Below are 57,671 nucleotides of genomic sequence, written 5' to 3' on the forward strand. Positions count from 1 at the left end.
GATCCCTGGGATATGCGTTTTGGAATCGCCGATGCGCAGGCCTGCGGCTACCCTCTGGCATCGCTTTCCGCAGGCGCGGAATGGACTTCCACGGGAGGAATCGGATGGTCGGATCGCTGCGTGCCAGCCCGCTGCTGCTGGCGCTGGTTTTGTGCACTGCATCGCCCGCGGCGATGCCCGCTGCCGGTGCGCCGCAGGCTGGCGCACCCGCGTCCGCCGGCGAGCCTGCGGATCCGGCGCGCGAGCTGGCCGCGGCGCTGGTGGCGCAGCTGACGCCGGAGGAGAAGCTGGAACAGCTGCTCAACACCGCGCCGGCGATCCCGCGCCTGGGCGTGCCCGCCTACAACTGGTGGACCGAATCGCTGCACGGGGCGATGGGCACCCTGCCGACCACCAACTTCCCCGAGCCGATCGGCCTGGCCGCGAGCTTCGACGATGCCCTGGTGCGGCGCGTGGGCCAGGTGATCGCCACCGAGGTGCGCGGCCTGCACGCGCTGGCGCGGCAGACCGGCCGCACCGGGCGCATCGGCACCGGGCTCAACACCTGGTCGCCGAACATCAACATCTTCCGCGACCCGCGCTGGGGCCGCGGCCAGGAAACCTACGGCGAGGACCCGTTCCTGGCCGCGCGCATGGGCGTGGCCTACGTGCGCGGCGTGCAGGGCGAGCATCCGCAGTGGTACGACATCGTCGCCACGCCCAAGCACTACGCGGTGCACAGCGGCCCCGAATCGACCCGGCATTCGGCCAACGTCTACGTCTCCCGCCGCGACCTGGAGGACACCTACCTGCCGGCGTTCCGCGCCGCGATCGTGGAGGGCGGCGCCGGCTCGGTGATGTGCGCCTACAACCGGGTCGACGGGCAGCCGGCCTGCGCCAACGACCTGCTGCTCAAGGACTACCTGCGCGGCGCCTGGGGCTTCAAGGGCTACGTGGTTTCCGACTGCGACGCGGTGGCCGACATCAGCAAGCACCACCACTACGCGCCCGACCCGGCCGCCGCGGTGGCCGCGGCGATGCGCTCGGGCGTGGACAACGAGTGCAACGGCGCCACCCTGGTGGATACCGCCGGCCTGTCGCGGCCATACCGCGAGGCGCTGGAGCGCGGCCTGATCACCCAGGCCGACGTCGACCGCGCCCTGGTGCGGCTGTTCGCCGCGCGCTACCGCACCGGCGACCTGCCGGGCCTGCGCCCGGTGTCCACCGAGACCGCCTCGCCGGAGGAGCTGGGCAAGCCGGAACACGCCGCGCTGGCGCTGGAGGCGGCGGAGAAGAGCCTGGTGCTGCTGAAGAACGACGGCGTGCTGCCGCTGCGCCCGCGGGCGAAGGTGGCGGTGGTCGGTCCGCTGGCCGACGCCACCCGGGTGCTGCGCGGCAACTATTCCTCCACCCAGTCGGCGCCGCCGGTCTCGGTGCTGGAAGGCCTGCGCAAGGCCATGCCCGAAGCCACGCTCGCCCACGTCCCGTTCTCGCCGACCTACACCGACGGCGATCCGGTGCCGAACTCGGCGCTGCTGGCGCCGGACGGACGGCCCGGGCTGCTGGCGCGCTACTACAACACCCGGCAGAAGCCGCCGGCGCGGTTCGAGCCCGGACAGATGGACGCCTGGATCGCGCAGGTGGGCTTCGAGGAGCAACCGGTGGTCGAGCGGGTGGAGGCGGACGTCAACAGCCGCAGCCTGGACCTGGCCCAGGTGCACGACATCCACCGCGTGGAGTGGACCGGCTACCTGGTGCCGCCGGAAACCGGCAGCTACCGCCTGGGCCTGGGCGGCTTCAATGGTTCGCTGGAGTTCGACGGCAAGCCGCTGCTGGATCTGGAGGGCGCGTCCTGGAACAGCCTGCCGACGCTGGCAACCGTGCACCTGGAAGCGGGCAAGCGCTACCCGGTCAAGGTGGTGAGCGAGGCGCGGGTACTGGCCGGCATCGGCCTGCTGTGGAAGCGGGTGGTCGAGGACCCGCTCGAACGCATGCGCGCGGCGGCGGCCGACAGCGACGTGATCGTCGCGGTGGTCGGCCTGACCTCGGACCTGGAAGCGGAGGAGGCGCCGGTCGAGGTGCCGGGCTTCAAGGGCGGCGACAAGACCAGCCTGGACCTGCTGGCCGACCAGCAGGCGCTGCTGGAGGCCGCGCGCGCCACCGGCAAGCCGCTGGTGGTGGTGCTGATGAACGGCAGCCCGGTGAACCTGGCCTGGGCGAAGCAGCATGCCGCGGCGATCATCGAGGCCTGGTACCCGGGCCAGTCCGGTGGCCTGGCGGTGGCCAACGTGCTGGCCGGCCACGCCAACCCGGCCGGGCGCCTGCCGCTGACCTTCTACCGTTCGGTCGAGGACCTGCCGCCGTTCGACGACTACGCCATGCGCGGGCGCACCTACCGCTATTTCGAAGGCAAGCCGGTGTACCCGTTCGGCCACGGTCTCAGCTACACAACGTTCGCCTATGCGCCGCTGAGGCTGGAGCCGGCGCCGGGCGGCGCGCAGGAGGGGCTGAAGGTAGTCACCGAGGTGCGCAACACCGGCAAGCGCGCCGGCGACGAGGTGGCGCAGCTGTACCTGGACTTCCCCGACATCGAAGGCCTGCCGCGGATCGCGCTGCGCGGCTTCCAGCGCGTGCACCTGGCCCCGGGCGAGCGCCGGGTGCTGGAGTTCGCGCTGGATCCGCGCGACCTCAGCGCGGTGACCGCCGAAGGCGAGCGCCAGGTGTTCGCGGGCAATTACCGCGTGTTCGTCGGCGGCGGCCAGCCGGGCACCGGCGCGCCCGGGCGCGAGGCGGCGTTCAAGGTCACCCAGGCACGCCCGGTCGAACGCTGACCGGTACGGGGGCGCCGCCGTGCGGCGGCGTCCTCCGGATGCGCGGCTCAACTCCGCCGCTGCGCGATCCAGCGGTCCAGCTGCGCGGCGAAGGCCTGGCGCTCGCGCGGGCCATAGGCCGCCGGGCCGCCGGTCTGTACCCCCGCGCCGCGCAGTTCCTCCATGAAGTTCCGCACCGACAGCCGCTCGGCGATGTTGTCGGCGGTGAAGCGCTCGCCGCGCGGATTGACCGCCAGCGCGCCGTTGGCGAGCACGCGGGCGGCCAGCGGGATGTCCTGGGTCACCACCAGGTCGCCGGCCCCGGCGCGCTCGGCGATGGCGTCGTCGGCCACGTCGTAGCCGCCCTGCACCTGGATGGCGCGGATGAAGGGCGAGGGCGGGGTGCGCAGCCACTGGTTGGCCACCAGGGTCAGCTGCACCCTGGCGCGCATGGCGGCGCGGAACAGCATCTCGCGCACCGGCACCGGGCAGGCATCGGCGTCCACCCAGATGCAGGCGGGGCGGGGCCCGTTATCGTTCATCCCGCCGTCGGCGTGCCGTTCCTGGCTTCGCGCGCGGCGCGCTTCTTCGCGTCCTTCTCGTCCTGCTTCTTCTTTTTCGCCAGCTCGCGCTGGCGCTTCTCGAAGGAATAGTTCGGCTTGGCCATCTGCACTCTCGTCGGATCGAGGGGGCAGTGTACGCGCCCCGGGCGCGGGCCGGCCGCCAGGCCGCGGCTGCCGTTCAGAACGGCAGCACGATCGGCGGCGCCTCGCCGGCGGGCAGGGCGCGGTCGCGGCCGTCGGCCTTGGCCCGGTAAAGGGCCGCGTCGGCGCTGCGCAGCAGGTCGTCGGGGCTGGCGCCGTCGGCCGGGCGCACGCTGGCCGCACCGATGCTGACGGTGACCGCATCGCCCACGCTGGAGGCGCGGTGCGGCATGGCGCAGGCGCGGATCCCGGCCACCATGCGCTGCGCGCGGTCCAGCGCCGCCTCGGCGTCGCAGTCGCGCAGCAGCACCGCGAACTCCTCGCCACCGTAGCGCGCCACAAGGCCTTCGCCGGGACCGACCATGTCGGCCAGGCGGTTGGCCACCGCGACCAGGGCGGTGTCGCCGCCGAGGTGGCCGTAGCTGTCGTTGTAGGCCTTGAAGTCGTCCACGTCGACCAGCAGCACCGCCAGCGGCGCGTCGCGGTTGGCGTGGTCGTTCCAGGCCTCGCGCAGGCGGCGGTTGAACTCGCCGCGGTTGGGGATGCCGGTCAGGGCGTCGCTGGCGGCGATCCGGCGCAGGCGCTCGTTGGCCTCGCGCAGGGCCTCGGTGCGCAGCGCCACCTCGCGGGTCAGCTCGCGTTCGCGGATGCGTGCGGCGCGCAGGCGCAGGCGCACGCCCAGCACCACCAGCCCGGCCAGGGCCAGCAGCGCCAGGCCGCGCACCCACCAGGTCTGGTGCCAGCGCGGCAGCAGGGTGAAGTGCAGGCTGGCGCCCTCCATGTTCCACACCCCGTCGTTGTTGCTGGCCACCACCCGGAACACGTAGTCGCCCGGCGGCAGGTTGGTGTAGTGGGCGCGGCGCATGTTGCCGGCCTCGTTCCAGCCGCGGTCGAAGCCCTCCAGCCGGTAGCGGTAGCGCACCGCCGTCGGCGCCACGTAGCTCATCGCCGCGTAGTGCAGTTCCAGGCGCTCGACCCCGGGGGCGAGGCGCGGCGCCCCCTCCGGATCCACTTCCACGCCGTCCACCAGCAGGCGCTCCACCGTTACCGGCGGCGGCTGCGGGTTGCCCTGCATGCGCCCGGGATCGACCAGCACCAGGCCCTTGGCGGTGCCGAACCACATGCGGCCGTCGGCGGTGCGCCCGGCCGGGGTCTGCGAGGCGCCGTTGCCCTGGGCGTTGAGCATGCCGTCGGCGGTGCCGAACCACTGCGGCGCGACCTTGCGCGCATGTCCGCGGTCCAGCGCCGCCAGGTCGGAGCGCGCGATGCGGCCGATGCCGCGGTTGGAGCTGAACCAGAAGTTGCCGTCGCCGTCGTCCAGCAGCGCGAACACCGCATCGCCGTGGAAGCCGGCGTCTTCGGCGTAGCGGGTGGCCACGCCGCGGCGGACATGGACGATGCCGTTGCCGGTGCCCAGCCACAGGCTGCCGTCCTCGCCGGGATGGAAGGCGAACACGCTGCCGGACAGGCCGCCGACGCCGCAGTCGTCCAGGCGCCCGCCCTGCAGGCAGCGCAGGCCGCTGCGCAGGCCGATCCACAGGCGGCCGTCCGGATCCTCGTACAGCGAGCGCACGTCGTCGCCGCGGGTGGGCTCGGCCACGTGCACCTGGCCGCCGTCGATCCGGGCCACGCCCTGCAGGGTGCCGACCCACATGCCGCCGGCCCGCGCCGGGGCGAACGCGAACACGATGGTCCCGGGCAGGCCGTGGCCGATGCTGAAGTGGCGGGCGCGGCCGGCGCGGTCGAAGCGGATCACGCCTTCGGTGCCGCCGACCCACAGCTGCCCGGCCGCGTCGCCGAGGATGGCGCGCACCAGCTGGCTCGGCAGCTGCCGGTTGTAGGCCTCCGCCGGCTCCAGGTACGGCTCGCGGTAGCGCGCCAGGCCGCCGCCATCGGTGCCGATCCAGAGCGTGCCATCGGCGGCCGGGTGCACCGCGCGCACCGCGTTGGAGGCCATCGGCGCGGTGATGGTGACCAGCTTGGACTGGCTCAGCCGGTGCACGCCGCTGGAGGTGGTGCCGATCCAGAGGTTGCCCTCGCGATCCTCCAGCATCGAGCGCACGGTCTCGCCATGCAGGCCCTGGAGGCTGTCGTCGCAGAAGAAGTCGGCGGCGGTCAGGCGGCACAGGCCGGCGCCCAGCGGCGCGAACCAGACCGTGCCCTCGCGGTCGCCGTAGAGGGTGTAGATGCGGCTCTGGTCCAGCGCGGCGATGCGCCGCTCGCGGTGGAAGCGGCCGTCGCGGAAGTAGGCCGGGCCGTTCTGGGTGCCGACCCAGGCGGTGCCGGAGGCGTCCATCGTCAGGCTGTAGACGGCGTTGGAGGGCAGGCCGTCGTGGGCGTCGTACAGGCGCGCGCCGCTCCCGTCCCCGGCCCAGTGCACCACGCCCACGCCGTCGGCGGCGATCCACACGCCGCCGGCCGGGTCGGCGACGATGGCGCGGTAGAAGCCGCGCGGCGGGAAGCCTTCGGCGTCGCCCAGCAGCCGCGCATCGCCGTCGGCGATCCGGACCACGCCCAGGTTGGTGGTCACCCACAGCGCGCCGCCGGCATCGGTGACGATGCCGAACACGCTGTCGGCGCCCTGCGGCAGCGCCACCTGGCGCAGCTGGTTGCCGCGGCGGTGGTAGAGACCGCCGTTGAGCGTGCCCACCCACAGGCCCTGGTCGCCGTCGCTGGCCACGGCGGTGATGGCCGAGCTCTGCAGTACCGGTGCGTTGCGCGGCTCGAAGGTGTCGAAGCCCTGGCCGCTGTGCCGCGCCAGGCCGGCGTAGGTGGACAGCCAGATGGTGCCGTCGGCGTGCTGGGCGATGCCGAGCACGGTGCCCTGCGGCAGCTGGTTCTCGTACCAGACGTGGGTGAACTGGCCGATCGGCCGGTCCGGGGCGAGGGCTTGGACCGGCGGCGCCGCAAGCAGCGCGGCGAAAGCGCAAGCCCCGAGCGCGAGGGCGCGCCCGGGCTTACGCAGCGGTGCAACTCCGGGCATCGGTCCCCCTAACCGGTCGGTGCGCGGATATTAGCAGTGCGTCACATCCTGCGCTGCGCGACCAAAGGCGTACGGACCCGTGTGGTGGGGGCTGGCAGGGCGGGGCGGCTCAGCCGCGGATGGCCGCCTTGATCTTCGCCACGTCGATCCGGCGCATGGTCATCATCGCCGCGAAGGCGCGCCGGGCCACGCCGGGGTCCGGGCTGTTGATCGCCTCGAGCAGCACCCGCGGGGTGATCTGCCAGGACACGCCCCAGCGGTCCTTGCACCAGCCGCATTCGCTCTCCTGGCCGCCGTTGCCGACGATGGCGTCCCAGTAGCGGTCGGTTTCGGCCTGGTCGGCGGTGGCGATCTGGAACGAGAAGGCCTCGGTCTGCTTGAAGTGCGGGCCGCCGTTGAGGCCAACGCAGGGCAGGCCCAGCACGGTGAACTCCACGGTCAGCACGTCGCCGGCCTTGCCGGAGGGGAAATCGGCCGGGGCGCGGAAGATCCGGCCGACCGAGCTGTCGGGGAAGACGCTGGCGTAGAAACGCGCGGCCTCGAGGGCGTCGCGTTCGTACCACAGGCAGATTGTGTTGCGCGCAACCATGGTGATGTCTCCTGCAGGGGCGGGCCACTCGCCGCGCGGCGCCTGGCGGCCGCCGCGCGGTGATCTCTTCCTGTACGTCGTCCGGCGCGGCCCGGAATCGACACCCGGACGGTGGAGGCGTGTCCTCGCCATGCCGCCCCGTGCACGCCGGGATCCGGGGCTTTCGGGGACTGCCACGCGGCAGGGGGCGTAGCCCCGGTGTCCAGGCGGCCGTGGCTTCAACTCTTCGGGTCCAGCCGCAGCAGCCAGCCCTGGCCGTCGCGGGTGCCGTCCTCCAGCAGCCAGATGGTGCCGTCCGGACCCTGTTCGACTTCGCGGATGCGGCGGCCCATGTCGAAGCGTTCGGCCTCGCGGGCGTCGGTGCCGTCAAATGCGATCCGCACCAGCGACTTCGACGACAGGCCGCCGATCAGGCCCGAGCCCTTCCAGCCCGGATAGCGGTCGCCGCTGTAGATCACGAAGCCGGCCGGCGAGATCACCGGGTTCCAGCTCACCGCCGGGGCGTGGAATTCCGGCCGGGTGTCGTGGTCGGGGATGGGCTTGCCATCGTAGTGGTCGCCGTTGGAGACGACGGGATATCCGTAGTTGTCGCCGCGCTCGATCAGGTTGAGCTCGTCGCCGCCCTTGGGGCCCATCTCGTGCGCCCACAGCCGGCCCTCGCCGTCGAAGGCCACGCCGAGGATGTTGCGGTGGCCCAGGGTCCACACCTGCGCGGCCACGCTGCCCTGGTCGGCGAACGGATTGTCGGCCGGCACGCTGCCGTCGTCGTCGAGCCGGATCATCTTGCCCAGGTTGGTCTTCATGTCCTGGGCCGGATCGAACTTCTGCCGCTCGCTGGAGCTGATCCACAGCTTGCCGTCGCTGCCGAAGGCGATGCGCTGGCCGAAGTGGCCCTGGCCGCTGACCTTCGGTTGCTGGCGCCAGATCACCTGCAGCCCGTCGAGCCTGCCGCCGCCGTCCTGGTCCAGCACCAGCCTCGCCCGGGCCACGGCCGCGCCCGCGGTGCCGCCTTCGCCGGCCTCGCTGTAGCTGATGTAGACCAGCTGGTTCCCGGCAAAGCCCGGATGCAGGACCACGTCGGCAAGTCCGCCCTGGCCGCCATGCGCCACCTTCGGTACGCCGGCGACCGTGCCCAGCTTGCCGCTGGCCGGATCGAACAGGCGCAGGTTGCCCGCCATCTCGGTCACCAGCAGGCGGCCGTCAGGCAGGAAGGTCATGGCCCAGGGCGAGTCGAAGCGCTGCACCTCGGCGACCGCGAACGGTGCGTTGGCCAGCGCCACCCGGGCCTGCGGCGCGGCCTGCGCCGGTGCGACCAGGGCAACGGGAGCGCTGGCCAGCAGCCCCAGGGTCGCGGCCAGGGCGAGCGGGATCCGGGGCGATTTCATGGCGTCTCCTTGCATGCGGAAGTGGCGGCCACCGTAGCCGGCGCAACCTTGGGCGAGTGTCAACGCCAGCGCCCTCGCAGCCGCATTCGCCCCCAGGCCACCGTTGCGCGGAACTGCCCGCCCTCTCGCCAACCCCTCCCGCGAAGGGTTGGGGGCTCCAGGGACGCGGCGCTCAGCCGTGGCGTTTGTCGGAGACGATGGCGCCGTCGACCAGGGAGATGGTGCGGTCGCAGGTCCCGGCCAGGCGCGGGTCGTGGGTCACCACCAGCACCGCGCAACCGGACTGCTCGTTGAAGCGGCGCAGCAGGGCGAACACGTCGGCGGCGGTCCTGGTGTCCAGGTTGCCGGTGGGCTCGTCGGCCAGCAGCAGCGAAGGGCGGGTGACCAGGGCGCGGGCGATCGCCACGCGCTGCTGCTGGCCGCCAGAGAGCTGGTCCGGGCGGCGGTCGGCGAACTTCTCCAGGCCGACGTCGGCCAGCAGGCCGCGGGCGACGTCCACGATCTCCGGTGTCGGCTTGCCGTTGGCCACCATCCATGGCATGAGCACGTTCTCCAGCGCGGTGAACGCGCCGATCAGGTGGTGGAACTGGAAGACGAAGCCGATGTGGCGGCCGCGCAATGCGGTGCGCGCCTCGTCGTCCATCTCCCGCGTCGGCTGCCCGCCCAGGTACAGCTCGCCGGCGGTGGGCGAGTCGAGCAGGCCAACCAGGTTGAGCAGGGTGCTCTTGCCCGAGCCGGACGGGCCGACCAGGGCGGCAAAGTCGGCGCTGTCCAGACGCAGGTCGATGCCGTGCAGCACCTCGACCTCGTTCGGCTTGCCGATGTTGTAGGACTTGCGCAGCCCTTCCAGGCGCAGGACCTCGCGCGGCTCAGGCATGGCGGATCGCCTCCACCGGGTCCAGGCGCGAGGCGCGCCAGGCTGGCACCAGCGCCGCGCCGGTGCCGGCCAGGGTGGCCAGTGCCATTGCCGCCGGCACCAGGATCGGCGGCAGGTCGATGGTGAACAGCTTCGGCCCGAACGTATTGAACGCGGCCGCCAGGCCCCAGCCGGCCAGCGCGCCGATCGCCGAGCCGGCCAGGCCCAGCACCGCGCCCTGGACCAGGAACACCTGCAGCATCTGCCGCCGGCGGGTGCCCATGGCGCGCAGGATGCCAATCTCGCGGGTGCGCTGGGCCACGCTCACCGCCAGCACGCTGGCGATGCCCAGCGCCACCGAGATGGCGACGAAGAAGCTGATCATGCGCGTGGACATGCTCTGCGAGGCCAGCGCGTTCATCAGCTGGGCATTGGTCTGCATCCAGCTCTCGGCCTTCAGCCCGGTCAGGCCGTTGATGCGCGCGGCCATGCGGTCGGCGGCGAACACGTCCTCCACGGTCACGTCGATCACGGTGGCGCCGCCAGGCAGGGCCAGCAGCGACTGCGCCTGCTTGAGGTCCAGGTAGACGTAGCGTGCGTCCAGCTCGCGCACGCCCAGCTCGAAGATGCCGGCCACGTTGATCACCGCCTCGCGGCCTTTGCCGGCGTCCAGGCGCAGCTTGCCGCCGGTGCGCAAGCCCAGGTCCTCGGCCAGCTTGCGGCCGACCACGCCGTTGCCGGAGCCGACGTCCAGCCTGCCCTCGACCATGTTCTCGTGCAGCGGGATCACCCGCAGGTAGCGCGCCAGGTCGATCCCGACCAGGGCCACCGATTCGGTGGCATCGCCGCGGCGGCCGAACGCCGGGCCCGAGACCACCGGCGAGACCGCGGTGACGCCCGGCAGGCGCCCGATCACGTCGCGCACCTGCAGCCAGTTGTCGATCGGGCGCAGCGCCTGCGGGCGCGGGTCCTCCAGCACCAGTTGCAGCGTTCCCGGCTGCGCCGGCGCCAGCAGGTTGACCTCGCGCGGCGCTTCCACCCGCACGTGCGCCTGGGTGCCCAGGGTGCGTTCGATGAGGTTCTGCTGCAGCCCGGAGATCAGCGCGGTGACGAACACGATCACCGCCACGCCCACCGCGATCCCGCACAGGATCAGTAGCGACTGCGCGCGTCCCTGGCGCAGGAAGCGCATGGCGATGGTGGCCTCGATCCACATGCTCAGCCGGCGCCACCCTGCACGGCGGCGGGCAGGGCGCGGTCCTCGCCCTCCGTGGCGGCCGGCTGCGGGGCGGGCAGGGGTTGCGCGCGCAGGCGCACGCGCGCACCGTCGCGCGGGAGTTCCGCCGGATCCAGCGCGCCGGCGGCCAGCACCCGGTCGCCGGCGGCCAGGCCTTCGACGATCTCGGTCATTGCAAGGCCGCGCAGGCCGAGCGCCACCGGCACGCGCTGCACGCGGCCGCCGCGCACGCGCAGCACCTCGGCGCGGCTGGCGCCCGGCTCGTTGCCGAGCAGGGCGTCGTTGGGCACGGCCAGGGCGTTGTCGCGGCGGCCGGTGAGGATGGTCGCGGTGACGGTCATGTCCTGGCGCACGAAGTCGGCGGCCGGATCGATGCGCAGGCGCACGTCCACGGTGCCGCGCGCCGGGTCGATGCCGGGGGCGATGTGGTACACGGTGGCGGCGAACGGGCGGCCGGGGAAGGCGTCGGCCACGCAGGTCGCAGGCTGGCCGGTCTCGAGCAGGGCCAGGTTCTTCTCGTCCAGCGGCAGCAGGATCTCGCCGGGCGCATCGGCCGCGATCTCCAGCAGCACCTGGCCCGGGGTGACGGTGTCGCCGGGCTCGACCTGGCGGGCCAGCACCGTGCCGGCCACGGTGGCGCGGATCACCGCGCGCTCCAGGTCGGCCTCGGCCGCGCGCAGGCGTTCGAGCGCCTGGGTTTCCAGGGCGCCGCCGCTGGCCACCGCCGCGGCGGCCACGCGCGCCTGCTCGGCCGCGGCGCGGGCGGCGACCAGCGCCTGCGCGGCCTGTTCCACGCTTTCGCGCGAGACCAGCTGGCGCTCGCCCAGCTCGCGCCGGCGCGTGGCTTCGCGCTCGGCCTGGGCCAGGTCGGCCTGGGCCTGGCGGTAGCGCGCCTGGGCGTCGGCGCGGTCGGTCCGGCGCAGGGTTTCCAGGGCAGCGCGGGCCTCGTCGCGGCGCGCTTCGAGGTCGGTCGCGCGCAGCACCACCAGCACGTCGCCCGGGGCCACGCGGTCGCCTTCCATCACCCGCCGTTCCAGCACCAGGCCCGAGATTTCCGCACCCACCTGGACCCGCGACAGCGCCGCCACCCGCCCGGTTGCCACCACGTTCTGCACCAGTGGACCGGCGGCCACCTCATAGCCGGGCAGTGCCGGGCCGCGCCAGCGCATCACCGCCCACGAAAGCAGCACCAGCAGGAGCACGAGTGCAGTCGCGACCATCCAGCGGCGCCGCATGGAAGGGTGGGGCATGGACATACCTGGCACGAAAGGTCGCCAATCTTCGCCCGCAACGCGTGAGCGCGACAACGACGGCGGCTGGCTGCGGCGGGCGCGCGATTGCTAGGCTCGCCACTGGCGACGGGAGGCAACCCATGCACAGAAGGCAGTTCCTCGGCGGCGCGATGGCCGCCTCCCTGCTGGCGTTGGCCGGCCCCGGGCGGGCGCGGGCCGCGGCCGCGGCGCGGCTGTTGCCGCCGGCGCTGCGGCCCGGCGACACCGTGGGCCTGGTCAGCCCGTCCTCGGCCACCGACGACAGGCTCAAGCTGCAGCTGGCGGCCGAGGCGATGCAGGCGCTGGGCTTCGAGGTGCGCGCCGGCGAGCACTACGGCAACCGCCGCGGCCACCTGGCCGGCAGCGACGCCGACCGCGCCGGCGACATCAACCGCATGTTCGCCGACCCAAAGGTGCGGGCGCTGGTATGCGTGCGCGGCGGGGCCGGCGCGGCGCGGCTGCTGCCGCTGCTGGACTACGCGCTGATCCGGCGCAATCCCAAGGTGCTGCTGGGCTATTCGGACATCACCGCGCTGCACTGCGCGATCCAGGCGCGGACCGGGCTGGTGACCTTCCACGGCCCGATTGGCGCCGGCAGCTGGAACCGCTTCGTGGTCGACCAGTTCCGCCGGGTGTTCTTCGAACGAGAACTGCTGGAGTACCGCAACCCGCCGGACGACGACGCGGACGAACTGGTCCCGCGCCGCAACCGCACCATGACCATCCGCGGCGGCAACCTGTCGGTGCTGGTGGGCCTGGCCGGTTCGCCGTACCTGCCGGCGTTCGACGGGGCGATCCTGTTCCTGGAGGACGTGGAGGAGGCGCCGTACCGGGTGGACCGGATGCTGACCACGCTCAAGCTGGCCGGGGTGCTGGACCGCATCGCGGGCTTCATCTTCGGCCAGTGCACGGACTGCGAGCCCGGCGCCGGCTACGGTTCGCTGACCCTGGAACAGATCCTCGACGACCATGTCCGCCCGCTGGGCATCCCCGCCTACCGCGGCGCGCAGATCGGCCACCTGCGCGAGCAGTTCATCGTGCCGGTCGGCGGCCAGGTCGAAATGGACGCCGACGCCGGCACCTTCCGGCTGCTGGAGCCAGTGTTCTCGTAGATTGGTGATTGGTGATTCGGGATTGGTGATTCGTGGGAGCGGGAACCGGGAGTGGCGGTGAGGCAAGGTCACGGCCCGAATCCCGAATCCCGAATCCCGAACTTGACCTTCCCATGATGGGAAGGTTCACCATGGTCGCCATGGATACCCCGAACATCGTTGTAATCCCCGCCGCCGGCGCAGCTCCCGCCGCCCTGCGCCTGCCGGTGGAAGGAATGAGTTGTGCGTCCTGTGCCGGGCGCGTCGAGCGCGCCCTGGCGGCGCTGCCGGGCGTGGAATCGGCCAGCGTCAACCTGGTCAGCGCTACCGCCGAGGTCCGCGGCGCGGCGCTGCCGCCGGCGGCCGAACTGGTCGCCGCGGTGGAAAAGGCGGGCTACCGCGTGCCCGCAGGCGAGGCCGAACTGGCGATCGAGGGCATGCACTGCGCCTCCTGCGTCGGCCGGGTCGAGCGCGCCCTGGCCGCGGTGCCGGGCGTGGTCGAGGCCTCGGTCAACCTGGCCACCGAGCGGGCGCGGGTGCGTACCGCTGGACCCGCTGATCCGGCGCTGCTGGCCGAGGCCGTGCGCAAGGCCGGCTACCGCATCGCCAGGCCGGAGGCGCCTGCCCCCGGATCTTCCGATGGCCAAGGCGAGGCCGCGACGCAGGAAGCGCGGGCCACCCCGGTGGCCAAGCCGCGACTGTCGTCCGAGGCCCGCCACCTGGCCATTGCCATCGTGCTGGCCGCGCCCCTGGTCCTGCCGATGGCCGGCATGCCCTTCGGCAAGCACTGGATGCTGCCGGGCTGGATCCAGCTGCTGCTGGCCACGCCGCTGCAGTTCTGGCTGGGCGCGCGGTTCTACCGCGCCGGCTGGGGCGCGCTGCGCGCCGGCACCGGCAACATGGACCTGCTGGTGGCGCTGGGCACGAGTACCGCCTATGGCCTGAGCCTGTTCCACCTGCTGCGCGAGGGCACGCATGCGCCGCTGTACTTCGAGGCTTCGGCCGCGATCACCACCCTGGTCCTGCTGGGCAAGTTCCTGGAAGGGCGCGCCAAGCGCCAGGCCACCGAGGCGATCCGTGCCCTGCAGGCACTGCGGCCGGCCACGGCGCGCCTGCGTACCGCGCAAGGGGAATCGGAAGTGCCGGTGGAACAGGTGGCGGTGGGCGACCTGGTGGTGGTGCGTCCCGGCGAGCGCTTCCCGGTGGACGGCATCGTCGAGGAAGGGCGCAGCCACGCCGACGAGTCGCTGGTCACGGGCGAATCGGTGCCGGTGGCCAAGGACGTGGGCGACCGGGTCACGGCCGGCGCGGTGAACGCCGAGGGCGTGGTCGTGGTGCGCACCGCGGCGGTGGGCGCGGAGACGGCGCTGGCGCGGATCGTGCGCCTGGTCGAGGACGCGCAGGCGGTGAAGGCGCCGATCCAGCGCACGGTGGACCGGGTCGCCGCGGTGTTCGTGCCGGTGATCCTGGGGCTGGCGTTGCTGACCCTGCTGGGCTGGGGCATGGCCAGCGGCGACTGGGACCGCGCCATCCTCAACGCGGTGGCGGTGCTGGTGATCGCCTGTCCCTGCGCCCTGGGCCTGGCCACGCCGACGGCGATCATGGCCGGCACCGGCGTGGCCGCGCGCGCCGGCATCCTGGTCAAGGACGCGCATGCGCTGGAACTGGCGCGCTCGATCAAGGTGGTGGCCTTCGACAAGACCGGCACGCTTACCGTGGGCGAGCCGCGCCTGCTGGAAGCGGTGGCGGTCGATGGCGACCGCCAGGCGCTGCTGGCCCTGGCCACGGCGCTGCAGCAGCACAGCGCGCATCCGCTCGCGCTGGCGGTGCTGCGCGAGGGCGGGCAGTCGGTGCCGGCCAGCGAACTGCAGGCGCTGCCGGGCCGCGGGGTGCGGGGCAAGGTCGATGGGCGCCTGGCCTGGATCGGCAACCGGGCGTTGATGCAGGAAGCCGGCGTGGCCGTGGAGCCGCTGCTGCCGCGGGCGCAGGACCTGGAAGCCAGCGGCCACACCCTGTCCTGGCTGGCGGTGGAGGAGGGCGGCCAGCCACGGCTGCGTGGCCTGCTGGCATTCCGCGACGAACCGCGCCCCGGCGCGCGCGCGGCGATCGACAGCCTGCGCGCGATGGGCGTGCGCACGGTGATGCTGTCCGGCGACAACCGCGGCGCCGCTGGCGCGGTGGCGCAGGCGCTGGGCATCGACGAAGTCCAGGCCGAGGTGCGCCCGGAGCAGAAGGTCGCGGCCATCCAGGCGCTGAAGTCCTGCGGCGTGGTGGCAATGGTCGGCGACGGCATCAACGACGCGCCGGCGCTGGCCGCGGCGGACGTGGGCATCGCCATGGGCTCGGGCACCGACGTGGCCATGCATGCGGCGGCGGTCACCCTGATGCGCCCGGAACCGCGGCTGGTGGCCGATGCCATCGAGGTATCCCGGCGCACCACCGGCAAGATCCACCAGAACCTGTTTTGGGCCTTCGCCTATAACGTCATCGGCATCCCGCTGGCCGCGGCGGGCCTGCTGAGCCCGGCACTGGCCGGCGCGGCGATGGCGTTCTCCTCGGTGAGCGTGGTCGCCAACACCCTGCTGCTGCGGCGCTGGCGTCCGGCGGCCGATGCGGGGCAGGCGCCATGAAGCACGCGGCCGGGCGGCGGGCGGACGAGGGCCTGTACTCCATCGGCGAGGCGGCGGCGCGTTCGGGCGTGTCGGCCAAGATGATCCGCCACTACGAGGACATCGGCCTGGTCCCGCCGCCGCCGCGCACCGCCGCCGGCTACCGGCTGTATGGCGAGGCCGACGTGCACCGCCTGCGTTTCATCAACCGGGCGCGTTCGCTGGGCTTCGGCATGAAGCAGGTCCAGGTGCTGCTGGCGCTGTGGTCGGACCGCTCGCGCGCCAGTGCCGATGTCAGGCAGCTGGCGCTGCAGCACGCCGCCGAGCTGGGCGAGCGCATCGCCCGGATGCAGGCCATGCAGCGCACCCTGGAAGAACTGGCCAGCCGCTGCCATGGCGACGACCGGCCGGAGTGCCCGATCCTCGACGACCTCGAGGGTGGGGGGCGCGACTGAGAAGCCCGCCCTTTCCGCCGGGGCGGCCCTGGCACTTGCCGGGGATTCACGTCCCCGCGGGCACCCTGTATGCGTACCGCGAGCAGGAGGTTCCCATGGCGACCGGATGGGCCGGCGACAACGCCGTCAACGACCAGATCGATGCGACCGTCAAGGACGGGATCGAGCGCGCCCGCGCGCGCCTGCCCAAGGGGCCCAGCCTGGAACGTTGCGAGGAATGCGATGCGCCGATCCCCGAGGCGCGCCGCCGCGCGGTACCCGGCGTGCGCCTGTGCGTGACCTGCCAGGCCGCGCAGGACGGGGAAGAAACCGGCTTCGCCGGCTACAACCGCCGCGGCAGCAAGGACAGCCAGCTGCGCTGAGCGCGGGCTACTTCGAGCCGCCTTCGACCGTCGGCGGCGCCAGCCACGCGGCCGGTACCTCGCTGCCGCGCCAACGCCGCACCACGCGCTGGAAGAACATGCTGTTGGGCACCTGCAGGCTGCTGCCGGCGTGGTCGGGATCGCGCGCCACTTCCTGCAGGGTGGTGTAGATCAGGTTGACGTCGACCACGCGGCCCTTGAGGCCGGGTTTCTCGCCGTTCTCCACCACCTCGATGTAGTCGTACAGGCGGAACGGGCGGGTGGTGAAGATCAGCACCGTGCAGAAGATGTTGGACAGCACGCTCCAGGCGGCGAAGAACGCCACCGCGCCCACCGCGGCGAAGCTGGTGAAGGCGGTCCACAGCACCGTGCCGGACACGCCCAGCCGCTCCAGCACCAGCAGCAGCGCGCCGAATCCGATCAGGCCGGCCGAGACCCGGTGCAGGGCCACGCCCATCTCCGGCGGCAGGCCGCGGCGGTCCATCAGCCGGCGCACGAGCCGGCGCACCAGCTGCTGCAGCAGCCAGGCGGCCGCGACGATCAGCAGGGCTTGGGCGATCGGCACGATCGTGCCCAGCCAGCCCTGGATCCAGGCGGGCAGGTATTGCTTCATCCGCGTCGATTGCATGCGGCCGCGCCGGCCGCTTCGCCCACCATTCTAGGAGAGCGCGGGGCGGCGCGGACCGGGCTCATGCCGGCGCCTGCACCCGCACCAGCACGCCGGGCGCGGCCACGGTCTGGCCCGCGCGGATCTTGCAGGTCTTGCGCAGCTCCACGGCGCCGTCGACCTGGACCACGCCGCTGGCCACCAGCGCCTTGCCGGCGCCGCCGCTGTCGCAAAGGCCCACCAGCTTGAGCAGCTGGTTCAGTTCGACGTGTTCGCCCTGCAGTTCGAAATCGATGGTTTCCATCGCGCAAGTCTAGCGCGCATGCAGGGCGTGGCCGTTCCCGGGCCAGTGCTCCAGGTGTTCCAGCTTGCGCCGGTACATGGCGCGCACCCGGTCGGTGTCGCCCAGCTTGGCCGCGCGCGCCATCTCGCGCCGGGCCAGGTCCGGGTGGCCGGACAGGAAGTAGGCGCGCGCCAGGCCGAAGTGGAACGCGTGCTGCCCGCCATGCAGGCGGATGGCGTTGCGGTAGTGGGTGACGGCGCAGGCGTAGTTGCCGGCTTCCTCGCAGCCGAGGGCGAGCACGAACTGGGCGAACGGATCGCTGCGCCGCACCTGCTCCAGCCGGGCGACGAAATCGGCTGCCAGCTCCGCCTGGCCGCTGCGCTGGTACAGGTTCACCAGGTTGGACAGGGTGGCGGTGTGCGCCGGCTGCAGCCGCCAGGCCGCGCGCAGGGCCGCGGCGGAGGCGTCCAGGTTGCCGGCGCGTTGCTCCAGCACGCCCAGGTTGTTCAGGGCCGGCACGAACTCCGGATCGGCCTCCAGCGCCGCCTCCAGCTGCGCGCGCGCGCCTTCCAGGTCGCCGGCGGCCATCAGCTCGGCGCCGCGGTTGTTGCGGAAGTGGGCCAGGGCGCGGATGTCGCCGATGGCGCGCGGGCGGTCGCGCATGGCCAGGATGTTGTGCTCCACGTCCAGCGTGTACCGGCGCAGGCCGGCGCGGACGCCGGCGTTGACGTGGCTGGCGCCGTAGATCACACCGGCGTCGCGGTACCAGGCCAGCACCTCGCCGACTTCCTGGACGCGGGCTTCCAGCCCGGCCGCGCGCGCCAGGGCGACGAACACCAGGTGAAGGACAGGCAGTTGGCGCGGCGGTCGCGCCAGGTCTCGGCCACGGTGCGGGTGCGGTCGTTGTCGTACTCCAGCGCCAGGCCGCCGGCTTCCAGCACCATCGCCGCCAGGCGTTCGATCCGGTCCTCGCGGCTGCCACCGCGGGCGATCACCCGTTCCTGCAGCATCGCCCGCAAGTCGGGCGGGATCTCGAGTACCTCGTCGATGCCCGGGATGTGCTGCACGGCCTGGACCGTGGGCAGGGTGGGCGGCGGCGGCAGGGCCGCAGCCGGTTCGGCCGCCGGGGATGCGGCCAGGGCCGCTGCCAGCGCCAGTGCGTACATGACCCACCTCCCGGTCCATGCTGCGCCGAGTGTACGCCCGGATCCGGGAAGGCGGGTGGGCCGGTGCCGGTGATGGTGCCAGGCAGTTCCCGGGGACCCCCCGGGCCACTGTCGTCGGTGCGGTGGCGTTGTATGCTGCGCCGCCCGGCCGCGCCGCGGCCTCCTCCGCAAGCAGGGAACTCCCATGATCCAGCGTTTCGACGTCGGCCCGCGCATGTCCGAGATGACCGTCCACAACGGCGTGGCCTACCTGGCCGGGCAGGTGCCGGAGGACACCAGCCAGGACATCACCGGCCAGACCCGCCAGGTGTTGCAGGCGATCGACGCGCTGCTGGCCCAGGCCGGGACCGACAAGACGAAGATCCTGCGCGCGGAGATCTTCCTGGCCGACATCGGCGATTTCGCCGGCATGAACCAGGCCTGGGACGAGTGGGTTCCGCAGGGCCACACTCCGGCGCGCGCCACGGTGCAGGCGCGCCTGGCCGATCCGGCCTGGAAGGTCGAGATCGTGGTCACCGCCGCAGTCTGAGCGCAGGTGATGGGCGACCTGTTCGCCGCCGCGGACGCACGCCACAGCCTGTTCTTCGCCCTGCTGCCGGGGGCGGCCGAAGCGGCCGCGATCCGCGCCGCGCGGCAGGCGCTGGAAGCCGGCCAGCCGCCGCAGCGCGGCGCCGGCGTGCCCGACGAACGCCTGCACCTGACCCTGCACTGGCTGGGCGAGTGGTCGCAGCTGCCGCAGGCGCTGGCGGACGACGCCCGCGCCGCGGCGGTGCAGGTGCGCCAGGCGGGATTCGTGCTGCGCCTGGACCAGGCCGAGTGCTTCGGCCGCGGCGAGGCGATCTGGGTACTGCGGCCATCGGCGCCGCCACCGCCGCTGGAGCGGCTGCACCAGGCGCTGGCCACGGCCCTGGCCGGGCGCCGGATCCGGCTCCCGGCCGGCCCGGCGTTCGCCCCGCATGTGACCGTGCGCCGGCGCGCCAGCGTGCGCTTCCCGGTGCAGCCGGTAGCGCCGGTGGACTGGCGCGTGGACGGGTTCGCCCTGCTGCAGAGCGTGCACGGCAGTGGCGGGGTCCGCTACGAGGTGCTGCAACGCTGGCCGTTGGCGGCGGAGTGAACTGATCGGGCGCGAGCGCGATGGACTGCGCCGCGCCCCCGCGGCGAGGTCAGCGGTTGCGTGCCTGTACCCAGCGTGCGGCCGCGCGACCGGCGCGCAGGCCGCTGGCGAAACAGGCGGTCAGCAGGTAGCCGCCGGTCGGCGCTTCCCAGTCCAGCATTTCCCCGGCGCAGAACACGCCGGGGCGGGCGCTGGCCATCAGGTCCGCGTCCAGCGCCTCCAGGCGCACGCCGCCGCCACTGCTGATCGCCTCGGCCAGCGGCCGGGCACGCTTCAGCACCAGCGGCAGGCGCTTGAGTGCGGCGGCGACCCGATCCATGTCGGCCAGCGCCTGCGCATCCAGCACCTCGCGCAGCAGCGCGGCCTTGACCCCGGACACGCCGGCCTGGCGGCGCAGGTGCTCGCTGAGGCTGCGGCCCTTGCGCGGTTTCGCCAGTTCGGCGCGCAGGCGCAGCAGCTCGCGCCCCGGCACCAGGTCCAGCTGCAGCACGGCCTGGCCGTCGCGGGCGATGGCCTCGCGCAGCGGCACCGACAGCGCATACACCAGGGAGCCTTCGATGCCGGTGGCGGTGGCCACGCATTCGCCCTGCAGCGAGTGCGGCGTGCCGTCCGCGTCCTGCCAGTGCGCGACCACCGGCTTGAGCGGGGCGCCGGCATGGCGCTCGGCGAAGTGCGCGCTCCAGCCCACGTCGAAACCGCAGTTGGACGGCACCAGCGGCGCGACCTCGATCCCGGCCGCACGCACGGCCTCGACCCAGGCGCCGTCGGAGCCCAGCTGCGGCCAGCTGCCGCCGCCCAGCGCCAGCACCGTGGCCGGCGCGCGCACGCGCAGGTCGCCGTCCCCGTTGCGGAAGCGCAGGGCGCCATCTTCGTCCCAGCCTTCCCAGCGGTGCAGGACGTGGAAGCGCACGCCCTGTTCCTTCAGTCGCCGCACCCAGCCGCGCAGCAGTGGCGCGGCCTTGCGGTCCAGCGGGAACACCCGGTCGGAGCTGCCGACATACGTTTCCACGCCCAGGCCGCGCGCCCACTGGCGCAGCTCCTGCGGCCCGAAGCCGGCCAGCCAGGACGCGACCTCGGCCTCGCGCACGCCGTAGCGCGCGGCGAACCCGGGCATGGGTTCGGCATGGGTGAGGTTGAGCCCGCCCTTGCCGGCAATCAGGAACTTGCGCCCGACCGAGCCCTTGGCCTCGTACAGGTCCACTTCCACGCCCGCGGCGCGGGCGACCTCGGCGGCCATCAGGCCGGCGGGGCCGCCGCCGACGATGGCCAGGCCGGGCAGGGTGACGGTGCTGGCAGGCATGGATCAGCGGCTGCCCACGTCCAGCAGTTCGACCTCGAACACCAGCGAGGCATTGGGCGGGATCACCCGTCCGGCGCCGCGGCGGCCGTAGGCCATCTCCGCCGGGATGAACAAGGTGCGGCGGCCGCCGGCGCGCATGCCGGCCACGCCTTCGTCCCAGCCACGGATCACCTGGCCGGCGCCGAGGACGAAGGTGAACGGCTCGCCGCGGTCCAGCGAGCTGTCGAACTTGCGGCTGCGCCGTTCCGGCACGCGCTCGTCGTACAGCCAGCCGGTGTAGTGCACGGTGACCTTGTCGCCGGCGCTGGCGACCGCGCCCTTGCCGACCACCTCGTCGATGCGCTGCAGCTCGGCCACCGAGCCGCCGGGCGGCGGACCGGGTTCGCTGCATGCGGCCAGCAGGACGGAGCAGAGCAGGGTGGAGCGGAGCAGGAAGCGGCGCATGGCGGCAGGTCCGTTGGGGGACGCAAGGGTAAACCGCCGCGGCCGCCGCGGCGATGCCGCGTATCATGCGCGCATGGCCAAGCTGCTGTTTTCCCTGCGCAACGTTCCCGACGACGAAGCCGCCGACGTGCGGGCCCTGCTCGAGCAGCACGGCTTCCAGTGGTACGAGACCGGAGCCGGGCTGCTGGGTTTTTCGGCGCCCGGGCTGTGGCTGCGCGACGCGGCCGACTACCCGCGCGCACGTGCGCTGCTGGACGAATACCAGGAACAACGGCGCGTGCGCCTGCGCGCCGAGGCGCAGGAGCGCGAACGTCGTGGCGAGGGCGAATCCTTCCTGCAGCTGCTGCGCGAGCGGCCGGGGTTCGTGCTGCCGCGGCTGGCGGCGATCCTGGCGGTGCTGGCGCTGACCCTGGCCCTGCCCTGGTGGCTGTTGCGCTGAAGGGCGGGCAGGGGCGGCGCCTTACAATGGCGCCATGCTCAATCTTGCCGCCTATCTCTTCGTCCACATCGACGATCCGCACGCGCTGGCCGCGCGCCTGCGCGAGCGCGCCGCTGCCGACGACCTCAAGGGCACCATCCTGGTCGCCGGTGAAGGCATCAACCTGTTCCTGGCCGGTCCGGAAGCGGTCCTGCGCGGGTTCGTCGACTGGCTGCGCGGCGACCCGCGCCTGGCCGCGTTGAGGCCGCGCTACAGCCGCAGCGCCGCGGTGCCGTTCGCCCGGCTCAAGGTGAAGGTGAAGCCGGAAATCATCAGCTTCCGCCGTCCGCAGGCCACGCCACTGGCCCAGGGCGCGCGCGCCCCGGCGGTGGAGCCGGCCACGGTGGCGCGCTGGCTGGCCCGGGGCGGGCGCGACGACCAGGGGCGGCCGGTGGTGATGCTCGATACCCGCAATGCGCAGGAAGTGGCCTACGGCACCTTCCAGGGCGCGCTGACCCTCCCGATCACCAAGTTCACCGACCTGCCGGCGGCGCTGGAACCGCACCGCGAGTCCTTGGCCGGCGCCACCGTGGTCAGTTTCTGCACCGGCGGCATCCGCTGCGAGAAGGCCGCGCTGTGGATGCGCCAGGACGGCATGGACAACGTGCTGCAGCTGGAAGGCGGGATCCTGGGCTGGTTCGAACAGGTCGGCGGCCTCGGCTACGAGGGCCGCTGCTTCGTGTTCGACGGGCGCGTGGCGCTGGATCCGGAGCTGCGTCCGCTGGTCGATGAAACTTCCGGTGAAGAAATGCTTGCGCAAGTTACGGGGACTAGCTAAGATTCGCGCCCTCAGCTTCGTGGGGCCATAGCTCAGCTGGGAGAGCGCTTGCATGGCATGCAAGAGGTCGCCGGTTCGATCCCGGCTGGCTCCACCAAATCCAACCCCGGTTGGGCGAAGCGACGATACGTCCCCATCGTCTAGAGGCCTAGGACACTACCCTTTCACGGTAGCGACCGGGGTTCGAATCCCCGTGGGGACGCCACATTTCCAGCGGTACGCAAAGGCCTGAAGGCCGATGCTCGTGGGGCCATAGCTCAGCTGGGAGAGCGCTTGCATGGCATGCAAGAGGTCGCCGGTTCGATCCCGGCTGGCTCCACCAACTTCCCGGCGCCGCCGCACGCCGGATTCCCGGTAATCCGGCATCCGACGCACCTGCTTCGCGGGTGGCGTGCGCTTGGCTTTTCGCTCGCGTTCTGCGCGCCTGGCGAGGGCCGCGAGCGGCGGATGGTGGCTGCTCCTGCCGGGCGGCGCGCGGCAGCAGGCAGCCGTGCGCGGTGGCCACGTCCACGTGGAAGTCGTAGCGCGTGCGCAGTCCGTAGCCCGCCGTCCACGAGACCGGGAAGACCCGGGCCGGCTGGTCAGTGACCCGGATCGGGAGTTCGGCCGCGTGCCCGTTGAAACTGACTGGTGCGCTGGCCTCGGCATGGCGCACGCGCTGCAGGCCGTGGATCGTCAGCCGGCTGTGCTCGACCAGGGCTGCCTGCGGGAACGCGGACAGGTCCGTGCCGGCCATCTCCAGCGAAGCGTCGTTGCCGGTGTCCAGCAAGACCAGCTCCTTGCGCCGGCCGATCTGCATCGGGAGGCGCAGTGCGTACTGGCCGCCCCACGGCAACGAGGTGGCCGCCAGTTGCGCGTCGCAGCCTGGCGGAAGTTCCGCCAGGACTTCCAGTTCGTCCGCGCCCAGCCTGAGCGGGCCGAGGCGGGCGAGCAGGTCCAGGCCGATGAGGGCCGGCTCCATCGCGTCGGGCACGCTGAAGGCGACGTCGCCGAAGCGGATTCCCCCAAGCTCCAGGTCTACCGGCGTGGCCAGTCCGATCTCCGCCCACCGCGCCGGATCGCTGGCATCGACGCCGAAGCCGTCCCGCACCTCCAGTCCCATCGCCTGCGCTGCGCGGCGACTGACGTGGGAATGGGTGGCGCCGGTATCGATGATGAAGTCCACCTCGACGTCGCGCGCCTTGCCGTCGCGGCCGCCGCGGATCCTGCCGCGCACCACGGGAACGCCGGGGCCATCGGCCACGGGCACGCGCGTGCCCGGCGCGGCCGTCGCGTGCAGGGTCCATTGGCGCGGCCATCCGGTGAAGGCCTCGAAGCGCGGCCGGGCCACCGCGGCCAGTTCCCCGCCGGGGCGCAGCGAAGGGGCGACGTGTTCGCGGTAGAGCACGCGCACCTGTTCCATCTCCACGGCCCAGCCACCGATGTCGCCAGCCAGCAGCAGGTTGCCGGCCAACAGGCTGCGGCAGAGGTACATCAGTTGCTGTCCGGGCTCGGCCACGACCTGCGGGTTGGCGATGCACGCGCGTGCCCAACGGGTCGACTGCGCCAGGTCGCCCAGAGTGCGGTAGTAACCGGCGCGTCCTGCATGGCGGGCCGCGGTGTCCGACTTGCCGACCACGGCCAGGGCGCGGGCATCGGCTTGCATCACCGCGGTGGCAATGCCATGGCTGTCGCTCGCGGGCACGTCGCCGGCCGACGCGGGGCTTGCCGCAAGCCCGGCCAGGATCGCGAGCATCGGCAGTCTCATCAGCATCTCCAGGCACGGTCTTGCACGGGTGGTGGGACAGGATGATCCGGTCGCGCGCCGCGTACGCCCCCGCGCGCGCGAAGGCGTCGAGCCGATCGTAGTGCAATGCCTGCCCATGAGCGCCGCGGCGCTCGTGGGCGCTGCCTGCAGCAGTGCCAGGCTGCAGGCGTCCGGCCAGGCGCAAAGTGCAGCGCAGGGGCGGCGGAGTGTTGCGATGCATCACGAACAGGCGGACATTCCTCCTGCAATGCGCTTGGAGGCGCGCACTGCGATGCGCAGCACGAACTTTTTCACGAACCGTGCACGTAACCGAACTGGCGCTGAAGTCGCCGCATGGCTTTGACGCAAAGCCGGCTATATTCCGAAGCCCCTGACGAAGGAGGATTGGAATGTCCCTGATCAAGAACAACGTGGCGATGGTGCGTGCGCTCGGCGTGGCGGTGGTTGTCGCCGCGGGTCTTGCTGGTTGCGCCACCTACGACAAGGAATTCGCCACGATCAATTCGCGCCTTGACCAGCTCGACAGCCGGGTGCAGAACGCGGCCCAGAGCGCCGAGTCCGCCAACCAGTCCGCGCAGCAGGCCAACCGGCGCCTGGACCAGATCGAAAGCCGCGTGCAGCAGCTCGAGGCCGCCCCGCGCCGCCAGCCCCGCGGCTGATCGGGGTCGGCGACAGTTCCAAACCCCGGCCCGGTGGCCTTGCTGGCACCGGGCCGTTCTTCGCCCGGTTCCAGAGGAGTAGTCCCATCAGCCGCATGCATCCTGCGATCCGTGCCAGCTGTCTCGCGTTGGCGCTGGCACTCGTGAACCCGGCCATGGCCGTCGCCGAGGAGGCCGCCGCGCCGCCGGCCGCCGCCGTCGACCTGCTTCCGCAGGGCCAGGAAGTGGCGGACACGGTGATCGAACTGGCCGGTTGGGTGGTCGCCACCCGCGACAGCGAAGGCTATCCGTTCGCGATCATGGACAAGGCCGCGGCCCAGATCCTGGTGTTTGGCGGCGATGGCCGGCTGCGCGGCGCGGCGCCTGCGCTGTTCGGCTCGGCCGTCGGCGACCACATCGCCCCCGGCATCGCCGGCCTGGCCTTGCGCGAGATCCCGGGCAAGGACCGCACCACGCCGGCCGGCCGCTTCGTGGGCGGCTTCGGCCCTTCGCTCGATGCCGGGCGCGTGCTTTGGGTGGATTACGACTCCGGCGTCTCGATCCATCCGACGGCTACCGGCGTCCGTTCCGAGAAGCGTGCCGAGCGCCTCGCCTCGCCGCAGCCGGACGACAACCGCATCACCCACGGCTGCATCAACGTCGCGCCGGAGTTCTACGGGCAGGTGATCGAGCCGGTCTTCGCGCGCGGTGGCGTGTTCTACATCCTGCCGGAGACCAAGCCGCTGGCGGAGGTCTTCCCGGAATTCGCGCAAGGCCGCGATACCGCGCAGCGCAGCGAGTAACCGGGCGCGGCAGCGCCCGCGTCCGCCCCGCCGGTCATCCAGGCGGCGCGCCTGCGGCCGTGGTAACGGCCATTGCCGCACGCTTTGCGTCGAAGGGGTCGGGTGATGATTCGTCCCGCCGCCGCGTGTCGGGGCGCGCCGCACCGCGTGCGTACCGCGCCGGCGGACAACCGACATGGCGTGCAAACGCGACGCTGAAGGTGCTGGCCGAGCTGTAGCCGACGCGCTCGGCGACGTCGGCGATGCCGATACCACCGTTCGCGAGCAGGTCCCTCGCCAGGGCCATGCGCCAGGCCAGCAGGTACTCCATTGGCGGCATGCCCATCACCCGGTTGAACCGGTCGAAGAAGGCCGAGCGGGACAGGGCGGCTTCCTTTGCCAGCTCGTTCACGGTCCAGTTCCTCGAAGGGCACGCGTGCATCGCGCGGATCGCCGCGGCCAGGCGTGCATCGGACAGGGCCTGGACCAGTCCGCGCGCGGCTCCCGATCCGGTGGTACAGCGCAGGGCTTCGATGAACAGCACCTCCAGCAGGCGCGCCAGCACCACTTCGCGTGCCGGCCGATCCTCGCGTGATTCCTCGCCGAGCATGTGCACCAGCGTCGCCAGCCGGGGCTCGCCGCGGACATGGATGAGCTGCGGCATCAGCGGCACCAGCAGCGCCGCATCGGGCGAATCGAAGCTGCAGTGGCCGGCCAGGATGCGCAGGTCGGTGGGACCGCGCGGCGCGCCGATCCTGTAGGAGCCTTCGGCCAGCAGCACAGGGACGGAGTGGGTGGCAGGATCCACTTCGTGCAGGCTGGACATGGTGACCCCGTAGGCGGCGGGGACCAGAACGAAATCCCCGGCTTGCAGGACGACCGTGTCTCGTCCCTCCAGCGCCAGCCGGCAACCGCCCTCGATCACCGCGCAGTAGAACGGCTCGCCGGCATCCGAGCGGCTGACCCGCCACGGGCCGGCGCCGACCACCTGCTTGGAGAAGCGCGCGGCGGGCTTGAGCAGCAGGACCACTTCCGCCAGTGGATCGACCATGGCCGGACTCCTGCAAACGAAGTATGGACTTCCGATTGTAGGCAGTACGGGGCAGGGTGCATACCGTGGTGGCTCGCCCACCACACGCGAGACCACCGAATGAAGACCGTGCTGATCACCGGCTGTTCCTCCGGCTTTGGACTGGAAACCGCGCGCCATTTCCTGGCGCGGGACTGGCGCGTCGTCGCCACCATGCGCACCCCGCGCGACGACCTGCTGCCGGCATCGGCCAACCTGCTCGTGCTGCCGCTGGATGTCACCGATCCGGAAAGCGTCCGGGCTGCCGTCGCCGGGGCAGGGGAGGTCGACGTACTCGTCAACAACGCCGGCTTCGGCGCGCCCGCACCGTTCGAGCTGATGGACATGGAAACGGTGCGCCGCCTGTTCGAGACCAACACCTTCGGCACGATCGCGATGGCCCAGGCGGTACTGCCGCAGATGCGCGCGCGCGGATCCGGGGTCATCGTCAACGTGACCTCGAGCGCGACCTACAGGCCGCTGCCGCTGATTGGCGCGTATCGCGCCTCCAAGGCCGCGGTGAACGCGATCACCGAATCGCTCGCCGCCGAGATCGCGCAGTTCGGCCTGCGCGCGCACCTGGTGCTGCCGGGCTCTTCCGGCGATACCCGCTTCCGCGAGTCCGCCCGCCGCGGCCTGCGCGGGATCGACGATGCGGTGTATGGCCGCTTCATGCAGGACACCATCGCGCGCATGGTCGACTCGGTCGGACCCGGTACCCGGTCCACGGACGTGGCGCAGGCGGTCTGGCGCGCGACCAACGATCCTGCCGCGCCGCTGTACATCCCGGCCGGCGCGGATGCGGAGGAGTGGGCGAGGGAGGCGGGCTGAGGGCGCCGGGATGAGCGGATGGCAGGCCGGCGCCGCTCGCCAGTCCTGCCGGAGATGCGATGGAGCGTCAGGCGGCCTGGAGCCGGTCTTCGCCCTCATCTTCCGCGGAGGACGGACGTGCGCGATGGCGTGCACCAGGGCACGTGATTGAAGCGCTGAAGGCGGCGATCCGGGGTCTGGCGCTGCGGCGGCATCGATTTATAGCGGATTCGCTATAAACCACTAAACTCTTCATAACCCTGGTGCGCTGACGCGCGACTGCTTCCCGACGGTCCTGCGCATTCGCCGACATTGGATGTAGTTCTAGTCATATAGTGCGGGGACGGCAGCAATATGCGCTGAGGCTGCTTGCTCCGGAGGGGTGGCATGCCGAGGACCCAATGTCACAGGGGTCTCCACACCAGGGAGCCGACGCCATGTCCACACCCAAGGACCGCCGCCACGCCGGTCGATCCTGACCAGGCTGCGTTCGACCGCGTGACGCATGACTGTGATCAGCGTCTGGGGCGCCTCCATCGTGGACGTCCGGCGAGGCAGGCGCGCACCTCGGGGATCAGCGAAGGCCAAAGTGGGTCCAGCCTGGCAGGCACGGTTGCGTTGGCGTGGCGCGCAGAACCAAGGGTGGCCCGGCGGCGGCATGGATCCAATGGATCCAACGAGGCACGGATCCAACCAGGCGCCGGTTGCGGCTGGACGCGTCGGCCAGCCTGCAGCTTGGTTCATATCCAGATGAGGGTCGGCAGGGATTCGTGCGGAAAACAGCTAAATATCTTCTAATTACTTGAATTAAAAGACTTTTTCCGAGATAAAAGATCTTGTGGCGTGGCTGCCGGCAGGAAGACAAAATCCTTCTCCGGCAGCGTACTGAAGGTCCTGGTAAACGGCGCATAGAGAAGGATGCGCCAGCCACTGGGCGTGGACTCCGCAGCATAGGGATGCAGAATTTCGCCGGCTGCATCCACGCGATCGATACGGAACAGTTGCGGCTGCGGATAGCGGCGCGAGTTATCGGGAAACCGCGCCTCCATCATGGTGTTGACCACTTCGTGCGGATAGCCCGGATGCAGGCCTCGATCGACTTCGGTCAGCGCGTCCAGGATGGCTTCCTCGGGGCTCCGAAACGCGGCCGCGATGTCGTGTTCGTCGAACACCACTTCCTGCACCGGATACGGCGGGCCACAAAACCAGGCATCTTCCAATTCTGGCCGCAACTCGATCGCCACGATCGAACGCTGACCGACATCGGTGCAGCGCCAACGCTGGCCCGCGCAGGTTTCAAACTCGGTTCCGATGACAAAGTCGGCATGCTTCATCGCAATTTCTCGTTCAATCTGGCGCTGGCAAAGTATTCGTCGCACTCGGCGATGATCTGCGGCATCCAAGCGGGCGAGCGACTGCCGATGGCCTGCTGCTGACCCTGCAATTCAGGGGCGTGGTTTCCGCGGTTACGCGGCGGACGCGCTCCTTGGCCAAAGCTGCGTGTGGCCCTGCAGCAGATCGACTAGGGCCTATCTCGGATGCGCCCCCGAACGGGCCGGTCTTGGTAGTCATAGACCCGCAGCAGACAGGCCAACAGGTGAATTATGAGGAAATTCATAATTATGGTTTTCCTCATAATCAACCATAAAAGCTACCGCGGTGCTCCTGAGGATCGCCCATCGGGCGCCATGCCATTGACGGAAGTGCTGGGCAATCAGGCCGGCGTCACCGAGGTGCACGACCAAGTCGACCCAGGACAGCAGCACTCGCGAACTGACCGTGCATGGCTTCTTCGTCGCCATCGGCCATCACCCGAACACGCAGCAGCACACCGCTTGGGTGATTTCGGAAGGCGTTGTCGTCTCTATGGTCATTGCGTAGAGTTCCTTGCGATCGATGCGATGTGGATCTTGTTGGACACCATACTGCGCCGGCGTCGCGCCGGCTGAGATGCCCTTGAGTATTCGCCGTCGGCGCGCGACGAACGCAGCTGTTCCAACGTGCTCAGGCGCACCATGGCCCGCAGCCTATCCGCCTCGGCGTGCTACGGACGCTCGCGCCCTTGGACAAGATCGGCCGGGCCGCAGCAAATTCGGTTCGGATGCCTTTCAGTACTTGAACATCTTGGGTCCAACGCAGCTGCAGGGCTTGATACTCGGTGGCCGTCAGGCGCAGCTCGTCGAAGCTCGCGCTGTTGGACGTCGGCCGTCTGACGCGCCTGCGTCAGCGCCTGCTCCAAGCGGGTATGGCGTTCTAGCCACTGGCAATTGTCGCGGTTGAGTTGAAGGTGTAAACAGATTGCAGTTGACACGGAATCATGGGCCGGCACATAGTCAGACCCATTCACTCTGGTAGCTGATGTGCCAGAGAGCGTAGGGATAGCGCTGTAGGATTGGGGAATCCTGTAATGGCAGAAGGAAGGCCGAACCTTGCCGTGGTCGATGCCGTGCCTGAGGGCGCGTATGGCCGCTCGTCTGCATTCCAAGATCTGGGATTGGCTGGCCTGGTGTTGCTGGCGCAGTTCCATGGCATCGCTGCCGATGCGGCGCAGCTGGCACACCAGCAAGGGCGGGTAGACGAGCCGTTCGACGAGACCGAGTTGTTGCTGGCGGCCAAGGCATTAGGCCTGAAGGCCCGGTTCTCGGCTATCGCCGCCGATCGCCTGGACAAGATTGCGCTACCGGCGCTGGCATGGCGCCCGGATGGCGAGCATTTCGTCATAGCCAAGAACGGCGACGGCAAGGTGCTGATTCAGGACCTTCGCCTGCGCCGTCCACAGGTGCTGACGCGAGAGCAATTCGAGGAGCGCTATTGCGGACGGCTGCTACTGGTTGCATCGCGCGCATCGGTACTGGGCGAACTGGCCAAGTTCGACTTCCGCTGGTTCGTGCCGGCGGTGGTCAAGTACCGGCGCATCCTGCTCGAAGTCTTCATCGTCTCGTTGTTCATCCAGCTGTTTGCGTTGGTCACGCCGCTGTTCTTCCAGGTGGTGATGGACAAGGTGCTGGTCCACCACGGCATGACCACGCTGGAAGTCATCGCCGTCGGCCTGGTCGCCATCGTCATCTTCGACGTGATCCTCAACGGGCTGCGCACTTATGTCTTCGCCCACACCACCAGCAAGATCGATGTGGAACTGGGAGCGCGGCTGTTCCGCCACATCCTCAACCTGCCACTGGCCTATTTCGAATCGCGCCGGGTCGGCGAGACCATCGCGCGCGTACGGGAACTGGAGAACATCCGCACCTTCCTGACCGGGCAGGCGCTCACGTCCGTGCTGGACCTGTTGTTCACCGTGGTGTTCCTGGCGGTGATGTTCTGGTACAGCGGCTGGCTGACCTTGATCGTCGTACTGTCGCTGCCCGTCTATGCATTGATCTCCGCGGGCATCACGCCTGTGCTGCGCAAGCGCCTGGACGAGAAATTCGCCCGTGGTGCCGAGAACCAGTCCTTCCTGGTCGAGACCGTCAACGGCATCGGCACGGTCAAGGCCACGGCGGTGGATCCGCGCATGGCCAGGACTTGGGATATGCAACTGGCAGGCTATGTGAGCGCCGGTTTCCGGGTCACGCGACTGGCCAACATCGGCCAGCAAGGCGTGCAACTGGTGCAGAAACTGGTGGGCGTGGGCATCCTGTTCTTCGGTGCCCGGCTGGTCATCGAGGGCAAGCTGTCGGTCGGCCAGCTGATCGCCTTCAACATGCTGTCAGGGCAGGTGGCCGCACCGATCGTGCGGCTGGCACAGTTGTGGCAGGACTTCCAGCAGGTCGGCATCTCGGTGGAGCGGCTGGGCGACATCCTCAACACCCGCACCGAGCTACCCGGCAGTCGCATGGCGCTGCCGCCGATCAAGGGTGGGGTGAGGTTCGACCAGGTCACGTTTCGCTATCGCCCGGATGCGGCCGAAGTGCTGTCCGGCATCGACCTGGACATCGTACCGGGCGAGGTGGTCGGCATCGTCGGCCGCTCCGGTTCGGGCAAGAGCACGTTGACCAAGCTGGTCCAACGCTTGTATGTGCCTGAGCGCGGACGTGTGCTGATCGACGGCCACGACCTGGCCTTGGCTGATCCAGCCTGGTTGCGCCGGCAGTTGGGCGTGGTGCTGCAGGAGAACTTCCTGTTCAACCGCAGCATCCGCGAGAACATTGCCCTGGCCGATCCCGGGATGCCGCTGGATCGGGTGATCCAGGCGGCCCGACTGGCCGGGGCCCACGAGTTCATCCTGCAATTGCCCGAGGGCTACGACACCCGGGTCGGCGACAACGGCACCGGCCTGTCCGGTGGCCAGCGCCAGCGCATTGCCATCGCAAGGGCATTGGTGACCAACCCACGCATCCTGATCTTCGACGAGGCCACCAGTGCGCTGGACTACGAGTCCGAGCACGCGGTGATGCAGAACATGCGCGCCATCTGCCAGGGCCGCACCGTACTGATCATTGCCCACCGGCTATCCACGGTGCGGATGGCCAATCGCATCGTCGTGGTGGACAAGGGACACATTGTCGAATCCGGTAGCCACGACGAACTGGTGGATCGGCCGGGTGGCCAGTACGCCCATCTGTTCAAGCTGCAGCAGGGGTTGGCATGAAGCACGTCCTCGAAGCGATCAAGGAGTTCTTCCAGCGCTACCGGCAGGCCTTCGGGACGGCGTGGAAGATCCGCGACCAGCTCGATCCGCCCAGGCGCAGCGAAGACGAGCTTGCGTTCCTGCCGGCGCAACTGGAACTGGTTGAGTCGCCGCCCTCGCCAGCGGCGCGCTGGACGATCCGGATCATCATCGCCCTGTTCTGTGTAGCCCTGCTGTGGTCGATCCTCGGCAAGCTGGACATCGTCGCCGTGGCGCCAGGCAAGACCGTGGTCGGCAGCCGCACCAAGGTGATCCAGCCGGCGGAAACGGCCGTGATCCGGCGCATTCTGGTCAGAGACGGACAGGCTGTTGAACAGGGTGATCTTCTGGTCGAACTGGATGCGACGGCCACCGGGGCGGATTACCTGCAGGCAGATGAAGCGCTCATCAACGCCCGGCTGGCAGAGCTGCGGTTCGGCGCGATGGTAGAGATGCTGGACACCGGCATCCTGCCCGAGAAGCCTGAGGCGCCAGGCTTGCCCGCTAACCGGCTGCAGGCCGAGTGGCAACTGGCGGCCAGCGAGGCCGCCGTGTACCAGGCGCGGCGGCAGAGCCTGCAGGCCGTCATCGCCCAGCGGCGGGCGCAGGAGAACACGGTGCGCGCGCAGATCGTGCCGTTGGAGCAGAGCTTGGCGATCTCGAAAGAGCGGGTGACCGACTTGGAGTCGTTGCTGGGCAGCCAGTACGTCAGCCGCCACGAGTACCTGGCACGCAAGCAGGAAATGGTCGAGATGCAGCGGATGCTGGCCACGCAGCGGGCGACGTTGCTGGAAACCCGTTCGGCGCTGACCGGAGCGCAGGAGGAATTGCGCGTGCTGGAGGCCGACACCCGGCAACAGACCCTGGACGGATTGCGCCAGGCGCGGGAGCAGGTCGGGCAATACACCCCTCAGGTGGCCAAGACCCGGCAGCGCGACACGCTGATGCAGCTACGCGCTCCGGTCGCCGGTACGGTGCAGCAACTGGTCATCCACACGATCGGAGGTGTAGTGACACCGGCGCAAGCCTTGATGGCGATCGTGCCCAGCGAGGAATCGCTGGAGGTAGAGGCCACAGTGCTGAACAAGGACATCGGATTCGTGCGGCCCGGACAGCGGGCGACGGTGAAGGTGGAGAGCTTCCCGTATACGCGCTACGGCTATCTGGAGGGCATTGTCGAGACGGTGTCGCACGATGCTGCACAGGACGAAAACATGGGGCTGGTGTTCCCGGCACGGGTGAAACTCGATCAGACACATCTGGTGATCGATGGCGTGCGTGTGGCGCTGACGCCGGGAATGAGCTTGAGCGTGGAGGTCAAGACCGGCAAGCGGCGGGTGATCGATTACCTGTTGAGCCCGCTGAAGCAGCATGGCGTCGAGGCGTTGAGGGAACGATGACCGGAATAGTAGTAGGGCGGAACCGGGAAGGAACTGGTTCCGTGTCGCATCCATGACCGCGCGCGAGGCTGGAAGCCGCGTGTACCAGTCTTCGATCCACTGACCCGAGATAGACGATGGAAACTCTCGTATCCCTAATGCTGGGGCTGATCTTCTTATCCGGAATTGCTGGTCTATCCTGGCGGCTGCGCGTGGCAGCGTGGCTTTTGACAACAGAGTCCTTTGACAGCCCGAATCGTACACGTCGCTGGATCAATCGCTATCTGTTCTTCAGCTTTTACTACCTGCCATCCTTCATGTTCTCTACCGTCGTGGCCTTGCCGATCGTGCGGGCGATGAAGGCGGCTGGTATCGGGCAGCCATGGACGGGCATCGTCGCTTTATTGATCCCCATCCCGTTGGTATGGCTGCTCCTAACGTTCGACTTCTGGCTGGCGCGCCGCAGCGATGATGCCAAGCGGCGGGGCCGCGAGCGACTGGCCGCGCGCCGACGGCGCGCGCCATGACGGCGTAGGCCAACTCCCCCCCAACGATCCAACTGATCCAAGAATCCGCCTCTGATGGCGGCCCCCAACTGCAAGGAGCATTGTGGCATGGCCTCATTCAACAAGACGGTGTACTTCGTCCTCGGCGATCTCAACGCACCGGCCCCGCCGCCGATGCCAACCTCGGATGAAGCCAAGCGCTTTGCCAAGGAGGCCTTCCTCGGCGAGCTCAAAAGCTTCGGTGACGACTCGATCAAGACGCTCACAGAGGAATCAATCAGCGCACTGACCGATGTCGCACTGGATGCCTACATTGAGACAATCAAGCAGAACTTGGCGAATGATCCGGAACTTGCACGCCAGCAGGGGCTATCCATCGATTACACGCGTATCGCGCAGAAGTGGAAAAACATTGCCATTGCCCGCGGCAGCGCGGACGCGCAGGCAGTTGCCAGCTATGCAGATTTCGTCATGAATGAGCATGCCGAAAGCCTGCAATTGCTCCAGAATGCTGCAGAGAATCCTGAAGACGCCATCCGTGGTGTCAAGCGCATTGGAAACGGCATTGGCCATTTTTTCACCGCGATGGATATCGCCGGTGCCGCCCAATCTGGCGCAGGAAACCCCCGCGATTTCCCCACGGAGCTTGCCGGCCTCTTCGTCGGCGGCGCCGTGACAACTTACCTCATGAATGCTGCAGGAGGGCTCGCAGCGATCCTCGGTGCACCCGTCGCGGTAGCCGCAGGCGCGCTAACCCTGATCCTTGCCGCCGGCTACATGGCGACCCAGCTTGGAGAACTGGTCTGGGACGCACTGCTCAACGATGCCTTCTGGGATTACATGGAAGACCTTGGCTATAAAGAAAGTCTTGAAAAGTGGATATCGAAGGTCGGGTACGCCCTCGACCCCTACCTGCCGGGTGATCCGGATACGCCCTACCTAGCCCCGAAGTTCGTTGAGTCAGGAAGCGTCATCGCGGCCAACGAGAACGAAAACATCGTCATGGGCAACGATGGAAGCAACGAGATATCCATGCTTCATGGTCGCACCACGGCTTTTGGCAAGGGGGGAGACGATACCTATGTATTGTATGACACAGCCACCGGCAACCAGATCATCGAGGATACCGAGGGCGACAACACGCTCAAGTTCGGTGTCGTCAACGTCGCCCAAGTGGACTATGAGCGTGTCGGCACCAGCGACATCTATCGCTCGCCGGAGGACTATTTCACGCTCGATTACAATCCGGCGGCTGATGGGGGGAAGAGTTCGTTGGTCGTCTCGTCCAAACACTTCCCAGGTAAGGTCACCCTGCTTGGCTGGGAGAATGGCGACTTCGGCATCTTTCTGCCGGGCATGCCGACGGAGCCCGAGCCGCCCGTGCCCGGCACCGGGGGCACAGCAGGCGCCGACTATCTGAATCCCACTGTGATGGGAACCCCGAACGGATCCGCCGTGAATCTCGATGGCGGCGATGGCAAAGACATGATCTGGGGTGGTTTCGCCAATACGGACGACACCCTCCGCGGTGGCGATGGTGACGACATCATCAACGGCCGTGGCGGCAAGGATGTCATCGAGGGGGGCTGGGGCAACGACCACATCTCCGGATTCGGCGATGACTCAACGGTCGATGGCGGCGCCGGCGACGACGTGATCGATGCGGGCATGTATTACGGCTGGAATTACTTGGCCACCGCGCAGATCCCGATCACCGAAGCAGACATCTGGCGGGATCTGAATGTCTACTTCACCTGGACGCCGATCGGTGAACTCCTGCTTAATACTGAAACCTTCGATCTCCACGCAGGCGTCAGCTTCGCAGGGGCAGATGGCTTTGATTATACGGGTCAGTCCACTGTCCCTGGATGGACCTACAGCTTTTCGTCGAACAATGGCGCCTATCGCCTGATCTACCGATCTGCCTCGGAACCCGATGGTGAGACGACCGGTGCAGGGCTCATCACCTATGGAGGGAACACTGCTGAGTTCACGTCAGGAGTCACCCTATCTGGGGGCAGTGGCAACGACAGCATCACGGGAAGCTCGGCGGACGATCACATCGATGGTGGCGCTGACAACGATGTGATTGTTGGTGGAGCAGGTAACGACTCAATCAATGGTGGCACCGGCGACGACCAGATTTCCGGAGGAGTAGGCGACGACGTGCTCAATGGTGGTGAAGGCGTTGATCTCATCTTCGGTGAGTCCGGGCGCGACGTGATCAGCGGCGGAGCAGGCGATGACCAGTTGTGGGGCGATCGTTACGAGCAGGAGGATTCAGGTATTGGTGATGACGACTACATCGATGGAGGAAGTGGAAACGACCAGATCGCCGGCCAGGGTGGAAACGACATTCTGGATGGTGGCAGCGGGGACGACATCATCTTTGGAGGCACTGGCGATGACATCCTTCAGGGACGTGATGGCGCGGACTATCTCCAGGGCGATACTGGGAACGACATCATTTTCGGCCACGAGGGCGATGACTTGCTGCATGGCAACGACGGCGATGATTCTCTCAGCGGCGGCGATGGCAAGGATGAACTGCAGGGAGGTGATGGCAACGACTACCTGGATGGTGGCGCGGACAACGATAAGCTCTACGGCGAAGCAGGCGACGATGTACTTTATGGCGGAGATGGCGACGACGAACTCTACGCGGGCACGGGCGACGATCGCCTCAGTGGCGGCACCGGCATGGACACGCTCGGTGGTGGTGAAGGAAATGACGTCCTCGACGGTGGCGAGGGCAACGACATCCTCGACGGAGAAGCAGGCAACGACACCATCTACGGTGGGGCCGGTGACGACACTATCGATGGCGACGATGGCGACGACGTGGTCTACGCCGGCATCGGCAACGACAGCATCTATGGCGGCACCGGCCAAGACATAATCCATGGTGAGGACGGTAACGACATTGTCACTGCTGCCGAGGGCGACGACCAGGTGTATGGCGGTGCTGGCGACGATACGTTACAGGGCAACGCGGGCAATGATTCGCTGTATGGCGAGGACGGCGACGACCAGCTTGTCGGCGGTGAGGGCAATGACCTGTTGGTCGGGGGCGCTGGCCTGAATCGCTACTACTTCGACCGCCAGTTCGGCCAAGACATCGTGCAGCTGGCGGTCGGCAGCCAAGACCAGATCTACCTGCGGCAGGAGATTGCCGCCGAGGAGGTCACCTTCACCCGCGACCAGGACGACCTGGTGCTGGCGATGGGCGACGGCAGCAGCCTGAGGCTGGTGGGCTATTTCGCCGCCGATACTGCCGCCTGGATACAACTGGGCGACGGCTCGTGGATCAGCCGGGCCACCATCGACTCGGGGCTGTACTACGGTGCCATCGGCGGCGGCAGCGGCAACGGCGATACGCTGCAGGGTATCGAGGACGACGACCGCCTGTACGGACTGGGGGGTGACGACACCATCGACGGGCTGGGCGGCAACGACCTGATCGACGGCGGCGAAGGCAACGACACGCTGACCGATGGGCAGGGCGACGACTACGTGCTGGGCGGTACCGGCAACGACGTCATCAACCTCGTCTACAACGGTGGCGGCAATGGCACCGACCGGGTCGATGGTGGTGCGGGCGACGACACCTACAACATCCACTGGGGCTCCGGCCATGACGTGATCGGCAACCTCGGTGCCGCCAATGCTGGCAGCGATGTCATCAACCTGATCGGCATCAGCCAGAACATGGTGATGAACTACCAGATCAGCGGCAGCGACCTGACGATCTTCGTATCCAGCAACATCGGCAGCCCGAACGCGACCGCGGACAACATAATTGTGCTGGAGGGTTTTCTGACCAACAGCAGCCACCGGGTCCGCTTCACGGAGGGCACCGAGATCACGGCCGCAGACTTCCAGCAGCGGTCGTGGACGGGAACGTCCGGTGACGACACCTATGTCGGTACCTTTGCACCCGACGTGATTAGCGGCCTAGCTGGCAACGACACGCTGTCCGGTATGGATGGCAACGACATCCTCTACGGCGGGACCGGCGACGACGTGCTGGATGGGGGGGCCGGCAATGACACGCTGTACGGTGACGAAGGCAACGATATCGTTCGCGGTGGCGAGGGCGACGACCGGCTCTACATGGCTTATAGAGGCGGCTACACCGACCGCTACATCGGCGGTGCAGGCAACGACGCCTACTACCTCAACCACAACTACGTCTCGTCTGTGCTTAAGCCTACCACCGACGGCAGCCAGATAGAGGAAGAGGCCGGCGGTGGCATCGACACGCTCTACACCAACTTCTACAACGTCACTCTCGCGGCGAACGTGGAGAACCTGGTCCACACGCCGGCGAATTTCTGGTGGTCGGACTCGCCCAGTCGCCTGGTCGGCAATGCGCTGGACAACGTGATCCAGATCGTCAGAACAGCCACTGCCACCCACATGAAGGACCTGAGCTTCCGGTTGGATGGCAATGGGGGCCAGGACACCCTCATGGGAAGTTCGAGCAAGGATACCTATGTCATCGACAGCTATGACGATGTCATTGTCGAACAGCAAACCGACTACGACTCGATCGATACGGTGGAGACATCCATTGACTACTCGATCGAGACCCGGCTGGAACTCGAGAACATCCGACTTACCGGTTCAGCGGTGTCGGCAACGGGCAACAGCGACGACAACGTGCTGGAGGGCCACCTCGTCGCCGGTGTCAATCAGCTGTCGGGCCTGGGTGGGAACGACACTTACCTGATCACGCGGCAGGACGTAGTCATCGAGGCTGCTGGCGGCGGCAACGATACGGTGGTCATCGCAGGCTGGGACGAGACCAGTAGTGCGACAATGTGGCTGTCCGTTTCCGACTACGCCAACGTGGAGAACATTACGCTGCAGCTCAACTATGGCGCCCCAGGCTTAGGGTTCCGTGGCAATTTGCAGGGAGACGGCGGTGCTAATGTGCTGAAGGGCAACATGTTCCGCAACGAGATCCGAGGCGGCGCTGGTGACGATGTGATATGGGGACATTACGAGAACCCGCTTGATAGCGACATTTCCAGCATTTCCAACCGGGATCAGCTCTATGGCGAAGCGGGCGACGACACATTGATGTCCTCCATCTACGGCGCCGATCTGCATGGCGGCGCCGGCAACGATCTGCTTATCGGCGTGGGTGGAGCCTACATAGGCGGTAAATATACGAAAGCCTATGGCGGCAATGATCGATTCTTTTATGAGGCCGGTGGCGGAACGGACCGGATCCGGTTCTGGAACCGCAGCTTCGACGATTTCGACCAAGTCATTTTTGGCGAGGGTATCGACCCGGACGACGTCGTCTGGTCCCAGGACGGCACCAGTCTTGTCGTCCAGGTCGGCAGCAATCCCGACGACCGCCTGATCGTGGAGGATTACTGGCGTGAGGTGTCGGGGCAGTACACGCTCGTGCGGTCGATCGATGAGTTCGTGTTCGCCGATGGCACCATCCGGCGCGGAGACCTCAATCAACTTCCGTACAACAACAATCCGCCGGTGGCGACCTGGTTCCAGTTGCCAGCCACGACCCCAGCCGGCGAGGCCTTCATGTTTGTGCTGCCGGACGGCGCCTTTACCGATGACGCCGACGACTACTTGGTCTACTCGGTCACCGGGCCGGACTGGATCAGCATCGATCCGACTACCGGCACCCTCAGCGGGACGCCGCCGCTGGATGCCGAGCACGTCTCGGTGACGATCACCGCGAAAGACCGTTTTGGCGAGTCCGCGTCGGTGTCCGCCAGCTTCGAAGTGATCGCAGTGGTCGCCGGGACCGAAGGTGACGACGTCCTCACCGGAACCGCGCGCAGCGAGGAGCTGCGTGGCTTGGCAGGCAATGACCGGCTTGCCGGGGGCGGCGGTACCAACGTGCTGGTTGGCGGCTTGGGCGACGATACTTACGTCCTGGACGATGCCGGCTACGACAGGGTGGTCGAACTCGCCGGAGAGGGCTTCGACACCGTCGAGAGCAGCCGCTATGAATATCGGGCCAGTGAGAACATCGAGCGGATTGTTCTGGTCGAGGGCAGCGTTGCGTACTCGGCTTACGGCACCAACGGGGCACAGGAACTGGTCGGTAATGCAGACGGCAACTACCTGGACGGAGGTGCAGGCGCCGACCAGATGGTCGGCGGTGCGGGCGACGATTATTACGTGGTCGACGACGCAGGTGACATCGTCGTCGAGGCGTCTGGTGAGGGTCAGGACAGCGTTTTCGCTAGCGTCTCCTGGACACTGTCGGCGAACGTGGAGTCGGCGTCCCTGGCCGACGGCGAGAACCTGAGCCTGATAGGTAACGATCTGGCCAACACCCTCTACGGAAACGACTGGGATAACGTGCTCGACGGCGGCTTGGGCGCGGACCTCTTGTACGGCTACTCCGGCGACGATACCTACTTTCTCGACTCGGACGCGGACCGTGTATTTGAGCGAGAGGGTGAGGGTATCGACACCGTCGTGCGCGGCTTTGGCAGTCAGTACATCCTTGCGGACAACGTCGAGAACCTGCGCCTGACGGGCAATGCCGGACAGGGCAACGGCAATGCGCTGGACAATCTCATCGAGGGAAGCGCAGCTGCCAACACGCTGCTGGGTTTGGACGGTGACGACCAGCTGCGTGGCATGGCCGGCAACGACACCTTGTGGGGCGGCAACGGCGACGACCTGTTGGTGGGTGGGGAGGGCGACGACGTATATGTTATCGACGCCACTAGCGGCAGCGACCAGGTGGACAATACCGGCGGCGGCAGCGACACCCTGTTGGTAGACGGGTTGGCGATGGCCCGGCTCGGTTTTGCTCGCGATGGTGATGACCTGCTCGTCATCATCGACGGAGCGGCGACGCCTGCGGCGCGGATCATCGATCATTTCCTGGGAGACGACGCAGCAATCGACTATGTCCAGGCCAGCGACAACCGCTATAGCGCGGCGCAGATCGCCGCCATCATCAATGGCGACAGCAACCCCGGCACCAGTTTCGACCAGACGCTGACGGGCTCCGCCGCCGACGAGCAACTGGTCGGCAGCTCCGGCAGGGACCTGATCAAGGGCCTCGCCGGCAACGACCAGTTGTTCGGCATGGGCGGCAACGACACCCTGCAAGGCGGCGACGGCGACGACTACCTGTCCGGCGGCAATGGCAGCGGTTCGGGTTCAGGCGACGATCGCCTGGAGGGCGGAGCCGGCACGGACACGCTGGTGGGCGAGGATGGCGTCAACACCCTGATCGGCGGCGCCGGCAACGACAATTACGTCTACGGCGGTGGCCAGGACACGATCGACAACACCGGTGGCGGCACCGATGGCGTGTTCTTCAACAACGGCATCACCGCCAGCGACCTGACGTTCTACCGCGACGGCGACGACCTGGTCATCACCGTGGCCGGCAACGCCAGCGGGTTCGTGCGCGTGACCGATCACTTCCTCGGCGGCGACATGGCGCTGGACTTTGTCCAGCCAGCCAGCGGCAACATGCTGAACACGGCGGCGATCAATGCCCTGGCCCAAACGGGCTATCCGGGTGGTGGGGAGCCGGGCGGCGGCGATCCCGATCCGGGTACCAGCAACCCTGGCAGCGGCGGCAACGAAGGGAACGACTCCGACTACCCGAACGTCGTCACCGGCACGGCGAACAGCGAGCAGTTACTTGGCAGTTCCGGCCGCGACCTGATCCGGGGCCTGGGCGGGGACGATACCGTGTTCGGCTTCGCTGGCGACGACAAGCTGGACGGCGGCGATGGCGATGACTACCTCTCCGGCGGCAACGGTTCGTTCAGTGGCTCGGGCAACGACATCCTGATTGGCGGGGCAGGAAACGACACGCTGGTCGGCGAGGACGGCAATGACATGCTGATCGGCGGCGCCGGCGACGACTTCTACTACTACGCCGAAGGGTCCGATTTCGACACCGTGGACAACGTCGGCGGTGGCACCGACTGGTTGTACTTTGCCGACATCGACAGCAGCCGCCTGGGCTACCACCAGGACGGCGACGATCTGGTCGTGCTGGTCGATGGCGACCTGTCGCAGGGCTTCCTGGTACTGGACCACTTCCTGGGCGGAGAGGCAGCCATTGCCTACGTGCAGCCGGCAAGCGGATACGCCCTCTCGGCAACACAGATTGCCAGCCAGCTGAGCCCACTGCCAGGTAATCTGACGGGGCAGGGCGGGGACTCGTTCGCACAGGCGATGAGTATGTCGATGAAACAGTTGGGTACAACCGAGCCGTTGGTATTGACGCTGCTGGCCGACACCGAATCGGATGCAGCCCAGGTCAAGGTGACACCGCTTCCCAGGCGATTGACGCAGGCAGAGATGACGAAATCGGTGGTGGGCGCCCACGAAGTACCGTGCCCAACTCAACGTGTGCACGAACGCTTGCTATCGGGGCATGCTGGAAGTGACTACTCTGATACTTGGAGCAGCATTGACCGTTGGGAGCGTCGGATTGGCTCGAACAACACCCCAGCTGATCGCTTCACGGTGATAGAAGGCCGCCTCAACCCGATTCAGCGTGGCGGTAGGGGCGGCTTGGCAGAAATGACGCAAGGCCAAGGGGCGTCGCCAGAACTGGACCAGTTGATCGCGGCGATGGCTGGCTTCCGTAGCCATGAGGTCGAAACGACGAGCTTGGTGGCATCCGTGCGTCATCAGAGCATGCAGTTGGCGGTATCGGCCTTCTAGTTCAGGTGTTCGAAGCAATACAACAGCCCCCTGCCCTTAACGGGGCAGGGGTTTTGTGCGGCCGGCATTTTTTCGAAACCAGGTCCAAACGCGTGCCGTTGATTTCCGCTTAGGGGGGGGATTACCCGCCCCGCCTAACCAGGCGAGCACGCCGCCGGTGGTTGTCAGGGCGATGGCCGGTAGCGCAATGGGCAGGACGCAGCACACGCCGCAGGCCAGTGCGGCCGTGGCGGTCGTGACGGCGATCGGACCGGTCACCCGGCCGCCGCGGTTCGTCGGTGCCTTCACGTCAGCAGGCACCGCAGCATGTCGTGTCGCTGGTACTCGTTGGCTCACCTAGGAACGGAGCCAGCAGCACATCCGCGTTGTCCTGATGTTCGGTGGGCACACCGATGGTCAGTTCGATCGCCAGGGCGGTTTTCTGGAGATCGAATTCCAGGAAAGCGCAGCACGCCTGCTCGCGGGCCACCATGTCCTGCACCTGGGGTTCGGCATCGAGGGCGTACCGGAGCCTCAAGGTCCGGCCCTGGCGTAGGTGATCCAGCAGCGATCGGTCATTCAACGCCGCGATCCAGGCCACGCGCTCCTGGAAATCACGCGCGTCCAATGAGCATGCCGGGGCACTGCTTGTCGTCGGTTTCATGGGGAGCCTCCGTAGAAGTGGCGGCCATCCTAGATCTTCAAGTGGCTTTAAGTTCAAGGGGTCATTTCATCCCAAACGCAGCCGGGTTCCGGGGACTACCCGACGTCATTGTCTCCGTCCGCGGGGCGTCGCGGCTTGCCCTTGGCAGGCTCGGGCGGTGGTCCCAGTTTGGCCAACACCTGCTCCAGCAGCTCCTGGCGGGCACCGGCGCGCAGCACCTCGGCTTCGGCGCTTTCGCGGCGCTCCCGTTCTTGGGCAAGCTCGGCCTGCGCCTGCGCCAGATCGTTACGTAATGCCTCCAAGGCCGGGACATCCTGCGCCCAGCGGGCCTGCAAGGCCTGGTACTCCGCCGCCGTTTGGCGCAGTGCGTCCAGTTCCTGCTGCTGCGCCTCGCGTGCCTGACGCAGCTGACTCATCTCGCGCTCCAGGCGGCTGTGGCGCTCCAGCCACTGGCTGTTGTCCCGATTGAGTTGCACCAGTTCCTGGTTCTTCGCCCCCAAGGCCTCGTTGGCCTGCCGCAAGACCACCTGCAGCTCCTGCACCTGGTGCTCGTGGCGCCGCTGCTCCTGCTCCCGCTGCTCCTTGACCGAAGTCCGGTAGTGTTCCAGCGACTCCCGCGCATGCTCGTGCTTTTGCTCCAGGGAGCGGGCATGGGCTTCGTGCTCGGTGATGCGGGTGGTCAGGCCGGCGATGCGCTCGCCCAGCTGCGCCACTTCCGTGACCTTCTCTGCCAGCGCGTGCTGGAGAGCCGCGTGGGCATTGCGTTCGTCATGCAGCGCGGCCTCGGTGCGCTACAATTGGGTCGCCAAGCCGGCCGCTTCCTGCTGCGCGCGAGCGAGGACTTCGTCGCGCTCCTGTACCTGATGTTCATGGCGCTGCTGGGCTTCCTGGAGGCGGCTGTCGGCCTCGTCGTGCAGGCGCGCGGCCAGGCGCCCCACCAGGTCCTGCAGCGCGTCGCTAACCGCGGCTTGGCCTCCCACGCCTGGACCTTCCTCCTCGTCCAGTTCCCGCAGGTAACGGTGGATGGTGGTCTTGGAGCCGGTGTTGCCCAAGGCGACGCGGACGGCGTCGACGGAGGGCTTCTTGCCCTGCGCAAGCAACGCATCGCGGGCGCGCTGTACATCGGTCTTGTAGAGCCCAGAACGTGCCATGGCCGTCTCCCGATTATTTCGTAATGGATTACATACCACGTAATTACATACTATTTCAAGCCGCAAGATGATCTTCAATGTACGTTTTATCAGGCGGGATAATGTGGAATTATCCCGCGTGATAGCCCGCCCGCCGCATTTCTCCTGCCTAGGCCGTACGAAATGCGGGGTGGGAGGTGGTTTAGTATGAATACGTCTACAGAGAGATAGCGCTCGGCGGGGGCTGGCGGCCCTGAGACCGCAGCCCCGTGCCTGTTGCCACAAGGACGAGCAATGCCGATCGAACGTGTCGTCATCGAAAACTTCAAGGCATTTCGCCGTCTGGATCTGCCCCTCAATCCCCACATGAACCTCATCGTGGGCAACAACGAGGTCGGCAAGTCCACGTTGCTGGAAGCCATCCATGCCGTGGTGACGGGACAACTGCATGGGCGCGGCATCGCCTACGAGATCACGCCCTACCTGTTTCACCAACCCGTGGTGGACGAGTACCTGGCAAGTCTGCGGCAAGGGCAGCCCGGTTCGCCGCCGCGGATCACGATCGAGGTCTACCTCGGACGTGATGCCGGCCTAGCGTCCCTGCGGGGTACGAACAACTCCCTCGGCGCGGACACGGCGGGCATCCGGCTATTGATCGAGCTCAATGAGGATTATCGCGAGGAGTTCGATGCCTATCTGCGCCAACACCAAGGCGGCAGCCTGCCGGTGGAGTACTACACCGTGCGTTGGTATTCCTTCGCCAACAATGGCGTCAGCGCCCGCAGCATTCCTTTTGACTCCACGATCATCGATACGACCGGCGCCAAAACACTCGCCGGCACTGATCGCTACATCGCCGGCATCATTGATCAGGTGCTTTCCCCTGCGCAGCGGGTGGCCCTGTCGCTGAGCTACCGCCGGATGCGGCAGAGCTTTTCCCAGGAAGCGGACGTGGCGGCGATCAACACGTTCCTGACAGAGAACACGGGCGATATCAGCAACAAGACCCTGACCGTGGGGGTGGACACATCGGCGCGTTCGACCTGGGAAGCCAGTCTTTCCCCCTATCTGGATGATCTTCCCTTCACCCACGCCGGCAAGGGCGAACAGAGCGCGGTGAAGATGAAGTTGGCCATGCGCGCAGCCGGCACGGCGCACGTCTTGCTGGTGGAAGAGCCGGAGAACCACCTGTCCTTCTCCAGCATGGCGCAGCTGATCGACAAGATCGCTGCCTTGTCCATTTCCCAGCAAGTGATCATTGCCACGCACAGCAGCTTCGTACTGAACAAGCTGGGAGTGGATAACGTGATCCTCTTCAGTGCCCGCGGGCATATCAAGCTGGACCAGCTGCCAACCGACACGCACGACTATTTCATGAAGCTGCCTGGTCACGACACCTTGCGATTGATCCTGGCCAAGCAGGCAATCCTGGTGGAGGGGCCGTCGGACGAGTTGATCGTCCAGCGTGCCTTTAGAGATCACCACGGCGTGGCGCCGTTGGCTCGTGGCGTGGACGTTATTTCGGTCAATTCCTTGGCCTTCAAGCGGTTCCTGCAGATCGCCCAACGGCTCGATATCCCGGCCCGCGTGGTCACGGATAATGACGGCGACATCGCCGTACTGCAGGAGCGCTATGCCGATTTCCTGAACCATATCTACTACGACTCTGACGAGGACGCCCCCTCGCTGGAGCAACAATTGATCAAAGGCAATACGCTGGCGCAGTTGAATCTGGTGCTGGACAAGACCTTTGCCGATGAAGCTGCCTTGCTGAAGTTCATGAAGGGCAACAAGACCGATACCGCCTTGGCCATCTTCAGCAGCCCGCATCCGATCGTGTTCCCGGACTATGTGCAGCGTGCCATCGCCTAATCAGGTGCTCTTGTCGGCCGCCGGCTCCGGCAAGACAACGATGCTGGTACGCCAGGCGTTGGCGCGCCCAGCGCGTCGCATCGCCATCCTGACCTACACGCTAGAGAATCTGGAAGAGATCCGCCGTGCCTTTGAGCACCATGCCGGTGCCGTACCCGCGCACGTGACGCTGTACAGCTGGTACAGCTTTCTGCTGCGGGAGTGCATTCGACCTTACCAGGCAGCGCTTTGCGCCCAACCGCGCGTGGAATCCATCCTCTTCGTTGAGGGCAGGACCAATAACCGCGCTCCTCGCACCCAGGTAGTTCGCCACTATCTGGCCGGGGACCGGATGTACTCCGATCGTGCCGCGGATTTTGCGGTGCGCTGTGATGACTTGACCCAAGGCAAGGTCGTCGAACGCTTGGCAGCCATGTACGACGAGCTCTACATCGATGAGGTCCAGGACCTGGCGGGCTACGATCTGGATCTGGTAGAGCGCCTGCTAACGAGCGGCATTGAGGTCATGCTGGTGGGCGATACGCGCCAAGCGACCTATGCTACCAACCACTCGCCCCGCCATCAGCAGTACCGGGGCGCAGCCATGATGACGTTGTTCGAGGCCTGGCAGGCCCGCAACTTGTGTCAAATCCAGCACCGGGTGATCAGCCACCGCTGCACGCAAGCACTCTGTGACTTGGCCGATGCGCTGTATCCCCCGATGCCTCGGACCCAGTCAGGCAACGCCGAGATAACGGGGCATGATGGAATCTACATTGTGACGCCCGACCAGGTGCAGCAGTACGTCCTGGAGTTTGCGCCGACGGTGTTGCGCTATGACCGGCGGGAGACATGCCATGGCCTGCCGGCCGTCAATTTCGGGCAGTCCAAGGGGCGCACGTATGCGCGCGTGTTGATTTTTCCCAACGGCCCTCTGGTTCGGTTTCTCCAAACGGCGAACACTTCGACGATTAGCTCACCGGCAAAGTACTACGTCGCTTTTACACGGGCACGACATAGCGTGGCGTTCGTTCTTGGCGGCGCATGCGCATGGCCAGGGCACCAACGGTATGATCCACCAATCCCGCATGCGACTTGACATCGCGATGCCGTCACGCGCTTACATGAAGATGAGCCAAGGCGCTGAGCGCGTGGTCTTGTCGACATCGCGGAAAGCGGTGGGCCATCCAGCGGAGTGCTCCCAGCGATGAGCGATCTGGCCCGCTATCTTGAAGCGGCCACGCGGCAGAACACCCAACGCAGTTACGCGTCCGCGCTGCGACATTTTGAGGTCGAATGGGGTGGTCACCTGCCTGCGACCCCGGATAGCGTCGCTCGTTACCTGGCCGAACAGGCCCCGCTTGCCGCCATCAACACCCTGAAACAACGGCTTGCTGCCTTGGCGCACTGGCATCACGAACACGGCTTCGTCGATCCCACGCGGGCGCCGGTGGTTCGCAAGGTGTTGAAAGGCATCCAGACCCTGCATGCCAGGGTCGAAAAGCAGGTCACCCCGCTGCAACTGACCCAACTGACCCAAGTGGTCGGCTGGCTGGATGAGGCGGTGGTGGCCGCGCAGGTGCGGTCGGATCGCGCCGCTGAGCTGCGCTACCTGCGCGACAAAGCCCTGCTGCTGCTTGGTTTCTGGCGAGGCTTTCGCGGCGATGAACTGATCCGGCTGCAGGTCGAGCACCTGCGGATTGTGGCCGGTGAAGGCATGACGTGTTTCCTGCCGCGCAGCAAGGGTGATCGGCAATCGGCCGGCAACACGTACAAGGTGCCCGCGCTCTCACGTCTGTGTCCGGTCACGGCCACGTGGGAATGGATCGAGGCGGCCGCCCTGACTTCAGGCCCACTGTTCCGTGGGGTTGATCGCTGGGCGCACGTCTCGGACGAGCCGTTGCATCCGAACAGTCTGATTCGACTGCTGCGTCGCCTGCTTGGGGCCGCGGGATTGCCAGCGGTAGCCGGCTACGGCAGCCATTCGCTGCGGCGCGGCTTTGCCGGTTGGGCCAATGACAATGGGTGGGATATCAAGGCGCTGATGGAGTACGTCGGCTGGCGCGACGTGCACTCTGCGATGCGCTACATCCAAGGCAGCGACCCATTCTCCCGCCACCGGGTTGAAGCCAGCCTGCAGGCGCCGATCCCGACACCGTTGTCGGGGCTTCCGCCGGCAGCGCCGGTGGTGACGATGAGCGTCACGTTGCGGTTGGTGGTAAACCCATTTACCCCGAAAGGCCGCGGCGCGGCCAAGGCACGTGCCAGGATTGAGGCGATCTGCCTGGAACCCTTCCAGGCCCATCGCCTGGATGCCGAAGGCACCGAATACCGGCTGACCGTCGTTGCCTCCGACACGGGGGACATGGACGAGCTCGTGGCCACACTGCTGGACGATATGCACCGTATCGCCGACAACCATCAGTGTTTCCTCGAAGCCTCCCTTCGCGGGGAAGACGGGCGACATTGGAACTGAGGCAGCCCAGGCCATCTCCGGATGCGACCAACATCATGTGATGTTACTTGTTCTCGTAATGCCCCCATGTTTGGGAGCGACTTTCCCGGGCGGGCCACGCGTTCGGCTCGCGCCGGTGTAGGCTTCGAGGGAACGTTTTCCCGTAGCCACCGCTGATCAGACTCGACTATGGCGACACTGCACGAGACTGCTTATCCACGACTCAAACCCGATCCGTCTGCCAAGGAACTGGCAGAAATCTACACCCCCACCGCGTCCGAACTTCGTTTTGCCAAAAGAATAGCAACCCAGCCGGTCACGCAACTGGCGGTGCTCATGCACCTGAAGCTGTTCCAGCGTTTGGGCTACTTCGTGAGGCTGGCCGAAGTGCCCGAACGTATCCGTCTGCACATCGCCCAGGCGACCGGCTTGCGTCGCGCACTCTCGGCCAAGCAGCTCAATCAGTACGACACCTCCGGCGGCAAACGCGCGCACATGGTGCGCCTACGCGAGTATCTGAAGGTTCGGGCGCTCGATACAGCTGGACGCGCATGGTTGGCAACGGTCGCAGAGACGGCTGCACAAACCAAACATGTCATTCCGGACATCGTGAATGTGATGCTGGAAGAACTGATCCACCATCGCTTCGAGTTGCCTGCTTTCAGCGCCTTGGAGCGCATGGCCATCCGCGCCCGCGAGCAGGTGCACGAGCTCTACTTTCGCCAGATTGCACAAGCCTTGACCCCGGAGTCGCGCGGCCTGATCAATGAGCTCTTCCAGTCGCCCGAGGGGGCGAGCTTTACCGGCTGGAACGCGCTCAAGCGCGAGCCCAAGCGCCCGACCAACAAGGAAGTGCGCTTCTACCTGCAACATATCCGGCGGCTCCAGCATCTGGCCGAGCAGTTGCCCGCAGTGGAAATCCCGGTGCCCAAGCTCAAGCAGTTCCGAGCGATGGCCCGTGCACTGGATGCCAGCGAGCTGGCCGAGCTCACCCCCACCAAGCGCTACGCGCTGGCGACCATCTTCATTCGCTCGCAGTACGCCAAGACGCTAGACGATGCGGCAGACCTGTTCATTCGCCTGATCCAGAACCTGGAGAACACGGCCCAACAGAAGCTGCTGGCCTATCAGATCGAGCACACCAAGCGCGCAGATACGCTGATCGGACAGCTCAAGGACGTGCTTCAGGCCTATCAGCTGGAAGGCACGGACACCCAACGCGTGGATGCCATCGGCGACAGCCTGATTGCCGAGGTTTCGACCCTGCTAGCCGAGTGCGAGGAGCACATGGCATATGCAGGACGCAACTACCTGCCTTTCCTGCTACAGCCGTACTCGATCGTCAGACCGCTGCTGCTCAACTGCCTGGAAATCATGGGGCTGCGCTCGACCAGTCAGGATGCCGGCATGGAGCGGCTGATTGACGTGGTGCTGTCCCTGCGTACCCAACGTCGCGAACTGCTGGAAGCGGCCTCATTGGGGCTGGATGCCGAGAAGGATTTCAACTGGCTGTCCAATAGCTGGCGACGCCATGTGTTCGGCAAGAAGGCCCATGCCTTTGGTTCCGGTTGGCTGTACCGCAAGTATTTCGAGTTGGCGGTGCTGTCCCAGATCAAGGACGAACTGAAGTCCGGCGACCTGTTCATCCCGCATGGGGAACGCTACGACGACTATCGCGAGCAGCTCGTGGATGAAGCGACCTTTGCGGAAGAACTGGAGGCCTACGGCGAGGTGTCGGGCCTGCCAACCCAGCCAAGCGCGTTCGTCCGCGGCCTGCGCGAGGAACTGACAATCCTGGCCGATGCCGTCGACGAGCGTTTTCCGGGGAATGTCCATGCGGACGTCGTGGACGGGCGACTGGTGCTGCGCAAGCTGCAGCGACTCGAGGTATCCCATGCCATTACCGCTGTCGACAAACTGATTACCGAACACTTGCCCGCCATGAGCATCGTCGACGTCCTGATCGATGCGGCCCAATGGCTGAAGCTGCACCGCCATTTCCGGCCCATCGCGGGAACGGACAGTCGCGTGGACGATCTGCTGCGTCGCGTGATCACCACGCTCTTCTGCTACGGGTGCAACCTCGGCCCTACGCAGACAGCCCGGTCGGTGAAGGGCTTCAGCCGACGGCAGATTTCCTGGCTCAATCTGAAGTACGTGACGGAAGACACGCTGGACAAGGCGATTGTCCAAGTGATCAACACGTACAACAAGTTCGACTTGCCCGGCTATTGGGGAAGTGGCAAAAGTGCCTCGGCCGACGGCACGAAATGGAACGTCTACGAGCAGAACCTGTTGTCGGAGTACCACATTCGTTACGGGGGTTACGGGGGCATCGGCTACTACCACGTCTCGGACAAGTACGTGGCACTATTCAGTCACTTCATCCCATGCGGGGTACACGAGGCCATCTACATCCTCGATGGCCTGCTGGCCAATACGTCCGATATCCAGCCCGAGATCGTGCATGGCGATACCCAGGCGCAGAGCTACCCGGTGTTTGGCCTGTCTCACTTGCTGGGCATCCAGCTCATGCCGCGCATCCGCAACATCAAGGATCTGACGTTCTTCCGTCCCGAACCGGGGCGGCCTTACAAGAACATCCAGGCACTGTTTGGCGACAGCATCGATTGGGGACTGATCGAGACCCACCTGCACGACATGCTCCGGGTCACCGTCTCGATCAAGCTGGGCAAGATTACCGCCTCCACCATCCTGCGGCGGTTGGGCACCTACAGCCGGAAGAACAAGCTGTACTTTGCGTTCCGGGAGTTGGGCAAAGTCATCCGCACCAAGTTCCTGCTGCGGTACATCGACGATGTCGACATCCGCAAGACCATCCAGGCCGCCACCAACAAGAGCGAGGAGTTCAATGGCTTCGTCAAGTGGGTGTTCTTCGGCGGAGAGGGCATCATCGCGGAAAACATCCTGCATGAGCAGCGCAAGATCGTGAAGTACAACCAGTTGGTGGCCAACATGATCATCCTCCACAACGTGGATCAGATGACCCGGACATTGGCCGAGTTGCGGCAAGAGGGACTGGAACTGACGCCGGAGGTCCTGGCCGGGCTGTCGCCGTATCGAACCAGTCATATCAACCGGTTCGGGGACTACACCCTGGACCTGGCCAGGGAGGTCGTGCCCTTGGATTACACGGGCAAGCTGCTGCCTGCCGGCGGTGATGTGGCCTAGCAAGCGCCGCGGCGCCGTGCCTGCTCAGCGCGGCGATAGCCGCGGCAATAAGGGGATGTACACGAGCATGGCCACCAGTTCGACCAGGGTCTGCGTCACGATCACAGCCGGGACCACCGGCAGGGCGCCGGGCACCGACAACGCCAGTGGCAGGATGACCAGCGAGTTGCGCATGGCCGAGGAGAATGCAACGGCACGCTTGGCGGACACCCCCAGGCCGAAGGCGCGTCCGACCAGCAGACCCAATACCGGCGCGATGACCGCGAACGCAACATAGAACGGCAATGCCGTCGCGGCGGCCTTCAACGCGGGGCCTAACTTCGGCGTGACCGCAGCGATGACAATCAGCAGCACCAAGGCGGTGGCAGGCACCGGCAGAAGACCGCCCCAATCGGCGGCACGGGCTGCTGGGGCCCACCGCCTTGCCGCCGCTTGCACGCTGGCCGCCAGCAGCATGGGAACGACGATCAACCACCCGAATGCATGCAGGAAGGGGCCGGCCTTGACCAGCGAGGCGGACTCCGCCCCCAACAGCACGCCCAAGTACAGTGGCAGTAGCAGCATCTGCACGATCAGCAGTACAGGTGTTGCGGCCAGCAGCAGTGAGGCATCGGCTTTCCCCAGGTGGGAAAAGGTCACCACGTAGTCAATACACGGACAGAGCAGGACGAATAACACCGCGATCCGGATCAACGGATCTGCCGGTAGCAGGGGCAGCAGCAGTGCCCCCAGCAGCGGCACCACCAGGAAGTTGGCCACCAGCAAGGCGCCCATGAAACGCGTGTTTTTCAGCGCGTCGCGCAGCCTGGCCAGCGGCACCTGCAGAAAGGTCACGAACAGCATCAATCCCAGCGCGGGATTGATGGCACCCTCCCACTGTGCGGTGCCCGGTACGGCAAGCGCGGTGAGGAATCCCTGCACGACCGCCGCGAAATAGACCGCGATCTGATGCCGTTCCAGCGCAGCGCGGACAGAATCCAACGCGCTCACGGCTTTACCTGGGAGCGCTGAAGCGAACGCGCCGACCAGGCGAATCCGATCACCAATACCAAGGCGATGCCGATCTGTGCAGCCACGCCCTGCAGCGTGGGATAGATACCCAGCAGCTCCACCCGCAAGCCGCCCTCGAACCAGGTGATGGGCACCGCCGGCGACCATGCTGGCTTGGCTGCCCTGGTTCCAGATGGCGGCGAAGAACAGGATGGTCTCGAAGACCTCGCGATACACCACGAGGAAGACCAGTCCCAGTAGGAAGATGCCGGATTTCTTGCTCAGGGCGTGGCCCAGCTTCTCCCGCACATAACGTTGCCAGGCATCGGCGTGGCTCTTGCCATGCATCCAGATGCCTACCCACACCAGCACGATCGCCGCGAGCAGGGACCCGAATCCTTCCGTCAGTTCGCGGCTGGCGCCGCTGATGGTGATGACCCAGGTCGCCAGACCCCAGGTGACCACGCCCGCCAACAAGGCAGACAGCCAACCCGCATGGACCCAAGGCAGCATCTCGGTACGCTCGGCCTTGCGCAGCAATGCAATCATCGCCACCACGATCAACAATTTTTTGGAGCTAATAGGCCACTACGTGGCCTCAGCGGGTACTTGGTCAACGAACAAGAACAAAGCTAGATCAACTGCTTAGGCGAGATTTGGCTGTGAATTACATGAATCCCTGCCGACCCTCATCATTGGCGCGCTCCAGGAAAGATGGTGATCACGCTAGACCTGTGTCCCGCACACAGGTCAAGCTCGGCTGACACGCCTCCATCCACACCAAGGCATCGAGTGCTCCCGCAGCGATAATCTTGGGTCAACGCACACGCGGACCGCCTTTGCCCTGGCGCGTTGAAGGTCGGCCACATCACGACACGTCCGCCGGCAGCGCAGCAGCCATTGGCCGCTTCCTGGCCAGCTGCCGCTGCTTGATCAACGAGTACAGTGCCGGGATCACCACCAGCGTCAGCACCGTCGACGACACCATGCCGCCCACCATCGGCGCGGCGATGCGGCGCATGACTTCCGAGCCTGTGCCGCTGCTCCACATGATCGGCAGCAGGCCGGCCATGATCGCGACCACGGTCATCATCTTCGGGCGCACGCGGTCGACCGCGCCTTCGATGATCGCGTCGCGCAGATCGCCGGCATCCAGCGAGCGGCCTTCGGCCTGGCGCTGCGCGGCGCGAGCTTCCAGCGCGTGGTCGAGATAGATCAGCATCACCACGCCGGTCTCGGCGGCGACGCCCGCCAGCGCGATGAAGCCGACCGCCACCGCCACGCTGAGGTTGTAGTCCAGCGCCCACATCAGCCAGACGCCGCCCACCAGCGCGAACGGCACCGACAGCATCACGATCAGCGATTCGGTGACGCGCCGGAAGTTGAGGTACAGCAGCAGGAAGATCAGCGCCAGCGTCACCGGCACCACGATCCGCATCTTCGCCGCGGCGCGCTGCATGTACTCGTACTGCCCGCTCCAGGTGGCGTACGTGCCGGGCGGGAACTTCACCGACTCGGCCACCGCCTGCTGCGCGGCGCGCACGTAGCGGCCGATGTCGCTCTCGCGGGTGTCGACGTAGATGTAGGCCGACAGCATCGCGTTCTCGGTCCGGATGCTGGGCGCACCCTTGCGCACCACCACCGTGGCCAGTTCGCCCAGCGGCACCTGCGCGCCGTCCATGGTCGGCACCAGCACGTTGTCGGCGATGCGCTGCGGATCGTCGCGCAGCTCGCGCGGGTAGCGCACGATCAGCCCGAAGCGCTCGCGTCCCTGCACCAGCGTGGTCACCATCTCGCCGCCCAGCGCGGCCGCCACCACGTCCTGCAGCTCGCCGGGCGTGACGCCGTACTGCGCCAGCCGCGCGCGGTCGGGTTCGACGTCGAGGTAGTAGCCGCCGGTGAGCCGCTCGGCGTAGGCGCTGGTGGTGCCCGGCACCTTGCGCACCGCCGCCTCGATCTGCTGCGCCAGCGTCTCCATCTGCGCCAGGTCGCGGCCGAACACCTTGATGCCGACCGGCGTGCGGATGCCGGTGGCCAGCATGTCGGTGCGCGCCTTGATCGGCATGGTCCAGGAGTTGGCGACGCCGGGGAAACTCAGCGCGCGGTCCATTTCGGCGATCAGTTTGTCCACCGTCATCCCCTCGCGCCATTCGGATTCGGGCTTGAGGTTGATGACGGTCTCGAACATCTCCAGCGGCGCGGGGTCGGTGGCGGTGTTGGCGCGTCCGGCCTTGCCGAACACCGATTCGACCTCGGGGAAGCTCCTGATGATGCGGTTCTGCTGTTGCAGCAGTTCCGCCGCCTTGGTCGCCGACATCGCCGGCAGCGAGGCCGGCATGTAGAGCAGGGTGCCTTCGTTGAGCGTCGGCATGAACTCGCTGCCCAGGCGCGATGCCGGCCACAGCGTGGCCAGCAGCGCGACCACCGCCAGCACGAGGGTGGCGAGCCTGTGGCGCAGCACCGCGTTGATCACCGGGCGGTAGCCGGCGATCAGCACGCGGTTCACCGGGTTCTTCGCCTCCGGCACGATCCGGCCGCGCACGAACAGCAGCATCAGAACCGGCACCAGCGTGATCGACAGCAGCGCGCCGCCGGCCATCGCGAAGGTCTTGGTGAACGCCAGCGGCCGGAACAGCCGTCCTTCCTGCGCCTCCAGCGCGAACACCGGCAGGAACGAGACGGTGATGATCATCAGGCTGAAGAACAGCGCCGGGCCGACCTCGCGGCAGGCGTCGATGATCAGTTGCGCGCGGCTGCGCGTGCCGTCGTCGCGCTCGATGTGCTTGTGCGCGTTCTCGATCATCACGATCGCCGCGTCCACCATCGCGCCGATGGCGATGGCGATGCCGCCCAGGCTCATGATGTTGCTGTTGAGTCCGAGCACGCGCATGGCGATGAACGCGATCAGCACGCCGACCGGCAGCATCACGATCGCCACCAGCGCGCTGCGGGCGTGGAACAGGAATACCAGGCAGACCAGGGCGACGATCAGGCTCTCCTCGATCAGCGTGGTGCGCAGGGTCGCAATCGCGCGGTGGATCAGCTCGGAGCGGTCGTACACCGTGCGCAGGCTGACGCCCGCGGGCAGGCCGCCGCGGATCTCGGCCAGCTTCTCCTTCAGGCCGTGGATCACCGCCAGCGCGTTTTCGCCGTAGCGCGCCACCGCGATGCCGGCGACCGTCTCGCCTTCGCCGTCGAGCTCGGCCAGGCCGCGGCGCTCGTCCGGCACCAGTTCGACGTGGGCGACGTCGCCGACGCGCACCGGCGCGCCGCCCTCCGCCTTCAGCACCAGGTTCTCGATATCCTCCACGCCACGCAGGTAGCCGCGGCCGCGCACCATGTATTCGGTCTCGGCCATCTCGACCACGCGGCCGCCGACATCGCGGTTGCTCTCGCGCACCACCTGCGACACGCGCGCCAGCGGGATGCCGTACTCGCGCAGGCGCGCCGGATCGACGGTGACCGAATACTGGCGCACGAAACCGCCGACGCTGGCGATCTCCGCCACGCCCGGCGCCTTGGCGAGCTGGTAGCGCACGTACCAGTCCTGCATCGCGCGCAGCTCGTCCAGCGAGTGGCGGTCGCTCTGCAGCACGTACTGGTAGACCCAGCCGACGCCGGTGGCATCCGGCCCGAGGCTCGGGGTGACGCCGGCCGGCAGGTTCTTCGAGGCGAAGTTGAGGTATTCGAGCACGCGCGAGCGCGCCCAGTAGAGGTCGGTGCCGTCCTCGAAGATCACGTAGACGAACGAGGCGCCGAAGAACGAGAAACCGCGCACTACCTTCGACTTCGGCACTGACAGCAGCGCGCTGGTGAGCGGGTAGGTGACCTGGTCCTCGACCACCTGCGGCGCCTGCCCCGGATACTCGGTGAACACGATCACCTGCACGTCGGACAGATCCGGCTGCGCGTCCAGCGGAGTGCGCAGCAGCGCGTAGACGCCGCCGGCGATCACCGCCAGCGTCATCACCGCGATCAGGAAGACGTTGCGGACCGACCACTCGATGATGCGGCCGAGCATGTCAGCGGTCCTCCTGGCCGTCGTGCGTGCCGTCGGTTGCCGGCGCGTGGCCGGCGTGCGGATCGGATGGCGGGGGCGGGGCGTGCCCGGCGTGCGGATCGGGCGATGCGGTCGGGGCGTGGCCCGCGTGCGGGTCGGCCGGCGCCGGCGACGGCTGCGCGGGCGCCTGCGGCGTCGGTCGCGGCGTGGCCGGGGCCGGCTGCGTGTCCTTCTTCGTATCGACCGGTGGCATCGCCGGCCCATGTCCGGCGTGGTCCACCGCCGCGGGCGCGGTCGCCTGTGCGGCGGGTGCGGACCCACCGTGGCCGGCGTGCGCGCCCAGTCCCTGCAACGCCGCCTGCAGGTTGCTCTCGGCGTCGATCAGGAAGTTCGCCGCCACCACCACGCGTTCGCCTTCGCGCACGCCGTCCAGGATCTCGACGCGACCGCCGGCGCGCCGCCCGGTGCGCACCTCGCGCGGCTCGAACCGGCCGGGCGCGCGCTCGACCAGCACCACCTGGCGCAGTCCGCTGTCGAGCACCGCCGAGCGCGGCACGCTCAGCACCGGCGTCGGGTCGTCGCGCTCCAGCACGATCGCGCCGAACAGGCCGGGACGCAGCACGCCGTCCCGATTCGGCAGCGCCACCCGCACCTGCACCGTGCGCGTGGCGGTGTCCAGCA

At 67.6% G+C, this 57,671-nt stretch carries 42 protein-coding genes, 3 tRNA genes and 2 pseudogenes (1 of these 47 running past the window's edge); 24 read left to right on the plus strand and 23 right to left on the minus strand.

Annotated features, from left to right (window positions below; all coding sequences use genetic code 11):
- The first annotated feature begins 104 nt into the window (after positions 1–104).
- Entirely contained in the window at positions 105–2,810 is a 2,706-nt protein-coding gene (locus EIM47_RS12295) for a glycoside hydrolase family 3 C-terminal domain-containing protein (protein ID WP_037034681.1), read from the plus strand.
- A 47-nt stretch (positions 2,811–2,857) separates the two neighbouring features.
- On the opposite strand, the gene EIM47_RS12300 is transcribed toward EIM47_RS12295, so the two are convergent.
- From EIM47_RS12300 to EIM47_RS12330, 8 genes are all read right to left on the minus strand, one after another.
- On the minus strand, positions 2,858–3,331 hold the full coding sequence (locus EIM47_RS12300; protein WP_019397064.1) for a YaiI/YqxD family protein: 474 nt from the start codon (positions 3,329–3,331) through the stop codon (positions 2,858–2,860).
- The gene (locus EIM47_RS16115) at positions 3,328–3,456 is read right to left on the minus strand and encodes a hypothetical protein (protein ID WP_019397063.1); all 129 of its coding nucleotides are present in this window, start codon (positions 3,454–3,456) and stop codon (positions 3,328–3,330) included. Before EIM47_RS16115 ends, EIM47_RS12300 begins: the two co-directional genes overlap by 4 nt.
- 74 nt (positions 3,457–3,530) lie before the next feature.
- On the minus strand, positions 3,531–6,476 hold the full coding sequence (locus EIM47_RS12305) for a two-component regulator propeller domain-containing protein (RefSeq protein ID WP_019397062.1): 2,946 nt from the start codon (positions 6,474–6,476) through the stop codon (positions 3,531–3,533).
- Between the two features lie 109 nt (positions 6,477–6,585).
- Positions 6,586–7,065, minus strand: coding sequence for a VOC family protein (locus EIM47_RS12310; RefSeq protein WP_019397061.1), 480 nt, complete (start codon positions 7,063–7,065; stop codon positions 6,586–6,588).
- A gap of 218 nt (positions 7,066–7,283) precedes the next feature.
- Positions 7,284–8,450: a PQQ-dependent sugar dehydrogenase gene (locus tag EIM47_RS12315; RefSeq protein ID WP_125077074.1), complete on the minus strand. Its 1,167-nt coding sequence runs from the start codon at positions 8,448–8,450 to the stop codon at positions 7,284–7,286.
- Between the two features lie 172 nt (positions 8,451–8,622).
- Positions 8,623–9,327: an ABC transporter ATP-binding protein gene (locus EIM47_RS12320; RefSeq protein WP_125077075.1), complete on the minus strand. Its 705-nt coding sequence runs from the start codon at positions 9,325–9,327 to the stop codon at positions 8,623–8,625.
- The gene (locus EIM47_RS12325) at positions 9,320–10,522 is read right to left on the minus strand and encodes an ABC transporter permease (protein WP_125077076.1); all 1,203 of its coding nucleotides are present in this window, start codon (positions 10,520–10,522) and stop codon (positions 9,320–9,322) included. Before EIM47_RS12325 ends, EIM47_RS12320 begins: the two co-directional genes overlap by 8 nt.
- Positions 10,523–10,524: 2 nt before the next feature.
- Positions 10,525–11,793, minus strand: coding sequence for an efflux RND transporter periplasmic adaptor subunit (locus EIM47_RS12330; RefSeq protein ID WP_158675209.1), 1,269 nt, complete (start codon positions 11,791–11,793; stop codon positions 10,525–10,527).
- Between the two features lie 122 nt (positions 11,794–11,915).
- On the opposite strand from EIM47_RS12330, the gene EIM47_RS12335 reads away from it, so the two are divergent.
- The 4 genes from EIM47_RS12335 (at position 11,916) to EIM47_RS12350 (ending at position 16,331) form a co-directional block, all read left to right on the plus strand.
- Positions 11,916–12,926 carry an LD-carboxypeptidase gene (locus EIM47_RS12335; protein ID WP_125077078.1) on the plus strand — a complete coding sequence of 337 codons (1,011 nt, stop codon included), beginning with the start codon at positions 11,916–11,918 and terminating at the stop codon, positions 12,924–12,926.
- Positions 12,927–13,066: 140 nt separating this feature from the next.
- Positions 13,067–15,535, plus strand: coding sequence for a heavy metal translocating P-type ATPase (locus EIM47_RS12340; protein WP_164514608.1), 2,469 nt, complete (start codon positions 13,067–13,069; stop codon positions 15,533–15,535).
- Positions 15,532–15,969: a Cu(I)-responsive transcriptional regulator gene (cueR, locus tag EIM47_RS12345; RefSeq protein ID WP_019399755.1), complete on the plus strand. Its 438-nt coding sequence runs from the start codon at positions 15,532–15,534 to the stop codon at positions 15,967–15,969. The genes EIM47_RS12340 and cueR overlap by 4 nt, the downstream gene beginning before the upstream one ends.
- A 95-nt stretch (positions 15,970–16,064) precedes the next feature.
- Positions 16,065–16,331 carry a DksA/TraR family C4-type zinc finger protein gene (locus EIM47_RS12350; protein ID WP_019399756.1) on the plus strand — a complete coding sequence of 89 codons (267 nt, stop codon included), beginning with the start codon at positions 16,065–16,067 and terminating at the stop codon, positions 16,329–16,331.
- Positions 16,332–16,338: 7 nt separating this feature from the next.
- Here EIM47_RS12350 and EIM47_RS12355 read toward each other — a convergent pair whose 3' ends face one another.
- The 4 genes from EIM47_RS12355 to EIM47_RS15975 form a co-directional block, all read right to left on the minus strand.
- On the minus strand, positions 16,339–16,944 hold the full coding sequence (locus tag EIM47_RS12355) for a mechanosensitive ion channel family protein (RefSeq protein WP_125077080.1): 606 nt from the start codon (positions 16,942–16,944) through the stop codon (positions 16,339–16,341).
- Between the two features lie 76 nt (positions 16,945–17,020).
- Positions 17,021–17,242 carry an RNA-binding S4 domain-containing protein gene (locus tag EIM47_RS12360; RefSeq protein WP_028915014.1) on the minus strand — a complete coding sequence of 74 codons (222 nt, stop codon included), beginning with the start codon at positions 17,240–17,242 and terminating at the stop codon, positions 17,021–17,023.
- A 9-nt stretch (positions 17,243–17,251) separates the two neighbouring features.
- Positions 17,252–18,058, minus strand: a complete 807-nt coding sequence (locus EIM47_RS12365) for a tetratricopeptide repeat protein (RefSeq protein ID WP_240626228.1) — start codon at positions 18,056–18,058, stop codon at positions 17,252–17,254.
- Entirely contained in the window at positions 17,968–18,387 is a 420-nt protein-coding gene (locus tag EIM47_RS15975) for a hypothetical protein (RefSeq protein WP_240626229.1), read from the minus strand. Before EIM47_RS15975 ends, EIM47_RS12365 begins: the two co-directional genes overlap by 91 nt.
- 184 nt (positions 18,388–18,571) lie before the next feature.
- Here EIM47_RS15975 and EIM47_RS12370 point away from each other — a divergent pair, with 184 nt between their 5' ends.
- Together EIM47_RS12370 and EIM47_RS12375 are read left to right on the plus strand one after the other, a co-directional pair.
- Positions 18,572–18,916, plus strand: a complete 345-nt coding sequence (locus tag EIM47_RS12370; protein WP_019399760.1) for a RidA family protein — start codon at positions 18,572–18,574, stop codon at positions 18,914–18,916.
- 9 nt (positions 18,917–18,925) lie between these two features.
- Positions 18,926–19,501: a 2'-5' RNA ligase family protein gene (locus EIM47_RS12375; protein WP_125077081.1), complete on the plus strand. Its 576-nt coding sequence runs from the start codon at positions 18,926–18,928 to the stop codon at positions 19,499–19,501.
- A 49-nt stretch (positions 19,502–19,550) separates the two neighbouring features.
- On the opposite strand, the gene EIM47_RS12380 is transcribed toward EIM47_RS12375, so the two are convergent.
- Together EIM47_RS12380 and EIM47_RS12385 are read right to left on the minus strand one after the other, a co-directional pair.
- On the minus strand, positions 19,551–20,801 hold the full coding sequence (locus EIM47_RS12380; protein ID WP_028915017.1) for a TIGR03862 family flavoprotein: 1,251 nt from the start codon (positions 20,799–20,801) through the stop codon (positions 19,551–19,553).
- A gap of 3 nt (positions 20,802–20,804) precedes the next feature.
- Positions 20,805–21,245, minus strand: a complete 441-nt coding sequence (locus tag EIM47_RS12385) for an FKBP-type peptidyl-prolyl cis-trans isomerase (RefSeq protein WP_019399763.1) — start codon at positions 21,243–21,245, stop codon at positions 20,805–20,807.
- Between the two features lie 73 nt (positions 21,246–21,318).
- Between EIM47_RS12385 and EIM47_RS12390 the strand changes: the two genes are divergently transcribed.
- The 8 genes from EIM47_RS12390 (at position 21,319) to EIM47_RS12425 (ending at position 25,689) form a co-directional block, all read left to right on the plus strand.
- On the plus strand, positions 21,319–21,684 hold the full coding sequence (locus tag EIM47_RS12390) for a DUF6164 family protein (protein ID WP_019399764.1): 366 nt from the start codon (positions 21,319–21,321) through the stop codon (positions 21,682–21,684).
- 34 nt (positions 21,685–21,718) lie between these two features.
- Complete coding sequence (locus tag EIM47_RS12395; protein ID WP_028915018.1) at positions 21,719–22,501, plus strand: sulfurtransferase; 783 nt, start codon at positions 21,719–21,721, stop codon at positions 22,499–22,501.
- 21 nt (positions 22,502–22,522) lie between these two features.
- Positions 22,523–22,598: transfer RNA gene (locus EIM47_RS12400), tRNA-Ala, on the plus strand.
- 32 nt (positions 22,599–22,630) lie between these two features.
- Positions 22,631–22,706: transfer RNA gene (locus tag EIM47_RS12405), tRNA-Glu, on the plus strand.
- A 41-nt stretch (positions 22,707–22,747) separates the two neighbouring features.
- A tRNA-Ala gene (locus EIM47_RS12410) sits at positions 22,748–22,823 on the plus strand.
- A gap of 324 nt (positions 22,824–23,147) precedes the next feature.
- Positions 23,148–24,293 carry a hypothetical protein gene (locus tag EIM47_RS15980; protein ID WP_240626230.1) on the plus strand — a complete coding sequence of 382 codons (1,146 nt, stop codon included), beginning with the start codon at positions 23,148–23,150 and terminating at the stop codon, positions 24,291–24,293.
- 344 nt (positions 24,294–24,637) lie between these two features.
- Positions 24,638–24,907 (plus strand): membrane protein, encoded by a 270-nt coding sequence (locus EIM47_RS12420; protein ID WP_019399767.1) that lies wholly within the window; start codon positions 24,638–24,640, stop codon positions 24,905–24,907.
- A gap of 155 nt (positions 24,908–25,062) precedes the next feature.
- The gene (locus EIM47_RS12425) at positions 25,063–25,689 is read left to right on the plus strand and encodes a L,D-transpeptidase (protein ID WP_125077082.1); all 627 of its coding nucleotides are present in this window, start codon (positions 25,063–25,065) and stop codon (positions 25,687–25,689) included.
- 34 nt (positions 25,690–25,723) lie between these two features.
- Here the strand turns inward: EIM47_RS12425 and EIM47_RS12430 are convergent, their stop codons facing one another.
- Positions 25,724–26,719 carry an AraC family transcriptional regulator gene (locus EIM47_RS12430; protein WP_084220824.1) on the minus strand — a complete coding sequence of 332 codons (996 nt, stop codon included), beginning with the start codon at positions 26,717–26,719 and terminating at the stop codon, positions 25,724–25,726.
- 99 nt (positions 26,720–26,818) lie between these two features.
- On the opposite strand from EIM47_RS12430, the gene EIM47_RS12435 reads away from it, so the two are divergent.
- Entirely contained in the window at positions 26,819–27,568 is a 750-nt protein-coding gene (locus EIM47_RS12435; RefSeq protein WP_125077083.1) for an SDR family oxidoreductase, read from the plus strand.
- Between the two features lie 773 nt (positions 27,569–28,341).
- Here the strand turns inward: EIM47_RS12435 and EIM47_RS12440 are convergent.
- From EIM47_RS12440 to EIM47_RS16180, 3 genes and pseudogenes are all read right to left on the minus strand, one after another.
- Positions 28,342–28,881: a hypothetical protein gene (locus EIM47_RS12440; protein WP_125077084.1), complete on the minus strand. Its 540-nt coding sequence runs from the start codon at positions 28,879–28,881 to the stop codon at positions 28,342–28,344.
- A 234-nt stretch (positions 28,882–29,115) separates the two neighbouring features.
- Positions 29,116–29,349: a hypothetical protein gene (locus EIM47_RS15770; protein WP_205948721.1), complete on the minus strand. Its 234-nt coding sequence runs from the start codon at positions 29,347–29,349 to the stop codon at positions 29,116–29,118.
- Between the two features lie 68 nt (positions 29,350–29,417).
- Positions 29,418–29,834, minus strand: a pseudogene (locus EIM47_RS16180) (hypothetical protein); the annotation flags it as partial.
- Between the two features lie 120 nt (positions 29,835–29,954).
- Here EIM47_RS16180 and EIM47_RS12455 point away from each other — a divergent pair.
- From EIM47_RS12455 to EIM47_RS15990, 4 genes are all read left to right on the plus strand, one after another.
- Complete coding sequence (locus EIM47_RS12455) at positions 29,955–32,135, plus strand: type I secretion system permease/ATPase (protein ID WP_125077085.1); 2,181 nt, start codon at positions 29,955–29,957, stop codon at positions 32,133–32,135.
- Positions 32,132–33,553 (plus strand): HlyD family type I secretion periplasmic adaptor subunit, encoded by a 1,422-nt coding sequence (locus tag EIM47_RS12460; RefSeq protein WP_125077086.1) that lies wholly within the window; start codon positions 32,132–32,134, stop codon positions 33,551–33,553. Before EIM47_RS12455 ends, EIM47_RS12460 begins: the two co-directional genes overlap by 4 nt.
- Positions 33,554–33,690: 137 nt before the next feature.
- The gene (locus tag EIM47_RS12465; protein WP_164514609.1) at positions 33,691–34,059 is read left to right on the plus strand and encodes a hypothetical protein; all 369 of its coding nucleotides are present in this window, start codon (positions 33,691–33,693) and stop codon (positions 34,057–34,059) included.
- 87 nt (positions 34,060–34,146) lie between these two features.
- Positions 34,147–42,729, plus strand: coding sequence for a putative Ig domain-containing protein (locus EIM47_RS15990; protein ID WP_164514610.1), 8,583 nt, complete (start codon positions 34,147–34,149; stop codon positions 42,727–42,729).
- Positions 42,730–43,018: 289 nt separating this feature from the next.
- Here the strand turns inward: EIM47_RS15990 and EIM47_RS12480 are convergent, their stop codons facing one another.
- Together EIM47_RS12480 and EIM47_RS12485 are read right to left on the minus strand one after the other, a co-directional pair.
- Complete coding sequence (locus tag EIM47_RS12480; protein WP_125077090.1) at positions 43,019–43,372, minus strand: hypothetical protein; 354 nt, start codon at positions 43,370–43,372, stop codon at positions 43,019–43,021.
- Between the two features lie 95 nt (positions 43,373–43,467).
- A pseudogene (locus EIM47_RS12485) lies at positions 43,468–44,523 on the minus strand (DNA-binding protein).
- A 273-nt stretch (positions 44,524–44,796) separates the two neighbouring features.
- Here EIM47_RS12485 and EIM47_RS12490 point away from each other — a divergent pair.
- From EIM47_RS12490 to EIM47_RS12505, 4 genes are all read left to right on the plus strand, one after another.
- Positions 44,797–46,374, plus strand: a complete 1,578-nt coding sequence (locus EIM47_RS12490; protein ID WP_125077091.1) for an AAA family ATPase — start codon at positions 44,797–44,799, stop codon at positions 46,372–46,374.
- On the plus strand, positions 46,352–47,452 hold the full coding sequence (locus EIM47_RS12495) for a UvrD-helicase domain-containing protein (protein WP_125077092.1): 1,101 nt from the start codon (positions 46,352–46,354) through the stop codon (positions 47,450–47,452). The genes EIM47_RS12490 and EIM47_RS12495 overlap by 23 nt, the downstream gene beginning before the upstream one ends.
- A gap of 108 nt (positions 47,453–47,560) precedes the next feature.
- On the plus strand, positions 47,561–48,829 hold the full coding sequence (locus EIM47_RS12500; RefSeq protein WP_125077093.1) for a site-specific integrase: 1,269 nt from the start codon (positions 47,561–47,563) through the stop codon (positions 48,827–48,829).
- A gap of 168 nt (positions 48,830–48,997) precedes the next feature.
- Complete coding sequence (locus tag EIM47_RS12505) at positions 48,998–52,000, plus strand: Tn3 family transposase (protein ID WP_125077094.1); 3,003 nt, start codon at positions 48,998–49,000, stop codon at positions 51,998–52,000.
- A 24-nt stretch (positions 52,001–52,024) separates the two neighbouring features.
- On the opposite strand, the gene EIM47_RS15995 is transcribed toward EIM47_RS12505, so the two are convergent.
- The 3 genes from EIM47_RS15995 to EIM47_RS12525 all read right to left on the minus strand — a co-directional run.
- Positions 52,025–53,548, minus strand: a complete 1,524-nt coding sequence (locus EIM47_RS15995) for an FTR1 family protein (protein WP_240626236.1) — start codon at positions 53,546–53,548, stop codon at positions 52,025–52,027.
- A 310-nt stretch (positions 53,549–53,858) separates the two neighbouring features.
- Positions 53,859–57,011: a CusA/CzcA family heavy metal efflux RND transporter gene (locus tag EIM47_RS12520; RefSeq protein ID WP_125077095.1), complete on the minus strand. Its 3,153-nt coding sequence runs from the start codon at positions 57,009–57,011 to the stop codon at positions 53,859–53,861.
- 1 nt (position 57,012) lies between these two features.
- Positions 57,013–57,671: the final stretch of an efflux RND transporter periplasmic adaptor subunit gene (locus EIM47_RS12525; RefSeq protein WP_125077096.1), read on the minus strand. 889 nt of this gene lie beyond the right edge of the window; 659 of the gene's 1,548 nt are visible here — the last part of the coding sequence; its start codon lies beyond the right edge, outside the window; its stop codon occupies positions 57,013–57,015.

It is taken from the genome of Pseudoxanthomonas sp. SGT-18, from assembly GCF_003931645.1.
Taxonomy (GTDB): Bacteria; Pseudomonadota; Gammaproteobacteria; order Xanthomonadales; family Xanthomonadaceae; genus Pseudoxanthomonas.

What these genes read in the sequence shown, in the direction of transcription:
- EIM47_RS12330 (WP_158675209.1), bottom strand. Translation starts at nt 11,793, where the DNA reads ATGCCCCACCCTTCCATGCGGCGCCGCTGGATGGTCGCGACTGCACTC.
- EIM47_RS12455 (WP_125077085.1), top strand. Translation starts at nt 29,955, where the DNA reads ATGGCAGAAGGAAGGCCGAACCTTGCCGTGGTCGATGCCGTGCCTGAG.
- EIM47_RS12430 (WP_084220824.1), bottom strand. Translation starts at nt 26,719, where the DNA reads ATGGTCGATCCACTGGCGGAAGTGGTCCTGCTGCTCAAGCCCGCCGCG.
- EIM47_RS12320 (WP_125077075.1), bottom strand. Translation starts at nt 9,327, where the DNA reads ATGCCTGAGCCGCGCGAGGTCCTGCGCCTGGAAGGGCTGCGCAAGTCC.
- EIM47_RS12505 (WP_125077094.1), top strand. Translation starts at nt 48,998, where the DNA reads ATGGCGACACTGCACGAGACTGCTTATCCACGACTCAAACCCGATCCG.
- EIM47_RS12370 (WP_019399760.1), top strand. Translation starts at nt 18,572, where the DNA reads ATGATCCAGCGTTTCGACGTCGGCCCGCGCATGTCCGAGATGACCGTC.
- EIM47_RS12335 (WP_125077078.1), top strand. Translation starts at nt 11,916, where the DNA reads ATGCACAGAAGGCAGTTCCTCGGCGGCGCGATGGCCGCCTCCCTGCTG.
- EIM47_RS12360 (WP_028915014.1), bottom strand. Translation starts at nt 17,242, where the DNA reads ATGGAAACCATCGATTTCGAACTGCAGGGCGAACACGTCGAACTGAAC.
- EIM47_RS12425 (WP_125077082.1), top strand. Translation starts at nt 25,063, where the DNA reads ATGGCCGTCGCCGAGGAGGCCGCCGCGCCGCCGGCCGCCGCCGTCGAC.
- EIM47_RS12495 (WP_125077092.1), top strand. Translation starts at nt 46,352, where the DNA reads ATGTGCAGCGTGCCATCGCCTAATCAGGTGCTCTTGTCGGCCGCCGGC.
- EIM47_RS12395 (WP_028915018.1), top strand. Translation starts at nt 21,719, where the DNA reads ATGCTCAATCTTGCCGCCTATCTCTTCGTCCACATCGACGATCCGCAC.
- EIM47_RS12315 (WP_125077074.1), bottom strand. Translation starts at nt 8,450, where the DNA reads ATGAAATCGCCCCGGATCCCGCTCGCCCTGGCCGCGACCCTGGGGCTG.
- EIM47_RS16115 (WP_019397063.1), bottom strand. Translation starts at nt 3,456, where the DNA reads ATGGCCAAGCCGAACTATTCCTTCGAGAAGCGCCAGCGCGAGCTGGCG.
- EIM47_RS12435 (WP_125077083.1), top strand. Translation starts at nt 26,819, where the DNA reads ATGAAGACCGTGCTGATCACCGGCTGTTCCTCCGGCTTTGGACTGGAA.
- EIM47_RS12355 (WP_125077080.1), bottom strand. Translation starts at nt 16,944, where the DNA reads ATGAAGCAATACCTGCCCGCCTGGATCCAGGGCTGGCTGGGCACGATC.
- EIM47_RS12310 (WP_019397061.1), bottom strand. Translation starts at nt 7,065, where the DNA reads ATGGTTGCGCGCAACACAATCTGCCTGTGGTACGAACGCGACGCCCTC.
- EIM47_RS12465 (WP_164514609.1), top strand. Translation starts at nt 33,691, where the DNA reads ATGCTGGGGCTGATCTTCTTATCCGGAATTGCTGGTCTATCCTGGCGG.
- EIM47_RS12300 (WP_019397064.1), bottom strand. Translation starts at nt 3,331, where the DNA reads ATGAACGATAACGGGCCCCGCCCCGCCTGCATCTGGGTGGACGCCGAT.
- EIM47_RS12325 (WP_125077076.1), bottom strand. Translation starts at nt 10,522, where the DNA reads ATGTGGATCGAGGCCACCATCGCCATGCGCTTCCTGCGCCAGGGACGC.
- EIM47_RS12460 (WP_125077086.1), top strand. Translation starts at nt 32,132, where the DNA reads ATGAAGCACGTCCTCGAAGCGATCAAGGAGTTCTTCCAGCGCTACCGG.
- EIM47_RS12490 (WP_125077091.1), top strand. Translation starts at nt 44,797, where the DNA reads ATGCCGATCGAACGTGTCGTCATCGAAAACTTCAAGGCATTTCGCCGT.
- cueR (WP_019399755.1), top strand. Translation starts at nt 15,532, where the DNA reads ATGAAGCACGCGGCCGGGCGGCGGGCGGACGAGGGCCTGTACTCCATC.
- EIM47_RS15980 (WP_240626230.1), top strand. Translation starts at nt 23,148, where the DNA reads ATGGCGCACGCGCTGCAGGCCGTGGATCGTCAGCCGGCTGTGCTCGAC.
- EIM47_RS15770 (WP_205948721.1), bottom strand. Translation starts at nt 29,349, where the DNA reads ATGGCGACGAAGAAGCCATGCACGGTCAGTTCGCGAGTGCTGCTGTCC.
- EIM47_RS12480 (WP_125077090.1), bottom strand. Translation starts at nt 43,372, where the DNA reads ATGAAACCGACGACAAGCAGTGCCCCGGCATGCTCATTGGACGCGCGT.
- EIM47_RS15975 (WP_240626229.1), bottom strand. Translation starts at nt 18,387, where the DNA reads ATGTACGCACTGGCGCTGGCAGCGGCCCTGGCCGCATCCCCGGCGGCC.
- EIM47_RS12295 (WP_037034681.1), top strand. Translation starts at nt 105, where the DNA reads ATGGTCGGATCGCTGCGTGCCAGCCCGCTGCTGCTGGCGCTGGTTTTG.
- EIM47_RS12420 (WP_019399767.1), top strand. Translation starts at nt 24,638, where the DNA reads ATGTCCCTGATCAAGAACAACGTGGCGATGGTGCGTGCGCTCGGCGTG.
- EIM47_RS12440 (WP_125077084.1), bottom strand. Translation starts at nt 28,881, where the DNA reads ATGAAGCATGCCGACTTTGTCATCGGAACCGAGTTTGAAACCTGCGCG.
- EIM47_RS12500 (WP_125077093.1), top strand. Translation starts at nt 47,561, where the DNA reads ATGAGCGATCTGGCCCGCTATCTTGAAGCGGCCACGCGGCAGAACACC.
- EIM47_RS12375 (WP_125077081.1), top strand. Translation starts at nt 18,926, where the DNA reads ATGGGCGACCTGTTCGCCGCCGCGGACGCACGCCACAGCCTGTTCTTC.
- EIM47_RS12350 (WP_019399756.1), top strand. Translation starts at nt 16,065, where the DNA reads ATGGCGACCGGATGGGCCGGCGACAACGCCGTCAACGACCAGATCGAT.
- EIM47_RS12520 (WP_125077095.1), bottom strand. Translation starts at nt 57,011, where the DNA reads ATGCTCGGCCGCATCATCGAGTGGTCGGTCCGCAACGTCTTCCTGATC.
- EIM47_RS15990 (WP_164514610.1), top strand. Translation starts at nt 34,147, where the DNA reads ATGGCCTCATTCAACAAGACGGTGTACTTCGTCCTCGGCGATCTCAAC.
- EIM47_RS12385 (WP_019399763.1), bottom strand. Translation starts at nt 21,245, where the DNA reads ATGCGCCGCTTCCTGCTCCGCTCCACCCTGCTCTGCTCCGTCCTGCTG.
- EIM47_RS12380 (WP_028915017.1), bottom strand. Translation starts at nt 20,801, where the DNA reads ATGCCTGCCAGCACCGTCACCCTGCCCGGCCTGGCCATCGTCGGCGGC.
- EIM47_RS12340 (WP_164514608.1), top strand. Translation starts at nt 13,067, where the DNA reads ATGGATACCCCGAACATCGTTGTAATCCCCGCCGCCGGCGCAGCTCCC.
- EIM47_RS12390 (WP_019399764.1), top strand. Translation starts at nt 21,319, where the DNA reads ATGGCCAAGCTGCTGTTTTCCCTGCGCAACGTTCCCGACGACGAAGCC.
- EIM47_RS12305 (WP_019397062.1), bottom strand. Translation starts at nt 6,476, where the DNA reads ATGCCCGGAGTTGCACCGCTGCGTAAGCCCGGGCGCGCCCTCGCGCTC.